The 57,671-nt window shown below is 68.7% G+C and carries 50 protein-coding genes (2 of these 50 running past the window's edge); 33 read left to right on the forward strand and 17 right to left on the reverse strand.

Annotated elements, in window-relative coordinates:
• Positions 1–647 carry the 5' end (the start) of a bifunctional [glutamate--ammonia ligase]-adenylyl-L-tyrosine phosphorylase/[glutamate--ammonia-ligase] adenylyltransferase gene (gene glnE, locus NQV17_RS02350; protein WP_257768444.1) on the reverse strand. Its footprint begins 2,155 nt before the window's first position, so only the first 647 of its 2,802 coding nucleotides appear in the window; the start codon lies at positions 645–647; its stop codon lies beyond the left edge, outside the window.
• 227 nt (positions 648–874) lie between these two features.
• Here glnE and NQV17_RS02355 point away from each other — a divergent pair, with 227 nt between their 5' ends.
• The 3 genes from NQV17_RS02355 to tldD all read left to right on the forward strand — a co-directional run bounded on the left by NQV17_RS02355 (position 875) and on the right by tldD (position 7,512).
• Entirely contained in the window at positions 875–5,074 is a 4,200-nt protein-coding gene (locus NQV17_RS02355; protein WP_257768446.1) for a YhdP family protein, read from the forward strand.
• Positions 5,075–5,125: 51 nt separating this feature from the next.
• Positions 5,126–5,953 (forward strand): carbon-nitrogen hydrolase family protein, encoded by an 828-nt coding sequence (locus NQV17_RS02360; protein ID WP_044844040.1) that lies wholly within the window; start codon positions 5,126–5,128, stop codon positions 5,951–5,953.
• Positions 5,954–6,045: 92 nt separating this feature from the next.
• Positions 6,046–7,512 (forward strand): metalloprotease TldD, encoded by a 1,467-nt coding sequence (gene tldD, locus NQV17_RS02365; protein WP_257768448.1) that lies wholly within the window; start codon positions 6,046–6,048, stop codon positions 7,510–7,512.
• 110 nt (positions 7,513–7,622) lie between these two features.
• Here tldD and NQV17_RS02370 read toward each other — a convergent pair whose 3' ends face one another.
• Positions 7,623–7,868: a hypothetical protein gene (locus NQV17_RS02370; protein WP_185725004.1), complete on the reverse strand. Its 246-nt coding sequence runs from the start codon at positions 7,866–7,868 to the stop codon at positions 7,623–7,625.
• 42 nt (positions 7,869–7,910) lie between these two features.
• Here NQV17_RS02370 and aroG point away from each other — a divergent pair, with 42 nt between their 5' ends.
• The 3 genes from aroG (at position 7,911) to NQV17_RS02385 (ending at position 9,759) form a co-directional block, all read left to right on the forward strand.
• Positions 7,911–8,984, forward strand: a complete 1,074-nt coding sequence (gene aroG, locus NQV17_RS02375) for a 3-deoxy-7-phosphoheptulonate synthase AroG (protein WP_044844038.1) — start codon at positions 7,911–7,913, stop codon at positions 8,982–8,984.
• Between the two features lie 119 nt (positions 8,985–9,103).
• Entirely contained in the window at positions 9,104–9,373 is a 270-nt protein-coding gene (locus NQV17_RS02380; RefSeq protein ID WP_257768452.1) for a type II toxin-antitoxin system Phd/YefM family antitoxin, read from the forward strand.
• Between the two features lie 53 nt (positions 9,374–9,426).
• Positions 9,427–9,759 carry a type II toxin-antitoxin system VapC family toxin gene (locus tag NQV17_RS02385; RefSeq protein WP_257768821.1) on the forward strand — a complete coding sequence of 111 codons (333 nt, stop codon included), beginning with the start codon at positions 9,427–9,429 and terminating at the stop codon, positions 9,757–9,759.
• 85 nt (positions 9,760–9,844) lie between these two features.
• Here NQV17_RS02385 and hmpA read toward each other — a convergent pair whose 3' ends face one another.
• Together hmpA and NQV17_RS02395 are read right to left on the reverse strand one after the other, a co-directional pair.
• On the reverse strand, positions 9,845–11,053 hold the full coding sequence (hmpA, locus tag NQV17_RS02390; protein WP_257768454.1) for an NO-inducible flavohemoprotein: 1,209 nt from the start codon (positions 11,051–11,053) through the stop codon (positions 9,845–9,847).
• A 94-nt stretch (positions 11,054–11,147) separates the two neighbouring features.
• On the reverse strand, positions 11,148–11,699 hold the full coding sequence (locus tag NQV17_RS02395) for a cob(I)yrinic acid a,c-diamide adenosyltransferase (protein WP_257768456.1): 552 nt from the start codon (positions 11,697–11,699) through the stop codon (positions 11,148–11,150).
• 140 nt (positions 11,700–11,839) lie between these two features.
• Here NQV17_RS02395 and NQV17_RS02400 point away from each other — a divergent pair, with 140 nt between their 5' ends.
• The 6 genes from NQV17_RS02400 (at position 11,840) to proC (ending at position 18,986) form a co-directional block, all read left to right on the forward strand.
• A complete protein-coding gene (locus NQV17_RS02400) occupies positions 11,840–13,249 on the forward strand; it encodes an FAD-binding oxidoreductase (RefSeq protein WP_257768459.1) in 1,410 nt (469 codons plus the stop codon).
• 37 nt (positions 13,250–13,286) lie between these two features.
• On the forward strand, positions 13,287–14,780 hold the full coding sequence (locus NQV17_RS02405; protein ID WP_044844032.1) for an FAD-linked oxidase C-terminal domain-containing protein: 1,494 nt from the start codon (positions 13,287–13,289) through the stop codon (positions 14,778–14,780).
• Between the two features lie 182 nt (positions 14,781–14,962).
• A complete protein-coding gene (glcE, locus tag NQV17_RS02410; protein WP_257768462.1) occupies positions 14,963–16,051 on the forward strand; it encodes a glycolate oxidase subunit GlcE in 1,089 nt (362 codons plus the stop codon).
• A gap of 1 nt (position 16,052) precedes the next feature.
• A complete protein-coding gene (gene glcF, locus NQV17_RS02415; protein WP_257768464.1) occupies positions 16,053–17,279 on the forward strand; it encodes a glycolate oxidase subunit GlcF in 1,227 nt (408 codons plus the stop codon).
• Positions 17,280–17,424: 145 nt separating this feature from the next.
• Positions 17,425–18,123 (forward strand): YggS family pyridoxal phosphate-dependent enzyme, encoded by a 699-nt coding sequence (locus NQV17_RS02420; protein ID WP_124519959.1) that lies wholly within the window; start codon positions 17,425–17,427, stop codon positions 18,121–18,123.
• Positions 18,124–18,173: 50 nt separating this feature from the next.
• Positions 18,174–18,986 carry a pyrroline-5-carboxylate reductase gene (gene proC / locus NQV17_RS02425; protein ID WP_257768469.1) on the forward strand — a complete coding sequence of 271 codons (813 nt, stop codon included), beginning with the start codon at positions 18,174–18,176 and terminating at the stop codon, positions 18,984–18,986.
• A 101-nt stretch (positions 18,987–19,087) separates the two neighbouring features.
• On the opposite strand, the gene ubiA is transcribed toward proC, so the two are convergent.
• The 7 genes from ubiA to recG form a co-directional block, all read right to left on the reverse strand.
• A complete protein-coding gene (gene ubiA / locus NQV17_RS02430) occupies positions 19,088–19,960 on the reverse strand; it encodes a 4-hydroxybenzoate octaprenyltransferase (protein WP_257768471.1) in 873 nt (290 codons plus the stop codon).
• 297 nt (positions 19,961–20,257) lie between these two features.
• The gene (gene dpsA / locus NQV17_RS02435) at positions 20,258–20,746 is read right to left on the reverse strand and encodes a non-specific DNA-binding protein DpsA (protein ID WP_044844027.1); all 489 of its coding nucleotides are present in this window, start codon (positions 20,744–20,746) and stop codon (positions 20,258–20,260) included.
• Between the two features lie 120 nt (positions 20,747–20,866).
• On the reverse strand, positions 20,867–21,022 hold the full coding sequence (locus NQV17_RS02440) for a hypothetical protein (RefSeq protein WP_185500316.1): 156 nt from the start codon (positions 21,020–21,022) through the stop codon (positions 20,867–20,869).
• Positions 21,023–21,127: 105 nt separating this feature from the next.
• Complete coding sequence (gene katG, locus NQV17_RS02445; protein ID WP_257768475.1) at positions 21,128–23,314, reverse strand: catalase/peroxidase HPI; 2,187 nt, start codon at positions 23,312–23,314, stop codon at positions 21,128–21,130.
• Between the two features lie 215 nt (positions 23,315–23,529).
• Positions 23,530–23,667, reverse strand: coding sequence for a hypothetical protein (locus NQV17_RS02450; protein WP_257768477.1), 138 nt, complete (start codon positions 23,665–23,667; stop codon positions 23,530–23,532).
• Between the two features lie 197 nt (positions 23,668–23,864).
• A complete protein-coding gene (locus tag NQV17_RS02455) occupies positions 23,865–24,824 on the reverse strand; it encodes a hydrogen peroxide-inducible genes activator (RefSeq protein WP_044844025.1) in 960 nt (319 codons plus the stop codon).
• A gap of 137 nt (positions 24,825–24,961) precedes the next feature.
• Positions 24,962–27,301, reverse strand: a complete 2,340-nt coding sequence (gene recG / locus NQV17_RS02460; RefSeq protein ID WP_257768479.1) for an ATP-dependent DNA helicase RecG — start codon at positions 27,299–27,301, stop codon at positions 24,962–24,964.
• Positions 27,302–27,468: 167 nt separating this feature from the next.
• Here recG and queA point away from each other — a divergent pair, with 167 nt between their 5' ends.
• The 6 genes from queA (at position 27,469) to NQV17_RS02490 (ending at position 35,352) form a co-directional block, all read left to right on the forward strand.
• Complete coding sequence (gene queA / locus NQV17_RS02465) at positions 27,469–28,536, forward strand: tRNA preQ1(34) S-adenosylmethionine ribosyltransferase-isomerase QueA (protein WP_257768482.1); 1,068 nt, start codon at positions 27,469–27,471, stop codon at positions 28,534–28,536.
• Between the two features lie 217 nt (positions 28,537–28,753).
• On the forward strand, positions 28,754–29,953 hold the full coding sequence (tgt, locus tag NQV17_RS02470; protein WP_044844022.1) for a tRNA guanosine(34) transglycosylase Tgt: 1,200 nt from the start codon (positions 28,754–28,756) through the stop codon (positions 29,951–29,953).
• A 231-nt stretch (positions 29,954–30,184) separates the two neighbouring features.
• Positions 30,185–30,508 (forward strand): preprotein translocase subunit YajC, encoded by a 324-nt coding sequence (gene yajC, locus NQV17_RS02475; protein ID WP_006401647.1) that lies wholly within the window; start codon positions 30,185–30,187, stop codon positions 30,506–30,508.
• Positions 30,509–30,614: 106 nt separating this feature from the next.
• Positions 30,615–32,645: a protein translocase subunit SecD gene (gene secD / locus NQV17_RS02480; RefSeq protein ID WP_257768489.1), complete on the forward strand. Its 2,031-nt coding sequence runs from the start codon at positions 30,615–30,617 to the stop codon at positions 32,643–32,645.
• Between the two features lie 18 nt (positions 32,646–32,663).
• Positions 32,664–33,614 (forward strand): protein translocase subunit SecF, encoded by a 951-nt coding sequence (gene secF / locus NQV17_RS02485; protein ID WP_044844020.1) that lies wholly within the window; start codon positions 32,664–32,666, stop codon positions 33,612–33,614.
• A gap of 160 nt (positions 33,615–33,774) precedes the next feature.
• Positions 33,775–35,352 (forward strand): S41 family peptidase, encoded by a 1,578-nt coding sequence (locus NQV17_RS02490; RefSeq protein ID WP_257768492.1) that lies wholly within the window; start codon positions 33,775–33,777, stop codon positions 35,350–35,352.
• 109 nt (positions 35,353–35,461) lie between these two features.
• On the opposite strand, the gene NQV17_RS02495 is transcribed toward NQV17_RS02490, so the two are convergent.
• The 4 genes from NQV17_RS02495 to NQV17_RS02510 form a co-directional block, all read right to left on the reverse strand.
• Positions 35,462–36,739: an MFS transporter gene (locus NQV17_RS02495; RefSeq protein WP_124487978.1), complete on the reverse strand. Its 1,278-nt coding sequence runs from the start codon at positions 36,737–36,739 to the stop codon at positions 35,462–35,464.
• A gap of 175 nt (positions 36,740–36,914) precedes the next feature.
• Positions 36,915–37,496 (reverse strand): YceI family protein, encoded by a 582-nt coding sequence (locus tag NQV17_RS02500; RefSeq protein ID WP_044844018.1) that lies wholly within the window; start codon positions 37,494–37,496, stop codon positions 36,915–36,917.
• A gap of 65 nt (positions 37,497–37,561) precedes the next feature.
• Entirely contained in the window at positions 37,562–38,122 is a 561-nt protein-coding gene (locus NQV17_RS02505; protein ID WP_257768496.1) for a YceI family protein, read from the reverse strand.
• Positions 38,123–38,130: 8 nt separating this feature from the next.
• Positions 38,131–38,691 (reverse strand): cytochrome b, encoded by a 561-nt coding sequence (locus tag NQV17_RS02510; RefSeq protein WP_257768498.1) that lies wholly within the window; start codon positions 38,689–38,691, stop codon positions 38,131–38,133.
• Between the two features lie 258 nt (positions 38,692–38,949).
• Between NQV17_RS02510 and NQV17_RS02515 the strand changes: the two genes are divergently transcribed.
• The 8 genes from NQV17_RS02515 to NQV17_RS02550 all read left to right on the forward strand — a co-directional run bounded on the left by NQV17_RS02515 (position 38,950) and on the right by NQV17_RS02550 (position 48,131).
• Complete coding sequence (locus tag NQV17_RS02515) at positions 38,950–39,615, forward strand: paraquat-inducible protein A (protein ID WP_124551333.1); 666 nt, start codon at positions 38,950–38,952, stop codon at positions 39,613–39,615.
• On the forward strand, positions 39,612–40,241 hold the full coding sequence (locus tag NQV17_RS02520; protein ID WP_063548135.1) for a paraquat-inducible protein A: 630 nt from the start codon (positions 39,612–39,614) through the stop codon (positions 40,239–40,241). Before NQV17_RS02515 ends, NQV17_RS02520 begins: the two co-directional genes overlap by 4 nt.
• Entirely contained in the window at positions 40,234–41,850 is a 1,617-nt protein-coding gene (locus NQV17_RS02525; protein WP_257768504.1) for an intermembrane transport protein PqiB, read from the forward strand. Before NQV17_RS02520 ends, NQV17_RS02525 begins: the two co-directional genes overlap by 8 nt.
• The gene (locus tag NQV17_RS02530) at positions 41,850–42,587 is read left to right on the forward strand and encodes a membrane integrity-associated transporter subunit PqiC (protein WP_257768823.1); all 738 of its coding nucleotides are present in this window, start codon (positions 41,850–41,852) and stop codon (positions 42,585–42,587) included. The genes NQV17_RS02525 and NQV17_RS02530 overlap by 1 nt, the downstream gene beginning before the upstream one ends.
• 506 nt (positions 42,588–43,093) lie before the next feature.
• Complete coding sequence (locus NQV17_RS02535; protein WP_257768506.1) at positions 43,094–45,217, forward strand: site-specific recombinase; 2,124 nt, start codon at positions 43,094–43,096, stop codon at positions 45,215–45,217.
• A 165-nt stretch (positions 45,218–45,382) separates the two neighbouring features.
• The gene (locus NQV17_RS02540) at positions 45,383–46,681 is read left to right on the forward strand and encodes a class I SAM-dependent RNA methyltransferase (RefSeq protein ID WP_257768507.1); all 1,299 of its coding nucleotides are present in this window, start codon (positions 45,383–45,385) and stop codon (positions 46,679–46,681) included.
• Positions 46,682–46,960: 279 nt separating this feature from the next.
• Positions 46,961–47,371: a VOC family protein gene (locus tag NQV17_RS02545; protein ID WP_257768508.1), complete on the forward strand. Its 411-nt coding sequence runs from the start codon at positions 46,961–46,963 to the stop codon at positions 47,369–47,371.
• A gap of 73 nt (positions 47,372–47,444) precedes the next feature.
• Entirely contained in the window at positions 47,445–48,131 is a 687-nt protein-coding gene (locus NQV17_RS02550; protein ID WP_257768509.1) for a YafY family protein, read from the forward strand.
• Positions 48,132–48,371: 240 nt separating this feature from the next.
• Here the strand turns inward: NQV17_RS02550 and NQV17_RS02555 are convergent, their stop codons facing one another.
• A complete protein-coding gene (locus NQV17_RS02555; protein WP_257768510.1) occupies positions 48,372–49,295 on the reverse strand; it encodes a carbon-nitrogen hydrolase family protein in 924 nt (307 codons plus the stop codon).
• An 80-nt stretch (positions 49,296–49,375) separates the two neighbouring features.
• Between NQV17_RS02555 and NQV17_RS02560 the strand changes: the two genes are divergently transcribed.
• The 4 genes from NQV17_RS02560 to NQV17_RS02575 all read left to right on the forward strand — a co-directional run bounded on the left by NQV17_RS02560 (position 49,376) and on the right by NQV17_RS02575 (position 53,821).
• Positions 49,376–50,296, forward strand: coding sequence for a LysR family transcriptional regulator (locus NQV17_RS02560; protein WP_257768511.1), 921 nt, complete (start codon positions 49,376–49,378; stop codon positions 50,294–50,296).
• 111 nt (positions 50,297–50,407) lie between these two features.
• On the forward strand, positions 50,408–50,917 hold the full coding sequence (locus tag NQV17_RS02565) for an NUDIX hydrolase (protein WP_124487985.1): 510 nt from the start codon (positions 50,408–50,410) through the stop codon (positions 50,915–50,917).
• Complete coding sequence (gene mnmA, locus NQV17_RS02570) at positions 50,914–52,083, forward strand: tRNA 2-thiouridine(34) synthase MnmA (RefSeq protein WP_257768512.1); 1,170 nt, start codon at positions 50,914–50,916, stop codon at positions 52,081–52,083. The genes NQV17_RS02565 and mnmA overlap by 4 nt, the downstream gene beginning before the upstream one ends.
• 118 nt (positions 52,084–52,201) lie before the next feature.
• The gene (locus NQV17_RS02575; protein ID WP_257768513.1) at positions 52,202–53,821 is read left to right on the forward strand and encodes an FMN-binding glutamate synthase family protein; all 1,620 of its coding nucleotides are present in this window, start codon (positions 52,202–52,204) and stop codon (positions 53,819–53,821) included.
• Positions 53,822–53,914: 93 nt separating this feature from the next.
• On the opposite strand, the gene NQV17_RS02580 is transcribed toward NQV17_RS02575, so the two are convergent.
• Positions 53,915–54,526: a glutathione S-transferase family protein gene (locus tag NQV17_RS02580; RefSeq protein WP_257768825.1), complete on the reverse strand. Its 612-nt coding sequence runs from the start codon at positions 54,524–54,526 to the stop codon at positions 53,915–53,917.
• Positions 54,527–54,713: 187 nt separating this feature from the next.
• Here NQV17_RS02580 and NQV17_RS02585 point away from each other — a divergent pair, with 187 nt between their 5' ends.
• The 3 genes from NQV17_RS02585 to dusB form a co-directional block, all read left to right on the forward strand.
• The gene (locus NQV17_RS02585; protein WP_257768514.1) at positions 54,714–56,111 is read left to right on the forward strand and encodes an aminopeptidase P N-terminal domain-containing protein; all 1,398 of its coding nucleotides are present in this window, start codon (positions 54,714–54,716) and stop codon (positions 56,109–56,111) included.
• Between the two features lie 212 nt (positions 56,112–56,323).
• Positions 56,324–57,502 (forward strand): UbiH/UbiF/VisC/COQ6 family ubiquinone biosynthesis hydroxylase, encoded by a 1,179-nt coding sequence (locus tag NQV17_RS02590; protein WP_257768516.1) that lies wholly within the window; start codon positions 56,324–56,326, stop codon positions 57,500–57,502.
• A 143-nt stretch (positions 57,503–57,645) separates the two neighbouring features.
• Positions 57,646–57,671, forward strand: partial view of a tRNA dihydrouridine synthase DusB gene (gene dusB / locus NQV17_RS02595; RefSeq protein WP_257768518.1) — the beginning only. It continues 1,042 nt past the right edge of the window; the window shows 26 of its 1,068 coding nt (coding positions 1–26); it begins with the start codon at positions 57,646–57,648; the stop codon falls past the right edge of the window.

A 57,671-nucleotide genomic window follows, 5' to 3' on the forward strand; every position in this document is an offset into this window, starting at 1 on the left:
ACGAGCGGCCCCGAATCGCCGTTCGGGCGCAGCCGCATGTCGACGCGAAACACGTAGCCGTCGGCCGTGACCTCGGACAGCACGCCGATCAGGCGCCGGCCGAGCCGCGTGAAATACTCCTGGGTGGACAGCGGCGAGCGCGTGCCGCCGGCCGTTTCGCCGTCGTCCTCGTAGACGAAGATCAGGTCGATGTCCGACGACACGTTCAGCTCGCGGCCGCCGAGCTTGCCCATCCCGACCACGCCGAGCACGACGCGCTGGCCGTCGGCGCCGCGCGGCTCGCCGTACATCGCCTCGAGTTCGGCCGACAGCAGCGCGAGCGAGCGCTGCACGGCCACTTCGGCGAGATCGGTCATCGCGCCCGTCACCTCGGCGACGTTCGCGATGCCGCGCAGGTCGCGCTCCGCGACCGCGCCGAACACCTCGACACGCAACTGCCGCAGCGCGCGCTTCAGTTGCTCGTCGCCCGGCGCGGCCGTGCCGGCCGGCGTGGCGAGCAGTTCGGTCAGGCGCGCGTCGAGCTGCGCGCGCGTGAGCGGCGCGGCGGCCCACGCGGCGATCTGGTCGGACAGCGCGGGACGCGCGGCGGCCGCGCGGGCGAGATAGCGGGAATAGGATGTGCTGATCAGGGCGGAAGCGTCGGTCATCGAAAAGCGGGCCTGGCGGTAAGGCCTCGCTGCGGGAACAACGCGTGCGCGCCCCGCTGCCGACAGGCCCCTTGGACTCGGCGCGGTGTCGCGACGCGGGTGCGCCGCCGCGAAAACCGCGCGCCGGAAAGCCCGTGCCGTGCGGCCGCAACGGCCGCCGGCACGAACCCGTGTGATACATTTCAACGTCAGTCTGCAAAACTACCATATCGCCGCCCTTCCGCCGCATGTCCGACCGTCAGGAATCCGCCGTAGCTGAGCCCGAAGCGGGACCTCCGAAGCACGATCATCCGGTCCTGCGTCGCGTGTTCAGGGTGACGCTGGCAGTCGGGATCGGCACGTACTTCGTCGCGTCCGGCGTGTTCCTCGGGATGCGCTACGTGCTGCTGCCGCGCATCGACGAATACCGCCCGCGCATCGAGCGCGCGGTGTCCGACAAGCTCCACGCGCAGCTTTCGATCGGCAAGCTGTCTCCCCACTGGTCCGGCATGCAGCCGGGCGTCGAAGTCGCCAACCTCACCATTCGCGGCCGTGACGGCCAGATCGCGCTGTCGGTCCCGCACGCGACGGCCGCGCTGTCGTGGATGTCGCTGCTGCGGCTGTCGCCCGCGCTGTCGAGCCTGATCGTCGACCATCCCGACCTCGTCGTCGCGCGCGCCGCCGACGGCTCGCTGAGCGTCGCGGGCGTCGGCGTCGCGACCACCCATGGCGGCAACGACACGTTCAGCACGTGGCTGCTGAAGCAGGAAGCGATCGTGCTGCGCAACGGCACGCTGCGCTGGCGCGACGCGCAGCACGACGCACCGGAGCTCGCGCTGTCCGGCATCCGCCTCGCGGTGCTCAACCACGGCCGCGAGCACAAGGCCGCGCTGCAGGCGCCCGCGAACGGCACGCTGCTGCTCGGCCCGCTCGATTTCCGCGCGCGTTTCCGCCACAAGCCGCTCGCGCCGATGGGCAAGCCGACGAACTGGACCGGCGACGCGTACCTGTCGACCGGCCCGGTCGACCTGCAGACGCTCGGCCGCTATCTCGACATCCCGCTCACGATCCACGCGGGCCGCATCGACAACGCGATCTGGGCGACCTTCCAGGACGGCCACCTGCGCTCCGCGGGCGGCGACCTGCAGGGCGCCGACGTCGTGCTGCGCGTGCGGCCGACCCAGCCGCGCCTCGACGTGCCGACGGTCGGGTTCGGCTGGGACATGGCGCTGGACGCCGGCCGCGACTACACGCTGCACCTGACGCGCTTCAACGCGGAGCTCGGCCAGCCGCCGCTGCCGGACGGCACGCCGCTCGCCCGTTCGCTCGCGCTGTCGACGCTGACCGCCCGCTACCGCGTGCCGACCGCCGACCAGGGGCAGCTGCTGAGCGTCGTCGGCGACCGCGTCGATCTCGGCATCCTCAGCGAGTTCATCCGCGGGCTGCCGCTGCCCGCGCGGCTGCGCAACGAGCTGATCAAGCTCGACCCGCGCGGGATGGTGTCGAACTATCACATCGAGGTCGAACGCGCGAAGCCGGCGCGGGCCGAGCTCGCCGACGAAGAACGGCGCACTGGCGCCGCGCCGATCGTCCGCTACCGCTTCCTCGGCGATCTGCAGGGCATCAGCGTCGCCGCGCAGGAGCCGCCGCCGGGGCTGTCCCCGCGCGGTCACCCGCGCGCCGGCTGGCCAGGCGTCGAGAATTTGTGGGGCCGCATCGACGCGAACGAAACCGGCGGCAGCGCACACTTCGACACGGTCAATGCGGCGGTCACGGTGCCCGGCGAATTCGACGAGCCGCGCCTGACCTTCGACCGGCTGCGCGGCAACGCGAAATGGGTGATCACGCCGGCGCCGGGCGAGAAGCACGCGCGCGTCGACGTGACGTTGCCCGACCTGTTCGTCGCGAACCCCGATGCGGAAATCGCGGTGTCGGGCACGTACACGAACCCCGGCCACGGCCGCGGCTCGCTCGACCTGCGCGCAGATTTCGCGCGCGCGTCGGTGGCGCGCATTCCGCGCTACCTGCCGACCGGGATGTCCGAGCACCTGCGCGACTATCTCGGCCATGCGCTGCAGGACGGCCAGGTGACCAAGGGGGCGTCGATCGTCGCCCGCGGCCCGCTCGAGAAATTCCCGTTCGAACACGAGCCGGATGCCGGCGTGTTCCACATCGTCGCGCCGTTCACCGGCGGGCGCTTCGAGCCGACGCCGTACCCGCCGCGCAAGCTCGCGAACGGCACGCCGAGCGTCTGGCCCGCGCTCGACGGGATCGACGGCGTGTTCGAGCTCGCGCAGAACAAGCTGCACTTCGACATCGCGCGCGCGCACTACAAGCGCGTCGCACTGACGAAGGTCGCGGGCCGGATCGACGATCTCGGCAATCCGTCGAAGTCGCCGCTCATCATCGACGGCCACGCGCAAGGCCCGCTCGCGGACCTGATCGACTACGCGGACAACAGCTCGCTCGGCGCGATGAGCGGGCACATCGGCCAGCGGATCGATGCGCAGGGGCCCGCGGCGCTCGCGCTCAAGATCACGATTCCGCAACACGTTCCGCATCCGCATACGCACGTCGAGGGCGCACTCGCGTTCGGCGGCAACACGCTGTCGACCGACGGCGTGCCGCCGCTGTCCGCGCTGCGCGGCAGCGTGCGCTTCAGCGAGGCTGGCGCGTCGCTGCACGAGCTGTCGGGGCGCTTCCTCGGCGGCCCGGTGCGCGCGAACGGCAACTTCCAGTCGCACGGCCCGTACGCGGTGGACGTCGACGGCAAGCTCGCGCTCGACGCCGCGCGCGGCCTGAACCTGCGCGGCACGGCCGCGGCGCTGCTCGAGCACGTAGTCGGCGACGCGCCGTACCAGCTCGCCGTGCGCGGCGCGCCGGGCCGCCTGCCGGAGGTCACCGCGCATTCCGACCTGACGGGCGTCGCGCTGAATTTCCCGGCGCCGTTCGCGAAACCGGCCGGCACGCCGATGCCGTTCCGCTTCACGCTGCAGCCGGCCACCCAGGACGGTGGCAAGCGCCTCGAGCATGCCGACCTGACGCTCGGGCCCGTGTCCGCGACCTACCTGCTCGACGCGACGCCCGGCCAGCCGCTGCGCGCGGTGCGCGGCGCGATGGGCATCCACCGGATGCCCGACCTGCCGCAGGACGGCGTGAGCGCCGCCGTCGACGTCGACGAACTGGACGCCGACGCCTGGCTCGCACTGGCCCGCACGCTGCAGCACGACACGCCGCGCGCGCCGGAGCCGCCGGCCGCGCCGCGCATCGACGTCGCGAGCTTCACGCCGAAGCGCTTCGCGCTCCACTTCGGCACGCTGAAGCTGCTCAAGCGCAACTGGGAAAACGTGATCATCGGCGCGTCGCACGTCGACGAGCTGTGGCAGGCGAACATCGCGTCGAACCAGGTATCGGGCTACCTGTCGTGGGCGCCGGGCGGCGGCCACAACGGCGCGGGCGTGCTGAACGCGCGGCTCGCGAAGCTCGTGATCCCGCAGAGCGCGCAGCACGACCTCGTCGGCCGCGCGATGAACCTGCCGACGCCGACCGACCGGCCGATGCCGTCGGTCGACCTGATCGTCGATCAGGTCGTCGCGCGCGATCACGACATCGGCAGGCTCGTCGTCAACGCGCACAACCTCGAGGAAGACGGCGTGCCGGTGTGGCAGCTCGACAAGTTCGAACTGGCGAACCCGGCCGCGAAGCTGACGGCGACCGGCAACTGGCGCACGTCGCGCCGCGCGCTGGCCCGCGGCGTCGACGAAAACGATGCGCCGCGCCGCAGCGTGTTCGACTTCAAGCTCGACGTCGGCAACGCGGGCGCGCTGCTCGACCTCGTCGGCCTGCCGCGCACGCTTGCAAACGGCCACGGCACCGTGACCGGCAAGGTCGGCTGGCGCGGCGGCCCGACCGCGGTCGATCTGCCGTCGCTCGGCGGCCAGGTCGCGCTCGACCTGGAACACGGCCAGATCCTGAAGGTCGATCCGGGTGCCGCGAAACTGCTCGGCGTGCTGAGCCTGCAGAGCCTCGCGCGCTTCCTGACGCTGAATTTCCGCGACGTGATCGGCAAGGGGCTACCGTTCGACAAGATCACGGGCACCAGCCGGATCTCGAACGGGATCGCGCGCACCGACGACTTCTCGATGACGACGGCGCCGGCGAACGTGACGGTGCGTGGCGCGGTCGACCTCGGCACCGAGACGCAGGACCTGCACGCGCACGTCACGCCGAAGATCGGCGCCGGCACGGCGGCAATCGCGGCCGCGATCATCAATCCGCTGCTGGGCGTCGGCGTGCTGGCCGCGAACTACGCACTGTCGGAGACGCTGTCGCACGCGTTCGCGCTCGACTACACGATCACGGGCTCGTGGGCGCATCCGCACATCGAGCGGGTGCGAGGCGATCAGGGTAAGATGAATCACGGTCCGGCCGATGCGGCGAGCCACTGACGCGCGCAGGGTGCCGGGCCGCACCCCATTTATGACGCAACCGATCCAGCGATGACCGATCACACCCGTTCCGCCACGCCCTTTCGGGTCGCCGCGCTGCAGATGGTGAGCACGCCGGACGTCGCACGCAATCTCGCCGAAGCCGGCCGCCTGATCGCGGAAGCGGCCGGTGACGGCGCGCAGCTCGTACTGCTGCCCGAGTATTTCTGCTTCATGGGCCATCGCGACACCGACAAGCTCGCGCTCGCCGAACCCTACCGCGACGGCCCGATCCAGCGCTTCCTGTCGGAGGCCGCGCACCGTCACGGCATCTGGGTGATCGGCGGCACGCTGCCGCTGAAGGCGCCGGAGCCCGATCGCGTGCTGAACACGACGCTCGTGTTCGACCCGAACGGCCAGGAAGCCGCCCGCTACGACAAGATCCACCTGTTCAACTTCGAGAAAGGCGACGAATCGTTCGACGAGGCGCGCACGATCCGCGCGGGCGACACGGTCGTCGCGTTCGACGCGCCGTTTGGGCGGGTCGGCCTGTCGGTCTGTTACGATCTGCGCTTTCCGGAGCTGTATCGCAGGATGGGCGACTGCGCGCTGATCGTCGTGCCGTCGGCGTTTACGTATACGACGGGCCGCGCGCACTGGGAAATGCTGCTGCGCGCGCGGGCCGTGGAGAACCAGTGCTACGTGCTCGCGGCCGCGCAAGGCGGCAAGCACGAGAACGGCCGGCGCACCTGGGGCCACAGCATGCTGATCGACCCGTGGGGCGAGATCGTCGCGGTCCGCGACGAAGGCGCGAGCGTCGTGACCGGCGCGCTCGATCCGCAGCGCATCGCCGACGTGCGCCAGAGCCTGCCCGCGTGGCGGCATCGCGTGCTGGCCTGAACCGCTGAACCGCCCGGCGCTTGAAACGCCGCCCGGCCAACCCATCTGCCCAGAACGCACCCGACAACTTTTTGAGAACCCTCGATACCCGCATGAACATCATCGAACCCGGCATCCGCAATCTTGCGCTGGCGAAGGACATCCTCCTCACGCCGTACGGCCTCGACGAGAGCCTGCTCACGCGCACGATCGCCGACATCTTCACGCATCGCGTCGACTACGCCGACCTGTACTTCCAGGCGACCCGCAGCGAAGCGTGGAGCCTCGAGGAAGGCATCGTGAAGTCGGGCAGCTTCAGCATCGACCAGGGCGTCGGCGTGCGCGCGGTCGCGGGCGACCGCACTGCGTTCGCGTACTCGGACGACCTGTCGCCGGAAGCCATCGCCCAGGCGGCCGCGGCCACCAAGGCGATCGCAGCGGCCGGCGGCGGCCGCCAGAAGATCAAGGCGGCCACTTCCCTGAAGGGCATCTCGGGCCGCGACCTGTACCTGCCGTCCGATCCGCTCGCGTCGCTCGACGCGACCGCCAAGGTCAAGCTGCTCGAGCGCATCGAGCAGATGGCGCGCGGGCGCGACCCGCGCGTCACGCAGGTGATGGCGGGCCTCGCCGGTGAATACGACGTCGTGCTGGTCGCGCGCAGCGACGGCGCGCTCGCGGCCGACATCCGCCCGCTCGTGCGCGTGTCGGTCACGGTGATCGCCGAACAGAACGGCCGCCGCGAGATCGGCTCCGGCGGCGGCGGCGGCCGCTTCGACTACGGCTACTTCACCGACGAAGTGCTGTCGCGCTACGTCGACGACGCCGTGCACGCGGCGCTCGTCAACCTCGACGCGCGCCCCGCGCCGGCCGGTGCGATGACGGTCGTGCTCGGGCCGGGCTGGCCGGGCGTGCTGCTGCACGAGGCGATCGGCCACGGCCTCGAGGGCGACTTCAACCGCAAGGGTTCGTCGGCATTCGCCGGCCGGATCGGCGAGCAGGTCGCCGCGAAGGGCGTGACGGTGGTCGACGACGGCACGCTGCCGAACCGCCGCGGTTCGCTGAACATCGACGACGAAGGCAACCCGACGCAGTGCACGACGCTGATCGAGGACGGCATCCTGAAGGGTTACATCCAGGACACGCTGAACGCGCGCCTGATGAAGATGCCCGTCACCGGCAACGCGCGGCGCGAGTCGTACGCGGCGCTGCCGATGCCGCGCATGACCAACACGTACATGCTGAACGGCGACAAGGATCCGCAGGAAATCCTCGCGTCGGTGAAGAACGGCCTGTACGCGGTGAACTTCGGCGGCGGCCAGGTCGACATCACGAACGGCAAGTTCGTGTTCTCGGCGTCCGAGGCGTACATGATCGAGAACGGCAAGATCACCTACCCGGTGAAGGGCGCGACGCTGATCGGCAGCGGCCCGGAATCGCTGAAGTACGTGAGCATGATCGGCAACGACATGTCGCTCGACTCGGGCGTCGGCGTGTGCGGCAAGGAAGGCCAGAGCGTGCCGGTCGGCGTCGGCCAGCCGACCCTGCGGATCGACAAGATGACGGTCGGCGGTACGGCATAACCGCATCGCGGCGCAGACAATCCGCGCATTTTGGCAAAAGCGCGCGGATTGTCCGCATTTTTGAGCACCCCCGGTTGCCAGCGACGCGGCGACCGGGTATAAATTCCGAATCAACTTTTTTGACGAACCGAATCTCCGTCATGTCCGCCAAGTTTTATTTTTACTTTTTTTGGCATCTCAGACCGCTGGCGGATCGAGAGGGTTGATGGCGCGTGAAGCGCAACCGAAATTCCCGAAAAAACCGCCGGCGAACCCGGCGGTTTTTTTTCGCCCTTCGCCACCCGGTCGCCGCCGCAGCGGATTCCGCGGCCCCGACCGAAATCACTGAATCGCTTGAATCGATGAATCTGCCGCACACGCACTGATCGAACGGCGCCCGCAAAACCAGGAGAAACAGCATGCCCCCGCACAACACCGACGACGTCCGCATTCGCGAACTCAAGGAACTGACGCCGCCCGCCCACCTGATCCGCGAATTCGCGTGCTCCGAGGCCGCGTCCGAGCTGATCTACAACTCGCGCCAGTCGATGCACCGCATCCTGCACGGGATGGACGACCGGCTGATCGTCGTGATCGGGCCGTGCTCGATCCACGATACGAAGGCGGCGATCGAGTACGCAGGGCGGCTCGTGAAGGAGCGCGAGCGCTTCAACGGCGAGCTGGAAATCGTGATGCGCGTGTACTTCGAGAAGCCGCGCACGACGGTCGGCTGGAAGGGGCTCATCAACGATCCGCACCTGGACAACAGCTTCAAGATCAACGAAGGGCTGCGCACCGCGCGCGAACTGCTGCTGCAGATCAACGAGATGGGGCTGCCGGCCGCGACCGAATACCTCGACATGATCAGCCCGCAGTACATCGCCGACCTGATCTCGTGGGGCGCGATCGGCGCGCGCACGACCGAGTCGCAGGTGCACCGCGAGCTGGCATCGGGGCTGTCGTGCCCGGTCGGCTTCAAGAACGGCACCGACGGCAATGTGAAGATCGCGGTCGACGCGATCAAGGCCGCATCGCAGCCGCACCATTTCCTGTCGGTGACCAAGGGCGGCCACTCGGCGATCGTGTCGACGGCCGGCAACGAGGACTGCCACGTGATCCTGCGCGGCGGCAAGACGCCGAACTACGACGCGGACAGCGTGAACGCCGCGTGCGCGGACATCGGCAAGGCCGGCCTCGCCGCGCGCCTGATGATCGACGCGAGCCACGCGAACAGCTCGAAGAAGCACGAGAACCAGATTCCCGTGTGCGCGGACATCGGCCGCCAGGTCGCGGCCGGCGACGAGCGCATCGTCGGCGTGATGATCGAGTCGCACCTCGTCGAGGGGCGCCAGGACCTGAAGGAAGGCTGCCCGCTGACCTACGGCCAGAGCATCACCGACGCGTGCATCGCGTGGGACGACAGCGTGAAGGTGCTCGAAGGCCTCGCGGAATCGGTGAAGGCACGCCGCGTCGCGCGCGGCAGCGGCAACTGACAGGCGACACCGGTCCGGACCGTGGCTTCCCGCTTGCCGGCGGGTTGCCATGGTTCGACTGCGGCCGGCATCCGGTTCTGCTAGGCTAGCTAACACGCCCTAGCTAACCGGAGGTACTCATGTCGACCGTCAACATGCATGATGCCAAGTCGCGGCTTTCAAGTCTCGTCGAGGCACTGGAACTGGGGCGCGAATCCGAAGTCGTGATCGCCCGCAATGGCCATCCGGTCGCGCGCATCGTTCCCTACACGGCGCCACGCCGCATCGGCGCCGCTCGTCAGCTGCTTGCCGGCCTGAACATCCCGACGACCGTCGAAGCGTTCAACGCTGGCGACGAATCGATTGCCGCCGATTTCGATGCCAGCGCCGAGCAAGGGCTCGCACCGTGAAGCTGTTGCTCGACACGCATATCGCGCTGTAGGCGGCTGAAGGCGCGCCGCAACTGTCGCCGGCCGCCGCCGCATTGATCGAGGATCCGCAGAACACGCTGTACGTCAGCGCCGCGTCTATCTGGGAAATTTCGACCAAGTATCGTAAAGGCAGCCTCCCCGTTCATCCACGCGATGCCCGTTCGGCATTCCGGCTCGCTGGCTTCGCGGAATTGTCGATCAATAGCGATCACGCCGAGGCGGTGATCGCATTGCCGGATTTCCCTGACCATGCCGATCCGTTCGATCGCATGATGGTCGCGCAGGCGCTACATGAAGGCATGCCGCTCGTCAGTGCCGATCCGAAGGTATGGCGCTACCACGCAACACTGATGCTACGCGCCTGACGTCGCACGCCCGGCGTCGCGCAATGAAAAACCCGGCTCGCGCCGGGTTTTTTCATTGCGTCGACCGGAACCGGCCGTCAGATCCTCACTCGAGCGCACCCGAGCCGAAGATCTCGGTGTTGATGCGTTCCGGCGCGACGCCGAGCGCGACCAGCGCGTCGCGTTGCGCCTTCATGAACGCGATCGGGCCACAGATGTAGTAGTCGGCATCCGGCACAAGCGCATCGTGCTTCACGCGTTCCGGCGTCAGGCGTCCCTCGAGGTCGTGATCGACGCCGACCCGGTCGGTCGGTCCCACCAATTCATACAGCACCGTGCGCTTGAAGTTTGCGTGTTCGCGCACCGTATCGTTCAGCCAGTCGCGGAACGCATGCACCGCGCCCGACCGGCATGCGTGGACGAACCGCACTTCGCGCGTGCTGCCTTCGCCGACCAGCGTCGAGGCCATCGACACCATCGGCGTCAGCCCGACGCCGCCGGAGATCAGCACGACCGGCGTATCGACGCCGCGCTTCAGCGAGAATTCGCCCATCGGCGCAGTCACCTCGACGATCGCGCCCTCCTCCACGCCGTCATGCATCAGCGTCGACACCTTGCCGGCCGGGATCGCTTCCGGCTGGCCGGCCTCGCGCTTCACCGAAATGCGCAGCCACTTGCCGTGCGGCGCGTCGGACAGGCTGTACTGGCGCGGCTGATCGACGCCGAGATCGCCGACGAAGCGCTTCACCGTGACGTACTGGCCCGGCGCGAAGGTCGGCGCGTCGCCGCCGTCGGCGGGCGTCAGGTAGAACGACGTGATCTCGTCGCTTTCACGCACCTTGCGGGCAACCTTGAACGGACGGAAGCCGCTCCACGCGGCGCCCGCGTACAGGTCGGCCTCGGCACCGATCAGGATCTGCGCGAGTTGACCGTACGCGACACGCCATGCCTCGAGCGTCTGAGCATCGACCGCATCGCCGAGCACTTCGACGATCGACGCGAGCAGGTTCTCGCCGACGATCGGGTAATGCTCGGGGCGGATGTTCAGGCTCGCGTGCTTGTGCGCGATGTGCGACACCGCCCCGCCGAGCGCGCCGAGGTTGTCGATGTTCGCCGCATACGCATAGACCGCCTTCGCGAGCGTTTCCGGCTGGCTGCCGGTCTTCTGGTGCGTCTGGTTGAACAGGTTCTTCAGTTCCGGATGCCGCGCGAACATGCGCTGGTAGAAATGCTTCGTGATCGTCGCGCCGTGCACGGCGAGGACAGGGGCAGTGGCCTTCACGCGAGCCATCTGGTCAGCGGTGATGTGGGTCATGTTCGTTCTCCGTTAAACATGCGAATACGATACATCTTTAAAAACAGACGTCCCTCGGGCAAATTGTCGCAGTGCGGAAACTCGACGCCCGGCGTCAGCGGACGCGCCCGCGCTCCCACAGCACGTCCGAGCCGCCATCCGCGCGGTTCAGCACACGCGCCAGCACGAACAGCAGGTCCGACAGCCGGTTCACGTAACGCCGCGGCGCGTCATTGAGCGTGTCGGTGCGCCCGAGCGCGACGATCGAGCGCTCCGCGCGGCGACACACCGTCCGGCATACGTGCGCGAGCGACGCCGCACGCGAGCCGGCCGGCAGGATGAATTCCTTCAGCGGCGGCAGCGTCGCGTTGTAGTCGGCCAGCCACGTGTCGAGGCGCGCGAGGTGCGTGTCGTCGAGCACCGCATGGCCGGGAATGCACAGCTCGCCGCCGAGATCGAACAGGTCGTGCTGGATCGTGACGAGCGCCGTGCGCACGTCGTCCGGCAGCGGTTCGGCCAGCAGCACGCCGAGGGTCGAGTTCAGTTCGTCGACGTCGCCGATCGCGGCGATCCGCGCGTCGTCCTTGCCGATGCGCCGCCCGTCGCCGAGGCCGGTGGTGCCGTCGTCGCCCGTGCGCGTCGCGATCTTGCTCAAGCGGTTGCCCATGCGAATCTCCTCTCGTGCGCGGCCGCGATGCGGCCCGGTTGGGTTGGTACGCGATTATCGCAGCCCGCGGCGGCGGGCGCAGCGGGCGTTCCAGCGTAGAATGGACCGAAAGTTTGACAAGCAGTCGTCAGGAGACATTCGTGAATCACCCTGCCCCGCCGGCCACCACACGCCGCCCGCTGCCCTCCGCCATGCTCGATGCGCTGCGCGCCGCCTTCGACGAGCGCGTGTCGACCGCCGACGCCGTCCGCGCCCATCACGGCCGCGACGAATCGCCGTTCGATCCGCAACTGCCCGACGCCGTCGTGTTCGCCCGCAACGCCGATGAAGTCCGCGAAGTCGTGTCGCTGTGCGCGCTCTACAGCGTGCCGCTGATCCCGTACGGCGCCGGCTCGTCGCTCGAAGGCCATCTGCTCGCCGTGCGCGGCGGCGTCTCGCTCGACCTGTCGGAAATGAACCGCGTGCTGTCGATCAACGCGGAAGACCTGACGGTCACGGTCGAACCGGGCATCACGCGCAAGGCGCTCAACGAAGCGCTGCGCGACACCGGCCTGTTCTTCCCGATCGATCCGGGCGCCGACGCCAGCATCGGCGGGATGACCGCGACCCGCGCATCGGGCACCAACGCCGTGCGCTACGGAACCATGCGCGAGAACGTGCTCGGCCTGACCGCCGTGCTCGCCGACGGCCGCGTCGTGAAGACGGGCTCGCGCGCGCGCAAGTCGTCGGCCGGCTACGACCTCACACGCCTGTTCGTCGGCTCCGAAGGCACGCTCGGCGTGATCACCGAGATCACGCTGCGCCTGCATCCGCTGCCCGAAGCCGTGTCGGCCGCGATCTGCACGTTCCCGTCGATGGGCGACGCGGTGCGCACCGTGATCGAGACGATCCAGATCGGCGTGCCGATCGCGCGCGTCGAATTCGTCGACTCGCTCGCGGTGCGCTCGATCAACCGCCATTCGAACCTGACGCTCGCGGAAGCGCCGACGCTGTTCTTCGAATTCCATGGCACCGAGGCCGGCGTGAAGGAACAGGCCGAGCTCGTGCAGGCGCTCGCGGGCCAGAACAACGGCCAGGGCTTCGAATGGGCGACCCGCCCCGAGGACCGCACGCGGCTCTGGGCCGCGCGCCACAACGCGTACTTCGCGATGCTGCAGCTGAAGCCCGGCTGCCGCGCGGTGACGACCGACGTGTGCGTGCCGATCTCGCAGCTCGCCGCGTGCGTCGAGGAAACCGAGATCGACCTGCGCGCATCGTCGCTGCCCTGCCCGATCGTCGGCCACGTCGGCGACGGCAATTTCCACGTCGCGATCCTGATCGATCCCGACAAGCCCGAGGAAATCGACGAAGCCGAACGCATCAACGACCGGATCGTCGAGCGCGCGCTGCGCCTCGGCGGCACCTGCACCGGCGAACACGGCGTCGGGCTGCACAAGATGCGCTTCCTGCCGAAGGAGCACGGCGACAACGCGATCGACGCGATGCGCGCGATCAAGCTGGCGCTCGATCCGCGCAACCTGATGAATCCCGGCAAGATCTTCACGTGCTGACACGGCGGCGCGCCGCCGCGCCCCGGCTGGAGACCCAATGAACGCTTCCGTCGAACTGTCGAGCGCGACCCGCGCGCAGCGCCAGCGCGAAGTCGTGCAGGCGCTGATGGCCGTGCTGCCGACGCATTGCCTGCTGTTCCGCGACGAAGACACCGCGCCGTACGAATGCGACGGCCTGTCGGCGTACCGCCGGCTGCCGCTCGCGGTCGCGCTGCCCGAAACCGAATCGCAGGTGCAGCGGATCGTGCAGATCTGCCGCCGCATGGAAGTGCCGATCGTGCCGCGCGGCGCCGGCACGAGCCTGTCCGGCGGCGCGCTGCCGATCGCGAACGGCGTCGTGCTGTCGCTCGCGCGCTTCACGCGCATCGTCGAGGTCGATCCGTACGCGCGCACGGCCACCGTGCAGCCCGGCGTGCGCAACCTCGCGATTTCGGAAGCCGCCGCGCCTTACGGGCTGTATTACGCCCCCGATCCTTCGTCGCAGATCGCCTGCACGATCGGCGGCAACGTCGCCGAAAATTCCGGCGGCGTCCATTGCCTGAAATACGGGCTGACGGTGCACAACGTGATGCGCGTGCGCGCGGTCACGATCGACGGCGAGGTCGTCGAATTCGGCTCGCTCGGTCTCGACGCGCCCGGCCTCGACCTGCTCGCCGTGATGATCGGCAGCGAAGGGATGTTCGCGATCGTCACCGAAATCACGGTGAAGCTGATCCCGAAACCGCAGACCGCGCAGCTCGTGATGGCGAGCTTCGACGATGTCGTGAAGGGCGGCGAGGCGGTCGCCGCGATCATCGCGTCGGGCATCATCCCGGCGGGGCTGGAGATGATGGACAAGCCGGCCACCCAGGCCGTCGAGGCGTTCACGCACGCGGGCTACGACCTCGACGCGAAGGCAATCCTGCTGTGCGAATCGGACGGCACGCCCGAAGAAGTCGCGGAGGAAATCGTCCGCATGACGGCCGTGCTGCGCGAGCATGGCGCGACGCGCATCCAGGTGTCGCGTAACGAAAGCGAGCGGCTGCGCTTCTGGTCCGGCCGCAAGAACGCGTTCCCGGCCGCCGGGCGCATTTCCGCCGACTATTACTGCATGGACGGCACCGTGCCGCGCCGTGCGATCGGCCCGCTGCTCGCCCGCATCGAGCAGCTCGAGACGCGCTACGGGCTGCGCTGCATCAACGTGTTCCATGCCGGCGACGGCAACATGCATCCGCTGATCCTCTACAACGCGAACGATCCGGACGAGCTGCACCGCGCCGAGCAGTTCGGCGCGGAAATCCTCGAATGCTGCGTGGAATTCGGCGGCAGCGTGACGGGCGAGCACGGCGTCGGGATCGAAAAGCTGAATTCGATGTGCGTGCAGTTCTCGCCGCAGGAACGCGATGCGTTCTTCGCGGTCAAGCGCGCGTTCGATCCGGCCGGGCTGCTGAACCCCGACAAGGGCATCCCGACCCGCGCGCGCTGCGCCGAATACGGCCGCCAGCACGTGCGCGGAGGGCTGCTGCCGCACCCCGACCTGCCGCGCTTCTGAGCGCCGCGCGGTGCGCGGCCCGTGCCGATGCGCGGGCCGCGATGTGCCGCCCTGCCCGCGCGCCGGCCGTGCGCGCGGCGACGCCCGCATGCATTCGTCATGCGCGGCTTAGGGATAGTCGCGATGTGGATTCGCGCCACCCCGGTACAATCGACCGGACAACAACGAGGCAGCAATACAACATGGAAGAGGACGACATCGTCGCCGGATGGGCCGAACGCGTCCGCGCCGCCAGCGCCGACGGCCGGCCGCTGCGGATTCGCGGCGGCGGCACCAAGGACTGGTACGGCCAGGCGCTGGACGGCGAAATACTCGACACGCGCGCGTTTCAGGGCGTCGTGTCGTACGACCCGGCCGAACTCGTCGTCACGGTCCGCGCGGGCACGCCGCTCGCGCAGCTTGAAGCCGTCCTCGCCGAGTGCGGCCAGATGCTGCCGTTCGAGCCGCCTCACTTCGGCCGCGCGGCCACCGTCGGCGGCTGCGTCGCGGCGGGCCTCGCGGGGCCGCGCCGCGCGACCTGCGGCGCGCCGCGCGATTTCGTGCTCGGCGTCACGCTGATGAACGGCCGCGGCGAAGCGCTGCGCTTCGGCGGGCAGGTCGTGAAGAACGTCGCCGGCTACGACGTGTCGCGGCTGATGGCCGGCTCGCTCGGCACGCTCGGGCTGATGCTCGAGCTGTCGATCAAGGTGCTGCCGGTGCCCGTCGCCGAAGTCACGCTGAAGTTCGAGATGAGCGCGACCGACGCGGTGCGCAAGCTCAACGAATGGGGCGGCCATCCGCTGCCCGTCAGCGCGAGCGCGTGGCGCAACGGCACGCTCGTGCTGCGGCTGTCGGGCGCCGAGGCGGCCGTGAAATCGGCGAAGACGCTGCTCGGCGGCGAAGTCGTCGACGCGGTCGAGGCCGAGCGCTTCTGGGCAGCCGTGCGCGAGCACACCGACCCGTTCTTCAACGGCATCCCGCCCGGCTATGCGCTGTGGCGGCTCGCGCTGCCGTCGATCACCGAACCGATGCACCTGCCCGGCACCCAGCTGATGGAATGGGGCGGCGCGCAGCGCTGGTGGATCACCGACGCCGACGCGCAGACGGTGCGCATGAGCGCGAAGCAGGCCGGCGGCCATGCGACGCTGTTCCGCGCGGGCGAGTCGTACGACCGCAGCGCGGGCGTGTTCACGCCGCTGCCCGCGCCGCTGATGAAGATTCACCGCGGGCTGAAGGCTGCGTTCGATCCCGCACGCATCTTCAACCGCGGCCGGCTCTACCCCGATCTCTAAGATGCAAACGAACCTCGCCGATTTCATCCGCAATACGCCCGACGGCGACGAGGCCGACGCGATCCTGCGCAAGTGCGTGCATTGCGGCTTCTGCACCGCGACGTGCCCGACCTATCAACTCCTCGGCGACGAACTCGACGGCCCGCGCGGCCGCATCTACCTGATCAAGCAGATGGTCGAAGGCGCGCCCGTCACGCGCAGCACGCAGCAGCACCTCGACCGCTGCCTCACCTGCCGCAGTTGCGAGACGACCTGCCCGTCGGGTGTCCAGTACGGCCGGCTCGTCGAAATCGGCCGCAAGCACGTCGAGGCGCAAGTGCAGCGCCCCGTGCAGCAACGGCTCGTGCGCCGCGTGCTCGCCAGCCTCGTGCCGAACGCGGCGCTGTTCTCGCCGCTCATGCGGCTCGGCCAGCACATGCGGCCGCTCTTGCCGAAACGGCTGCGCGACAAGGTGCCGCCGCGCACGCGGCTGCTCGAATGGCCGCAGCGCCCCCATTCGCGCAAGATGCTGATGCTCGCCGGCTGCGTGCAGCCGTCGATGCTGCCGAACATCAACATCGCGACCGCGCGCGTGCTCGACGCGCTCGGGGTCGAGACGATCGTCGCGCCCGACGCGGGCTGCTGCGGCGCGATCCGCCTGCACCTGAACTATCACGACGAGGCGCTCGACGACGCGCGCCGCAACATCGACGCGTGGTGGCCGTACGTCGAGCAAGGCGCCGAAGCGATCGTGATGAACGCAACGGGCTGCGGCGTGACGGTGCTCGAATACGCGCACCTGCTGCGCGACGATCCGGCCTATGCGGAGAAGGCGCAGCGCATCGTCGCGCTGACGCGCGACATCTCCGACGTGCTGCTCGCGTTCGAGGCCGAGATCGCGACGCTCGCGCGGCGCCGCGCGATCCATACCGTCGCGTATCACCCGCCGTGCACGCTGCAGCACGGCCAGCAGTCGCGCGGCAAGGTCGAGCGCCTGCTCGAGACGCTCGGCATCGACGTGCGGCTGCCGGCCGACAGCCATCTGTGCTGCGGCTCGGCCGGCACCTATTCGCTGACGCAGCCGTCGCTGTCGTACCGGCTGCGCAAGCAGAAGCTGCTGAAGCTGCAGGCACTCGAGCCACAGATGATCGTGTCCGGCAACGTCGGCTGCATCGCGCACCTGCAAAGCGGCACGCAGATTCCGGTCGCGCACTGGATCCAGCTCGTCGAACATCTGCTGTACGGCTGACGCGGATGGCCGGCCCCGCCGGCGCCCCGTCCGTATAATGGGCGAACCGATGCGGCGCGTGCCGTGCCGCATCCGCTGCCGCATTCGCCAGCGCATTCGTCACCATTCGCCGTACTCGCTTCCCGTGCCTGCTTCCGTGCCCGTCATGTCCGATTTCGCCGTCCGTCTCGACTCCGTTCACCGCCGCATCGCCGACGCCGCCCGCGCGGCCGGCCGCGATCCCGCCACCGTCTCGCTGCTCGCCGTGTCGAAGACGTTTCCCGCCGACGACGTGCGCGCCGCGCATGCGGCCGGCCAACGCGCGTTCGGCGAGAACTACGTGCAGGAATCGATCGACAAGATCGACGCGCTCGCGGATCTGCGCGCCGCGCTCGAATGGCATTTCATCGGGCCGCTGCAATCGAACAAGACGCGCCCGGTCGCCGAACGGTTCGACTGGGTCCATTCGGTCGACCGGCTGAAGATCGCGCAGCGCCTCGCCGAACAGCGCCCCGCGCACCTGCCGCCGCTCAACGTATGCGTGCAGGTGAACATCAGCGGCGAGGCGTCGAAGAGCGGCGTCGCGCCGGCCGACGTGGCCGACGTCGCGCGCGCGGTCGCCGCGCTGCCGGCGCTGCGCCTGCGCGGCCTGATGGCGATTCCCGAGCCGGCCGGCGATATCGATGCGCAACGCGTGCCGCATCGCGCGCTGCGCGCGCTGTACGACGCCTTGCGTGCCGACGGCCTGCCGCTCGACACGTTGTCGATGGGCATGTCCGCCGATCTCGAGGCCGCGGTGCTCGAAGGCGCGACCATCGTGCGCGTCGGCACCGCGATCTTCGGCGCGCGCGATTATTCGCACTGAGCGCCGCCCTTTTCCGCCTTCCCGTTCACTCACTTGTTCAATTCGACACCATGAAAATCGCATTCATCGGCGGCGGCAACATGGCCGCGGCCCTGATCGGCGGCCTGATCAAGCGCGGCGTCGCCGCTGACGGCCTGTATGCCATCGACGTCAACGAAGACGCCCGCGCGCGCGCCGCGCAGCAGTTCGGCATCCGCACCGGCGCGGCCGTCGACGCGACGCTCGCGGACTACGACGCGATCGTGCTCGCGGTGAAACCGCAGGTGCTGAAGGACGTCGCGCAGGCGCTCGCGCCGCACCTGAAGTCGCAGTTCGTGATCAGCATCGCGGCCGGCATCCGCGGCACCGACCTCGCCCGCTGGCTCGGCGACTACGCACGCGTCGTGCGCACGATGCCGAACACGCCCGCGCTGGTCGGCATGGGCGTGACGGGCCTCGCCGCGCTGCCGGGCGTCGACGCGGCCGGTCGCGAGCTCGCGTCGAACGTGCTCGGCGCGGTCGGCGAGATCGTCTGGTTCGACGATGAAGCGCAGCTCGACGCGGTCACGGCGATCTCGGGCAGCGGCCCGGCGTACGTGTTCTATTTCATCGAAGCGCTGCAGGAAGCCGCGCGCCGCCTCGGCATGAACGACGAACAGGGCCGCGCGCTGGCGGTCGCGACGTTCGCGGGCGCCGCGCAGCTCGCCGCGCAATCGGGCGAACCGGCGAGCGTGCTGCGCGAGCGCGTGACGTCGAAGGGCGGCACGACGGCCGCCGCGCTCGCGTCGTTCGACGCGCAGGGCGTGAAGGAAGCGATCGTGCGCGGCGCGCTCGCAGCTGAGGCACGCGCGAAGGAAATGGGCGACGAGCTCGGTCGCGCGTAAGCGCCGCGTCGTCGGCCGGACGTGCCCGGCCGCGCCAACAAAAAAGCGGCCGCGGCCGCTTTTTTGTTGACATCGCGCACCGGCGAGGCGCCCGTACCGCTTCAATTGGCAGCCGGCCCCGCCAGCAGGTAATGCATGGCGATCCCCGCGAACAGCACGCCGCCGAGCCAGTTGTTGTGCCGGAACGCCGCGAAGCACGGCATCCGCTCGCGATCCTTGATCAGCGTGTAGTGATACAGCGCGCAGCCGAGCGCCGCCGCCCAGCCGGCCCAGTACGCGAGACCGAAGCCGAGCGTCACGCCGATCCACACGTAGATGCCGAGCGTCACCGCATAGCACGCCATCACGGCCGCGACGTCGAAGCGGCCGAACGTCAGCGCGGACGTGCGAATGCCGATCTTGATGTCGTCGTCGCGGTCGACCATCGCGTATTCGGTGTCGTACGCGACCGACCAGAAGATGTTCGCCACCAGCATCACCCACGCGAGCATCGGCACCGTGTCCTGCACGGCCGCGAACGCCATCGGGATGCCGAAGCCGAACGCGATGCCGAGATACGCCTGAGGAATCGCGAAGAAACGCTTCATGAACGGGTACGAGCCGGCGACGAACAGCGCGACGACCGACAGCTCCTTCGTCAGCGTGTTGAGCGGCTGGATCAGCAGGAACGCGATGAACGACAGCACCACCGCGATCGCGACGGCTTCCCATGCGCGGATCTTGCCCGACGTCAGCGGCCGGTCGGCCGTGCGCTTCACGTGACGGTCGAAATCGCGGTCGGCATAGTCGTTCATCGCGCAGCCGGCCGAGCGCATCAGCAGCGTGCCGAGCGCGAAGATCACGAGCAGCGGCCAGCGCGGATGGCCGTCCGACGCGATCCACAGTGCGTTGAGCGTCGGCCAGAGCAGCAGCAGGCTGCCGATCGGCTTGTCCATCCGGACGAGCCGCAGATACAGGGGAAAGCGGGCGAGCATGGCGAACCACCGGGAAGAGAATCCCGGCATTTTAGAGCCGAGCGGCGGTTCGCGTCATGTCGGGACGGCCCGCAGCCGGGTGCGGCGGCACGCGCGCAGGCTGCCCGGGCCCGCTGCACGCGGCCGAGCAGCCGCGTACGTCAATCAGGGGACAGATGCATGGGCGGTGCGCAGCCCGCCCTGCCCGACTTCGATGCCGATGCGGGCAATCCGGCCCCGCTTCGACTTCGGGACACCGCTCAGTTGCCGATCACCCGCCGACACCGGCCGCACGACGCACGGCCAGTCACGCCGGATTCAGGCAAGCAGCGACCGCAGCATCCATGCGGTTTTTTCATGCGTCTGCAGGCGCTGCGTCAGCAGGTCGGCGGTCGGCTCGTCGCTCGCCGCATCGGCGATCGGGAAGATTTCGCGCGCGGTGCGCACGACCGTCTCGTGCCCTTCGACGAGCTGGCGGATCATCTCTTCGGCCGCCGGCACGCCGTTCGCTTCCGGCACCGACGACAGCTTCGCGAAATCCGCGAACGTGCCCGGCGCGACGACGCCGAGCGTGCGAATGCGCTCGGCGACCAGGTCGACCGCGAGCCACAGTTCGTTGTACTGCTCTTCGAACATCAGGTGCAGCGTGTTGAACATCGGACCCGTGACGTTCCAGTGGAAGTTGTGGGTCTTCAGGTACAGCGAAAACGTATCGGCGAGCAAGCGCGACAGGCCGTCCGCGATCTTCTTGCGGTCCTTGTCGCTGATGCCGATGTTGATCTGCGTGGCGTTGCCTTTCCTGGCCATCTTCGGGACTCCTCATTCGAAATGTTGAACCGGCGAAAACGCGTCTAGCAATCCGCATGCCGCGCCGTGCGACATCCGTTCGCGACGTGCCAGTCTAGCGCGGCGCGCGATTCGCTGCGCTCAGCCGCCGGCGCTCGACACGAGCGGTGCGAGCGCGTGCAGCGCCTGCGCGACCAGCTCGGCCGCACCGCCGATGACGATCGCGAAACCGACGATACGGCGCGCCAGCTCGGCCGGCGTGAACGCGGCGCGCATGTTCAGCATCATTTGCGTCATGGTCGTCACTCCTTCGACAAGACCTTGAATCGGAAGAAAAAACGGCCGGTCGCGCGACCGGCCGTTTCACGTTTACAGCGTGACTGCGTCAGCGCATCGCGACTTTCACGCGAGGTCGAAGCGGTCGAGGTTCATCACCTTGTTCCAGGCCGCGACGAAATCGCGCACGAACTTCTCGTGTGCGTCGGCGCTGCCGTACACCTCGGCCAGCGCCCGCAGCTGCGAGTGCGAACCGAAGATCAGGTCGACGCGCGTGCCGGTCCACTTGACCTGGCCCGTCGCCCGATCGCGCCCTTCGAACACGTCGTTCGCGGCCGACACCGGCTTCCACTCCGTGCCCATGTCGAGCAGGTTCACGAAGAAGTCGTTGGTCAGCGCGCCCGGACGATCGGTGAACACGCCGTGCTTTGCGTCACCGACGTTCGCGCCGAGCACCCGCAGGCCGCCGACGAGCACCGTCAGCTCCGGCCCGCTCAGCGTCAGCAGCTGGGCCTTGTCGACCAGCAGCGCCTCGGCCGGCGTCTTGTACGCGTGCTTCAGGTAGTTGCGGAAACCGTCCGCAACCGGCTCGAGCACGGCCATCGCCTCGATGTCGGTCTGCTCTTGCGACGCGTCCATCCGGCCCGGTGCGAACGGCACCGTCACCGCGACACCCGCGTTCTTCGCGGCCTGCTCGACGCCGGCTGCACCGGCGAGCACGATCAGGTCGGCGAGCGACACCTTCTTGCCGCCCGTCTGCGCATCGTTGAACGCCTTCTGCACGCCTTCGAGCGTTTCGAGCACCGCGGCAAGCGCCGCCGGCTGGTTCACTTCCCAGTCCTTCTGCGGGGCGAGGCGGATGCGCGCGCCGTTCGCGCCGCCGCGCTTGTCCGAACCGCGGAACGTGGAAGCCGACGCCCACGCGGTCGACACGAGCTGCGCGACCGACAGCCCCGACGCGAGCACCTTCGCCTTCAGCGCCGCGACGTCGGCGGCGTCGATCAGCGGGTGGTCGACGGCCGGGATCGGGTCCTGCCACAGCAGTTGCTCGGCCGGCACTTCCGGGCCCAGATAGCGCGCACGCGGACCCATGTCGCGGTGCGTGAGCTTGAACCAGGCGCGCGCGAACGCGTCGGCGAACTCGGCCGGGTTCTCGTAGAAGCGGCGCGAGATCTTCTCGTAGGCCGGGTCGAAACGCAGCGACAGGTCGGTCGTCAGCATCGTCGGGCGATGCTTCTTCGCCGGATCGAACGCATCGGGAATCACCTCGTCGGCGCCCTTCGCAACCCACTGGTGCGCGCCGGCCGGGCTCTTGGTCAGTTCCCATTCATAGCCGAACAGGTGCTTGAAGAAATCGTTGCTCCACTTCGTCGGGGTCGACGTCCACGTGACTTCGAGGCCGCTCGTGATCGCGTCGCGGCCCTTGCCCGATGCGTACGTGCTCTTCCAGCCGAGGCCCTGCTGCTCGATGCCCGCCGCTTCCGGCTCGGGGCCGACGTTGGTGGCGGGGCCCGCGCCGTGCGTCTTGCCGAACGTGTGGCCGCCGGCGATCAGTGCGACCGTCTCTTCGTCGTTCATCGCCATCCGCGCGAACGTCTCGCGGATGTCGCGGGCCGCCGCGACCGGGTCGGGGTTGCCGTCCGGGCCTTCCGGGTTCACGTAGATGAGGCCCATCTGCACGGCCGCGAGCGGGTTCTCGAGGTCACGGTCGCCCGAGTAGCGGCTGTTCGGGCCGCCGCTCAGTTCCAGCCAGATCTTTTCCGAACCCCAGTAGACGTCGTCCGGTTCCCACGTGTCGACGCGGCCGCCCGCGAAGCCGAAGGTCTTGAAGCCCATCGATTCGAGCGCGACGTTGCCGGTCAGGATCATCAGGTCGGCCCACGAGATGTTGCGGCCGTACTTCTGCTTGATCGGCCACAGCAGCCGGCGCGCCTTGTCGAGGTTGCCGTTGTCCGGCCAGCTGTTCAGCGGGGCGAAGCGCTGTTGCCCGCCGCCCGCGCCGCCGCGGCCGTCGGCGGTCCGGTACGTGCCAGCGCTGTGCCAGGCCATCCGGATGAACAGGCCGCCGTAGTGGCCGAAGTCGGCCGGCCACCAGTCCTGCGACGTGGTCATCAGCGCCTGCAGATCGCGCTTCACCGCCGCGAGGTCGAGCTTCTTGAACGCTTCCGCGTAGTCGAAATCCTTGTCCATCGGATCGGACAGCGCCGAGTGCCGGTGCAGGATGTTGAGATTGAGCTGGTTCGGCCACCAGTCCCTGTTCGACGTGCCGCCGGCCGCCGTATGGTTGAACGGACACTTCGATTCGGTCGACATGCTTTTTTCTCCTTTGCTTGGCTCGTAAGCCCCCACTTGCCGGGCGCGGTTCGTGGAGCGTTGCGGGGGGATGAAACGGAACAGGTTGATCCTGTCGTGCTACGGGGTGTCAGGCCGCGTGGCCTGCGATGCGGGTTCGGACTTCGGACATGCAGCGCTCCCTCATGGCTGAACGGCGGTGAATCGGGGCACACGGAACCGGCATGCATCGGCACTCATCCGCCATATGTACGGTCCGCCAGGTACGCGAACGCAATCGGGCGCAGGCTCCGGGCCGCGGCCTTCGCGCGATTGACGACCTCGTCGCGCCACGGGATGTTCCGCTGCGCGTGCTGCAGTACCGACCGCATCATGACATCCTCCTTTGACGCTTGCATTCAACGTGCGAATCGAACCGCCGATCCGACGCGATCCATGGAAATGATTCTAATTACGCCTATCGATAATTTGAATTTAATAAATTTCATCTATTCGATAGGCAAAAATAAACGGGGTCGCCAGACCCCGTTCATCCGCCTGCCTCGGGAGCACTGCTCCCTGATCAGTTCACTCAGTTCATCGTCGCCGGCATGTCGAGCTTCGCGACGCCCGGCAGCTCGCACGCGGCGATCGCCTCGCTGATCGCGTCGATCGCGGGCATCCGCGTGAAGCTCTTGCGCCACACCAGCACGACGCGGCGATCCGGCACCGGTTCGTTGAACGGCACGTACGACAGCAACTCGGCGTCGGGGCCGTTCGCGCGCGGGCCGACCTCGGCGACCGACATCCGCGGCAGCACCGTGATACCGACGCCGCTCGCGACCATGTGGCGAATGGTTTCGAGCGACGAGCCCTCGAAGGTCTTCTGGATGCCGTCGGCCGTCTGCGAGAAGCGCATCAGCTCCGGGCACACGCCGAGCACGTGATCGCGGAAGCAATGGCCGTTGCCGAGCAGCAGCATGGTTTCCTGCTTCAGGTCCTCGGCGTCGATTTCCTCGCGCTTCTCCCACGGATGGCCGGCCGGCAGCGCGACGACGAACGGCTCGTCGTAGAGCGGCCGCACCATCAGGCCGGTTTCGGGGAATGGCAGCGCCATGATCGCGGCGTCGATCTCGCCCTGCTTCAGCAGTTCGAGCAGCTTCAGCGTGTAGTTTTCCTGCAGCATCAGCGGCATCTGCGGCACGCGCTGGATCATCTGCTTGACGAGCGTCGGCAGCAGGTACGGCCCGATCGTGTAGATCACGCCGAGCCGGAACGGGCCGACGAGCGGGTCCTTGCCCTGCTTCGCGATCTCCTTGATCGCGAAGGTCTGCTCGAGCACGCGCTGCGCCTGCGTGACGATCTGGTCGCCGATCGGGGTCACGCTCACTTCGCTCGCGCCGCGCTCGAAAATCTGCACGTTGAGCTCGTCTTCGAGCTTCTTGATCGCCACCGACAGCGTCGGCTGGCTCACGAAGCACGCTTCGGCCGCGCGACCGAAGTGCCGTTCGCGCGCGACCGCGACGATGTATTTCAATTCAGTCAGGGTCATTGTGGGTCAATCAGGGATATACAGGCGATAGGTTTAATTTATACACCCGTTGGCACCGGTTCGCCAAGTTTCTCTGTATCGCAACGCGCCGAATCAGCGCTGAATGGCGGTTTTAAATCCGACCCTGAATGCGCGAATCAGGCCTTCAGATATTGCTCGCGCGCGCCGAGCCAGCGGGCGAGATGCTGCGTGACCACGTCGGGATACGCGGCGATCAGCCGCGCCGCCGCGTCGCGGGCCGGGTCGATCAGCCAGCCGTCGGTCTCGAGGTTCGCGAAGCGCAGCATCGCCGCGCCGGACTGGCGCGCGCCGAGGAATTCGCCGGGGCCGCGGATCTCGAGGTCGCGCCGCGCGATCTCGAAGCCGTCGGTCGTCTCGCGCATCGTCTTCAGCCGCTCGCGGCCGGTGAGCGACAGCGGGCCCGTGTACAGCAGCACGCACACCGACGCCGCGGTGCCGCGCCCGACGCGGCCGCGCAGCTGGTGCAGCTGCGCGAGGCCGAAGCGCTCCGCGTGCTCGATCACCATCAGCGAGGCATTCGGCACGTCGACGCCGACTTCGATCACGGTGGTCGCGACGAGCAGCTGCACGTCGTTGCGCGTGAAGGCCTCCATCACGGCCGCCTTGTCGGCCGGCGACAAGCGCCCGTGCACGAGCCCGACCTTCAGCTCGGGCAGCGCCGCGGCCAGCGTTTCATAGGTTTCGACGGCCGTCTGCAGCTGCAGCGTCTCGCTCTCCTCGATCAGCGGACACACCCAGTACACCTGGCGGCCGGTCAGCGCGGCCTCGCGCACGCGGGCGATCACCTCCTCGCGCCGCGCGTCGCCGACGAGGCGCGTCAGCACCGGCGTGCGGCCCGGCGGCAGCTCGTCGATCGTCGACACCTCGAGGTCCGCGTAATACGTCATCGCGAGCGTGCGCGGGATCGGCGTGGCCGACATCATCAGCTGGTGCGGCTGGAAATCGCGCGCGCCGTTGGCCGCGTTCGCGGCCTTCGCGCGCAGCGCGAGACGCTGCTCGACGCCGAAGCGGTGCTGCTCGTCGACGATCACGAGGCCGAGCCGCGCGAATTCGACGGTGTCCTGGATGATCGCGTGCGTGCCGATCACGAGCTGCGCGGTGCCGAGCGCCGCGGCCTCGATCGCCGCGCGCTTGTCCTTCGCCTTCAGGCTGCCCGCGAGCCATGCGACCGTGACGCCGAGCGGTTCGAGCCACGCGCGCAGCTTGCGCGCATGCTGCTCCGCGAGGATTTCGGTCGGCGCCATCAGCGCGGCCTGGTAGCTGGCGTCGATCGCCTGCGCGGCCGCCAGCGCCGCGACGACCGTCTTGCCGCTGCCGACGTCGCCCTGCAGCAGCCGCTGCATCGGGTGCGCGAGCGTGAGGTCGTGCGCGATCTCGTCGACGACGCGCGACTGCGCGCCCGTCAGCGTGAACGGCAGCGCCGCGTAGAGACGCGTGGTCAGCGCATCGGCATCGGTCGCGGCGCGGCGCGGCATCGCGGGCGCCGCGCGCGTGCGGCGCTCCTCGTGCGCACGCTTGAGCGACAGTTGCTGCGCGAGCAGCTCCTCGAACTTGATGCGGGTCCACGCCGGATGCGAGCCGTCCATCAGCGCGGCTTCGTCGGAATCGATGGCCGGGTGGTGCAGGATGCGCACGGCCTGCGCGAGCGTCGGCACGCCGAGCGGCTTCAGGTAGTCGCGCTCGATCTCGGGCGGCAGCAGCTCGGGCAGCGGCGTGCGCTCGACCGCGTTCTCGATCGCCTTGCGCAGATACGCCTGCGACACGCCGGCCGTGCTCGGATAGACGGGCGTGAGCACCTGCGGCAGCGGCGCATCGGCCTCGACGACGCGCACGGCCGGATGCACCATCTCCATCCCGAAGAAGCCGCCGCGCACGTCGCCGCGCACGCGCAGCCGCTGGCCGACGGCCATCTGCTTGACCTGCGAGCCGTAGAAATTGAGGAAGCGCAGCACGAGCTGCTCGCCGTCGTCGTCCTGGATCTTCACGACGAGCTGCCGACGCGGCCGGTACGCGACCTCGTTGTCGAACACGACGCCTTCGGTCTGCGCGATGCCGCCCGGCAGCAGTTCGCCGATCGGCGTGAGCGTGGTTTCGTCCTCGTAGCGCATCGGCAGATGCAGCACGAGATCGATCGAGCGCGTGAGGCCGAGCTTCGCGAGCTTGTCGACGGTCTTCACGGGTTTGTCGGCGGCCGGCTTCTTCTTGCGTTTCGCACCGGTGGGTCCCGCTACGCCCGCCTCGTCGCTGCCCGCGCCCGGTTCGGCGTCGGGCGCGGCCGCGGCCGGCTGCGCGAGCCGGCCGTCGGCACCGCGCTTCGGGCCCGTGCGGCGCGGCGCGATACTGCGCGGCGGCTCGTGCTCCCCCGCGCTGCGCGCGGGCAACGCGGCATCGTCCGCGTCGAACGGATCGGCGGAATCGGCAACGGCGGCGGTGGAACGGCGTGGTGACACAGGCATCGGATCGTCTGGGTGCTTCGCAAGGCAAGTACAATAGCGGCTTTCACGTCGTCCGAACGAACGACGCCGGCCAGGCCGCGCATCCCGCCATCATAGCGGCTCGCGCGCCCCATTCATGCGTTTCCGCCCTGTCGGCGGCGCCCGCCGGCCGTTTCGAACCAGCCCGCATGTTCACGCTTTCCGATTTCGATTTCAATCTGCCTCCCGAGCTGATTGCGCAAACCGCGCTGCCCGACCGTACCGCGAGCCGCCTGCTCGAGGTCGACGGCACCGTCGAGCCCGCGCGCCTCGTCGACCGCCGCTTCGCCGAGCTGCCGTCGTGCATCGCGCCCGGCGACCTGCTCGTGTTCAACGATACCAAGGTCCTGAAGGCACGCTTCTTCGGCCAGAAGGCCAGCGGCGGCAAGATCGAGGTACTGATCGAGCGCGTGACCGGCACGCACACCGCGCTCGCGCAGATCCGCGCGAGCAAGTCGCCGGGCGCCGGCACGACGCTGCGCCTCGCCGACGCGTTCGACGTGACCGTCGGCGAGCGCGTCGAGCCGTTCTTCACGCTGATCTTCCCCGAGCCGTGCCTCAACCTGATCGAGCAGTTCGGCCGCCTCCCGCTGCCGCCCTATATCGAGCACGATCCGGACGCGACCGACGAAACGCGCTACCAGACCGTCTACGCGAGCAATCCGGGCGCGGTCGCCGCGCCCACGGCCGGGCTCCATTTCGACCAGCCGCTGCTCGAGAAGCTCGACGCGATGGGTGTCGAGCGCGCGACGCTGACGCTGCACGTGGGCGCCGGCACGTTCCAGCCGGTGCGCGTCGAGAACCTCGCCGAGCACAAGATGCACAGCGAGTGGTACGACCTGCCGCAGTCGCTCGTCGACAAGATCGCCGCGACCCGCGCGCGCGGCGGCAACGTGATCGCGGTCGGCACGACCTCGATGCGCGCGCTCGAAGCCGCGGCGCGCAGCGCCGACGAAGCCGGCCGCCCGCTCGCGGCGACGCAGGCCGAGACCGACATCTTCATCACGCCCGGCTACGCTTTCCGGATCGTCGACCGGCTCGTCACGAACTTCCACCTGCCGAAGTCGACACTGCTGATGCTGGTGTCGGCGTTCGCGGGCGTCGAGACGATCCGCGCCGCGTACCGGCACGCGATCGACGCACGCTACCGCTTCTTCAGCTACGGCGACGCGATGCTGCTCACGCGGCGCGACACGCCGGAGGCGCCGCGCGCGTAAGCGCGGCAGGTGCGAAGACACGCCGGCCCGCGCCGGCGCGCGACCGCGCTGCGGCCGCTGCGCTTCGCGCCGTCGCGCCGTTGTCCCCGCGCTGTCGCCCCCGTTTTGCTGCGGTACGCGCTACGATGGCGCGCACCCGCTTTTCCCCGCCGCCGGTTGCCCGGCGGCGTTTCCAACGTGCGCCGGACTGTTTTCCGGTGGCAAGGAGAATGACGCGATGACCGAAGGTTCATCCCACGATACGCACGCTCATCCGCACGCCCCCGTGCAGGACCGCCCCGCGAACGGGCTCGAATTCGAACTGCTGACGACCGACGGCCATGCGCGCCGCGGCCGCGTGAAGCTCAACCATGGCGTGGTCGAGACGCCGATCTTCATGCCGGTCGGCACGTACGGCACCGTGAAGGCGATCCAGCCGCGCGAGCTGCACGAGATCAAGGCCCAGATCATCCTCGGCAACACGTTCCACCTGTGGCTGCGCCCCGGCCTAGACACGATCGACGCGCACGGCGGCCTGCACGGCTTCATGGGCTGGAACAAGCCGATCCTGACCGACTCGGGCGGCTTCCAGGTGTTCTCGCTCGGCGACCTGCGCAAGATCACCGAGGACGGCGTGACGTTCGCGTCGCCGATCAACGGCGACAAGCTGTTCCTGTCGCCGGAAGTGTCGATGCAGATCCAGAAGGTGCTGAACTCGGACATCGTGATGCAGTTCGACGAGTGCACGCCGTACGCGACCAACGGCGTGCCGACCACGCACAAGGAAGCGGCCGAGTCGATGCGCATGTCGCTGCGCTGGGCGAAGCGCTCGCTCGACGAGTTCGACCGGCTCGGCAACCCGAACGCCCTCTTCGGGATCGTCCAGGGCGGGATGTTCGAGGACCTGCGCGACGAATCGCTCGCGGGCCTGTCGGAGCTCGGCTTCCACGGCCTCGCGATCGGCGGGCTGTCGGTCGGCGAGCCGAAGGAAGACATGATGCGGGTGCTGCGGCACGTCGGCCCGAAGCTGCCGGCGCACAAGCCGCACTACCTGATGGGGGTCGGCACGCCGGAGGACCTGGTCGAAGGCGTCGCGAACGGCATCGACATGTTCGACTGCGTAATGCCGACCCGCAACGCGCGCAACGGCTGGCTCTTCACGCGCTTCGGCGACGTGAAGATCCGCAACGCGACGCACAAGAACTCGCTGAAGCCGCTCGACGCGAGCTGCACGTGCTACACGTGCCAGAACTTCTCGCGCGGCTACCTGCATCACCTGCACCGCGTCGGCGAAATCCTCGGCGCGCAGCTCAACACGATCCACAACCTGCACTACTACCTGCAGCTGATGAGCGAGATCCGCGACGCGATCGAGACCCATACGTTCGACGCATTCCGCCAGCGCTTCGCGGAGGATCGCGCGAGAGGGGTCGACTGACGGGCCGGCGGCCCGCAGCGCGCCCGTCACATAGAACGTGTACTAAATAACGCGTTCTGGGCGCCGGTCGCGACCGCCAAACATTACAATTGCCTTTCCAAACGAGTCGCAACGGTGTCGTTTCACGCTTAACAGCTTGATCCGAAAGCGCATTTGCCGAGCCGTTCGCGCATGGGGCCGGTGGTAGAATAACCGGCTTATTTTTCGATCTTCCCCTACGGAGAGACCAACGTGCCGTTCATTTCCAATGCCTTCGCGCAAGGCGCCGGTGGCGCCGAATCGAGCCTGATGAGCTTCCTGCCGCTCATCCTGATGTTCGCGGTGCTGTACTTCATCATGATCCGTCCGCAGATGAAGCGCCAGAAGGAACACCGCAACATGCTCGCGGCCATGGCGAAGGGCGACGAAGTCGTCACGAGCGGCGGCCTCGTCGGCAAGGTGACGAAAGTCTCCGAAGGCTACATCGGCGTCGAAATCGCCGAAGGCACCGAAATCACCGTGCAGAAGGCTGCGGTCACGACCATTCTGCCGAAGGGCACGATCAAGTCGCTGTAAGGTTTTCACCGAGCGTCCGGCTCCCCGCGCCGTGCCCGCCTGACAGCGCGGGCCGCCGCGGCGCCGGACGCGACGCTTTCACGCCAACCACCCGTTCGGCCCCCTCATGAATCGTTATCCACTCTGGAAATATGTCGTGATGGTCGTGGCGCTCGCCATCGGCCTTCTGTACACATTGCCCAACTTCTTCGGTGAAGCGCCGGCGGTGCAGGTGTCGAGCGGCAAGGCCACGGTCAAGCTCGACTCGACCACGCTGACCCAGGTCGAATCCGCGCTCGCGTCCGCGCAGATCACGCCGGACGACGTCACCTTCGAGAACACGGCGTCCAACGCGAACATCCGCGTGCGCCTGAAGGACACCGATACGCAGCTGCGCGTCAAGGACCTGCTGCAGAAATCGCTGAACACCGACCCGAACGATCCGCAGTACGTCGTCGCACTGAACCTGCAGAGCGCGTCGCCGCGCTGGCTGACCGCGCTGCATGCCCTGCCGATGTATCTCGGCCTCGACCTGCGCGGCGGCGTGCATTTCCTGCTCCAGGTCGACATGACGGGCGCGCTCACGAAGAAGCTCGACTCCGACGCGTCCGACGCCCGTGCGCTGCTGCGTGACAAGAACATCCGCGACGGCGGCGTGAGCCGCGTCGACCAGTCCGTCGTCGTCAACTTCAGCGACGCGCAAACGGCCGAAGACGCCCGCAAGGTGCTCGCCGCGTCGGTCACCGAACTGCAATGGGCGACCCAGCCCGGCGGCGGCGGCACGCAAGTCGTCGGCACGTTCACGCCGGCCGTGCAGAAGGCCGTCGAGGACGCCGCGCTCAAGCAGAACCTGACCACGCTCCACAACCGCGTGAACGAGCTCGGCGTGTCCGAGCCGATCCTGCAGCAGCAGGGCAGCGACCGTATCGTCGTCGAACTGCCGGGCGTGCAGGACACCGCGAAGGCGAAGGACATCATCGGCCGCACTGCGACGCTCGAGGCGCGCCTCGCCGATCCGCTCAACACGCACCCGAACCCGAACGACCCCGTGCCGCCGGGCGAGGAGCTGTTCACGCAGGGCAACCAGGCGCCCGTGCTGCTGAAGAAGGACGTGATCTTCACGGGCGACCGCATCATCGACGCGTCGGCCGGCTTCGACGAACACCAGCGTCCGTCGGTCAACATCCGCCTCGACTCGGCGGGCGGCCGCTCGGTGCGCGCGGTGTCGCGCGAGAACATCGGCAAGCCGATGGCGATGGTGCTGTTCGAGAAGGGCAAGGGCGAGGTGCTGACGGTCGCGACGATCCAGTCCGAACTCGGCGACCGCTTCCAGATCACGGGCCAGCCGACGCCGCAGGCGGCGGCCGACCTCGCGCTGCTGCTGCGCGCCGGTTCGCTCGCCGCACCGATGGACATCATCGAGGAACGCACGATCGGCCCGAGCCTCGGCGCGGACAACATCAAGATGGGCGTCCACTCGGTGATCTGGGGCTTCTGCGCGATCGCCGTGTTCATGATCGCGTACTACATGCTGTTCGGCGTGATCTCGGTGATCGGCCTGTCGGTGAACCTGCTGCTGCTCGTCGCGGTGCTGTCGCTGATGCAGGCGACGCTGACGCTGCCCGGTATCGCCGCCATCGCACTCGCGCTCGGCATGGCGATCGACTCGAACGTGCTGATCAACGAGCGCGTGCGTGAAGAACTGCGCGCCGGCCAGCCGCCGCAGCTCGCGATCCAGGCCGGTTACGCGCATGCGTGGGCGACGATTCTCGACTCGAACGTCACGACGCTGATCGCCGGCCTCGCGCTGCTCGCGTTCGGCTCGGGCCCGGTTCGCGCATTCGCGATCGTGCACTGCCTCGGCATCCTGACGTCGATGTTCTCCGCGGTGTTCTTCTCGCGCGGGATCGTCAACCTCTGGTACGGCGGCCGCAAGAAGCTGAAGTCGCTCGCGATCGGCCAGGTGTGGAAGCCGGAAGGCGCCACGGCCGGTGCCGCAGGCGCAGCGTTCGGCGCGGCCGACGAATCGACCGACACCGCGCGCGCCGCGAAGCTCGCCGCTCCCGCGAAGGGCGACGCACCGCGCGCCGGCAAGCCGCAGCTGCGCAACCGCGCGCAGCCAGGCGTGTCGCCGAAGAAACCGGGCTCGACCCAATAAGGCCCCGGAGACGAAGCCATGGAATTTTTCCGCATCCGTAAAGACATTCCGTTCATGCGGCACGCGCTGGTGTTCAACGTGATCTCGCTGGTCACGTTCCTCGCCGCCGTGTTCTTCCTGTTCCACCGCGGGCTGCACCTGTCCGTCGAATTCACCGGCGGCACGGTGATCGAGGTCCAGTACCAGCAGGCCGCGCAGCTCGAACCCGTGCGCGACACGCTCGGCAAGCTCGGCTATGCCGATGCGCAGGTGCAGAACTTCGGCACCTCGCGCAACGTGCTGATCCGCCTGCAGCTGAAGGAAGGCCTGACGTCCGCGCAGCAGAGCGACCAGGTGATGACCGCGTTGAAGGCGCAAAGCCCCGACGTGACGCTGCAGCGCGTCGAGTTCGTCGGCCCGCAGGTCGGCCGCGAGCTTGCGACCGACGGTCTCCTCGCGCTCGCGTGCGTGGTGATCGGCATCGTGATCTACCTGTCGATCCGTTTCGAATGGAAGTACGCGGTCGCCGGTATCATCGCGAACCTGCACGACGTCGTGATCATTCTCGGCTTCTTCGCGTTCTTCCAGTGGGAGTTCTCGCTGGCGGTGCTCGCGGCGATCCTCGCGGTGCTCGGCTACTCGGTCAACGAGTCGGTCGTCATCTTCGACCGAATCCGCGAAACGTTCCGCCGCGAACGCAAGATGAGCGTGCAGGAAGTGATCAACCACGCGATCACGACCACGATGTCGCGGACGATCATCACGCACACGTCGACGGAAATGATGGTGCTGTCGATGTTCTTCTTCGGCGGCCCGACGCTGCACTACTTCGCGCTCGCGCTGACGGTCGGCATCATGTTCGGCATCTACTCGTCGGTGTTCGTCGCGGGCTCGCTCGCGATGTGGCTCGGCATCAAGCGCGAAGACCTGATCAAGGAAAAGAAGACCGCGCACGATCCGGACGATCCGAACGCGGGCGCGCAGGTTTAAGCGCCGTATCGCTTCGGCTGATACCGGAAGGCCGGTCCCTCGTGGACCGGCCTTTTTTCATGGGCGAGCCGCCGCCCTCCTCCGCCGCCGCGACTGCACGGACCGTCGGCTACAATCGCGTCACCGTCCCGCCCTGCCACTCGCCGAAGCCGCGGTCCTCATGATGCCAGCCACGCGTGTCGTTCATCGCATCGTCGCCTGGAGTACCGGTGCAGCCGCCGCGGCTGCGTTCGTTGCATGCGCATCGGCCGCCCGCGCGCAATCCGCGTCCGCGCCGCCTGCCGTCCCGCCTGCGGCCCCATCCGCGGCCGCATCGGCCGCAACGGCCGCTGCTGCCGCCGCGTCGCAACCGTCACCCTGCCCGCCCGACTGGGAACCGCAGCTCTGCGAACTGAAGGCCGCGGTCGACGTGCTGAAGAAGCAGCACCTGACCGACGTCGACATCGGCGCGCTGCTCGACGCCACCGTGCACGAGGGGATCAAGACGCTGCCGCACGCGCGCTTCTTCAACGCGAAGGAGGAGCAGGAACGGCGCGACGACGAGCGCCGCGCGCGCGACGGCACGCCGGGCATCGGCATCGTGTTCGAGACACGGCTCGACGGGCTGCACATCCTCGACGTCATCCCCGACGCGCCCGCCGAACAGGCCGGCGTGCGGCCCGACGATCTCGTCGTCGCGATGAACGACCGGAGCGTCGTCGGCATCGACAGCAGCGAGGTCGTGAAACTCGCGAAGGGCGACGCGGGCGTGCCGCTCAAGCTCACGGTCCGGCGCGGTCCGAACCATGCGACGCTGACCTTCGCGCCGGTCCGCGCGATCGTCCGGCCACACCCGGCGACGACGAAGCGGCTCGCCGGCGACATCCTGTACACGCGGCTGTCGAGCTTTCCGGAGCCCGCGGTCGGCAGCTATATCGACGCGGTGCAGGCCGCGCGCCGCGCGGGGCCGCCGGTGAAAGGCGTGATCCTCGACCTGCGCATCAACGGCGGCGGCGCGCTGAATGCGGCGATCGGCATCACCGCGCTGTTCGCCGGGCGCGACCGTACCGCGATGATCACGCTCGAGCGCGACGGCACGAAGCGCCGCCGCTTCACGACCAACTGGCCCGACTACGAACTGCCGGTCATGCGCGGCCAGGATCCGCTCGCGCCGCTGCAGGCCGACGACTGGTGGCGCACCGTGCCGCTCGTGGTGCTCGTCGACGGACAGAGCGCGTCGGCCGCCGAAGCGACGGCAGCGGCACTGAAGGATCTCGGCCGCGCGCGGCTGCTCGGGATGCCGACCTACGGAAAGGGACTCGCGCAGACCGGCGTCGACCTGACCGACGGCACGCGCCTCGCTTTCACGTTCGCGCGCAACCTGCGGCCGAACGGCTGCCCGATGGACGGCTACGGTGTCGTGCCGGACTGGCTCGTGCCGCCGCGCCGCGACTCGGACGTCGACGGCGTGCTGCTGTGGTACCGCGAAGTCGATCTCGCCCGCGCGCCGTATGCGGACCGGGTCGCACCCGATCCGTTCGCGCAGGTCCGCAAGGCGCGGCAGGCGCTGCGCGAAGCCCGCGTGCGCGCGAAGATCGATACGGCGAAGAGCGCGGCGCTGCCGCAGCGCGAGTTCGGCACGGCAAGTGACTGGCAGCTTCAGCAAGCGCTGAATGCGCTCGCGCAGCGTGCGATCGCGACGGTCGAGGCGAAACCATCGTTGATGCCGGCGAAGCCGACGTGCGAGCCGGAAGGCTAACCTGCCGATACGATTGCAGGCCCCGGCTCAATCCGGTCCGGTCATCAGGCACGACAAAACCACCGCACCCTCGGAAAGCGGCTGACGCACCGCCCGCGTCGCCGCGACCTCACCGGAACCCGAACCGCCGCCGCAACACCACCAGCGCCGCGAGGCTCAGCACGGCCGCGAACATCAGGTAGAAGCTCGGCGCGGTCTTCATCCCGGTCGCGCGGATCAGCCACGCGATGATGAACGGCCCGAAGCCGCCGAAGATCGTCACCGCGACGTTATACGCGAGCGACATCCCGGTCGTGCGCGTCTGCACCGGAAACACTTCGGACAGCAGCCCCGGCAGCGCCGCGAAATAGCCGGTCATCAAAAACGCAAGCAGCACCTGCAGCGCGATCAGCGTGCCGAAGCCCGGATGCGCGACGAGATACGCGAACGCCGGATAGATCAGCACGAGAATGCCGACGGCCGGCGCGAGCATCACGCGCACGCGGCCGTAACGATCCGACCAGTGGCCGACGAGCGGCGCGAACGCCATCTGGATCACGCCGACGACGAGGATCGCCGCGAACGCGGCCGACGGCGCGAGGCCGAGCTGCTTCACGCCGTAGGTCGGCATGAACAGCACGAGATAGGTCGCGACGGTGCCGAGCACCACCACGCCCATCGCGGCGACGAGCCGCGCCTTGTGCGACGCGAACGTGTCGCGCAGCGGGCTCGCGGTGCTTTCCGCCGCGAGGAACTCGGGCGTCTCGTCGACCTTCGAGCGGATGTAGTACGCGACGGGCCCGAGCAGCAGTCCGAAAAAGAACGGGATGCGCCAGCCCCACGCGGCCATCTGCTCGGCCGTGAGCTGCGCGTTCAGCACGGTGCCGAAACCCGCCGCGAGCAGCGTCGTGAGCCCCTGGCTCGCGACCTGCCAGCTCGCGAAGAAACCGCGCCGCCCGGGCACATGCTCGGCCAGGAACGCGGTCGCGCTGCCGAATTCGCCGCCGGCCGAAAAGCCCTGCATCAATCGCGCGGCGACGAGGATCAGCGGCGCCGCGACGCCGATCGTCCGGTAGGTCGGCAGTACCGCGATGACCAGCGTGCCGGCCATCATCAGCAGGATCGACAGCGTGAGCGCGGCCTTGCGGCCCGCGCGGTCGGCGTACGCACCGAGCACGATCGCGCCGAGCGGGCGCATGAAGAACGACACGCCGAACGTGCCGAGCGTGAGCAGCAGCGACACGGTGTCGTTGCCGGCCGGAAAGAACAGCTTCGAGATCGTCACCGCGAAGAAGCCGTAGACGACGAGGTCGAACCACTCGAGCGCGTTGCCGATCGACGCGGCGACCACCGCGCGCCATACGCGCGACGACGAAGCAATGGAGCTGGACTGCGTGACGGCGTGCATCGGCGATCTCCTTGTCGTTGTACGTTCTGTCCGACGCGTCCGTTCTCGCGCCGCGAGCTGTGCGCACGATTATAGGCGCGCAAAAAAACCGCCGCGCCCCCGAACAACGGGAGCGCGGCGGCGGGCACGCGACGGGCCGGCAAGCGTGACGCGGCGGCTGGCCCGGCCGGGCGCGTTACTGCTGCTTGACGGCTTCGGCCGTGATCAGCAGCTTCGTCTTCATCTTGAAGCCGTACTGCTTGCCGTAGTCGAGGCCGAAATCGTCGCGGCTGAATTCGCCGACCGCGTCGACGCCGCACACTTCACGCTTGAGCATCGGATGCGGCATGCACTTGAACGAATCGATCTTCAGCGTGAGCGGCTTCGTGACGCCGTGCAGCGTCAGGTTGCCGACCACCGACACCGGCTTGTCGCCGTCGAACTTGATGGTGCCCTTGTAGTTCGCCTGCGGGAACTTGGAGACGTCGAAGAACTCGGCCGTCTGCAGGTGCTCGTCGAGCTTCGCGCTGCCCGTCTGGATCGACGCGACGTCGGTCGTCACGTCGACCGTGCCGGTCTTCGCCGCGCGGTCGAGCGTCACGCTGCCGCTCGACTTGTCGAACTTGCCGCGCCAGACCGACAGGCCGCCGAAGTGGTCGGCCTCGAAGCTCGGGTACGTGTGGCTCGGGTCGAACTGGTACGTCGCGCTGTCGGCGAATGCCGAGAACGACAGCGAGGCGGCCAGCGCGCCCGCGGCGATGATCAGATGCTTTTTCAAATGTTTTCTCCTTGGAACAGCGCCGCGCCCTCGCGCGGCATTCGGGTGATGCGACAGCCCGCCGCTTACTTCGTGGCGACGAGATGGAACTTGATCTGCACTTCGTCGGCGACGATCGACGTGTCCTTCCACTCGCCGGTGCCGACGTTGAATGCCGAGCGCTTGATCGGCAGCACGCCGTCGAAGGTCTGCGTCGCGCCGCTCTGCGTAACCGTGACGGGCACGGTGACGGTCTCGGACTTGCCCTTGATCGTCAGCTTGCCGGTCACGTTGTACTTGTTGCCGCCGGCCGGCGCGATCGCCGACGACGCGAAGGTCGCCTGCGGATACGCCTTCGCGTCGAACCAGTCCTTGCCCGTGACCTGCTCGTTGTACATCTTGTCGCCGAGGTCGAAGCTCGCGATGTCGATCGACATTTGCGCGCTGCCCTGCGCCGCCTTCGCGGGGTCGAACTTCACCTGCGCGGCGAACTTCTTGAATGCGCCTTCGGTCGGCACGTTCATCTGCTTCGACACGGCGGACACCTTGCTCTTCGAGAGATCGACGTCGGCATGCGCCGCGGCCGACGCGACAAGTGACACCGCGGCGAACGCGGTCAGCATGGAGCGGGAGAAAGACACTTTCATGGGATCCTTCATTTGGCAGAGGGAAGCATCCGCGACAGCAGGCCGTCGCGGTCCAACAACTGGTGCTTGAGCGCCGCGAGCACGTGCATCGCGACGAGCGAAAGCAGAATGTAATTCAAGGACACGTGCAGCGTCTTGAAGGTTTCCTTCAGCACCGGATCGGGATCGATCAGGCGCGGCAGCGGCACGATGCCGAGGTAGACGACCGGGATGTTCGACGCCGAGCTGTACAGGTAGCCCGTGACCGGGATCACGATCATCAGCACGTACAGCAGCATGTGCACGCCGTGCGACACCGCGCGCTGCCACGCCGGCGTGTCGCCCGGCAGCGGCGGCGGCACATGGGTCGCGCGCCACAGCACGCGCACGACGGCCAGTGCGAACACCGTCACGCCGATCCACTTGTGCCACGAGAAGTACTTCAGCTTCGTCGGCGTGAAGCCGGGGATGTCGGTCATGACCCAGCCGAGTGCGAAAGCGCAGACGATCAGCAGCGCGATCAGCCAGTGCAGCGCGATCGCGGTGTGCGCGTAGCGTACCGGCCCGGCCGGCGGCGATTTCGATGCCATCTTGGATTCCTCAGTTGAGCGAACGGCTGCGCCGGCCCATTCGTCCGACGCTTGTCAAGGGCGCCATGCTACCGCAACCTTTTGTCACGCGCGGACTCCGAGGACAGGCGCGCCAGCCGGCTGCCATGTTCACGCCATGTTACCGACCGGTCACGCGGCAACCCGGCGTTGACACGCCGAAAAAGCCGTTTTGGTAAGATTGGCGCGGGTTCCGGCCCCGTCGACGCGTCCCCCGCCCGTCGCACAACCGCTTTTCCCATGCAACGACACGACCTGATTGCCTGCCACGAATGCGATGCACTGTTGCATAAACCGCACCTCGCGCGCCGCGAAATCGCACGCTGCCCGCGGTGCGACGCGCTGCTCTATCGCGACAGCACCACGCAGATCGAGCGAATCAGCGCGCTGGCGGTCGCGGCGCTCGTCACGTTCATCATCGCGCAGGGGTTCCCGATCCTCGAAATGGACCTGAACGGCACGCGCGTGCAGACGACGCTGATCGGCGCGATCGACGCGCTGTGGCACCAGGACATGGAGATCGTCGGCGTGATGGTGTTCTGTTCGACCGTGCTGTTCCCGCTCGTCGAGATGGCCGCGCTGCTTTACGTGCTGCTGCCGATCCGGCGTGGCGTCGTGCCGCCCGGCCTGAACTTCGTGCTGCGCATGATCCAGTTCGTGCGGCCGTGGGGGATGATCGAGGTGTTCATGCTCGGGATCCTCGTGACGATCGTGAAGATGGTGAGCCTCGCGCGCGTCGTGCCCGACGCGGCGCTGTTCGCGTTCGCCGCACTCACGCTGATGACCGCCGTCGTGCTGATGTTCGATCCGCGCACGCTGTGGGACATGGCCGACGACCTGCGCGCCGGGCGCTCGCCCGTTCGGCCCGACAACACCCCGCCGCGACCGGAAGCCCCCCGCCGATGACGACGCCGACCGCCGCCCGCGAGGGCTATGCCAGCTGCCACGCATGCGGGCTCGTGCAGACGATCGACCATCCGCACGCGCATTGCGCGCGCTGCGGCAGCACGCTGCACATCCGCAAGCCGAACAGCATCATGCGTACCTGGGCGCTGCTGATCGCGGCCGCGATCCTCTATATTCCGGCGAACCTGCTGCCGATCCTGCACACGTCGTCGATCGTCGGCTCGCAGGAAGACACGATCATGAGCGGCGTCATCTATTTCTGGACGTCCGGCGACTGGCCGCTCGCGGTCGTCGTGTTCGTCGCCAGCATCCTCGTGCCGATGCTCAAGCTCGGCGTGCTGACGATCCTCGTCACCAGCGCGCAGCGGCGCGCCACGTGGCGGCCGCTGCAGCGCACGCGCCTGTTCCGGATCGTCGAGCGGATCGGCCGCTGGTCGATGCTCGACATCTTCGTCGTGACGCTCACCGTCGCGCTCGTCCATTTCCGTTCGCTCGCCGTCATCACGGCCGGCCCCGGCGCGCTCGCGTTCGGCTCGGTCGTGATCCTGACGATGCTCGCGTCGATGCAGTTCGATCCCCGCCTGATCTGGGATCCAGTCGAAACCTCAGGGAAACACCATGAATAGTCCGCAAGGCCCGCAGCACGATGCGTCCCGGCCGCCCGATCCCGCGATCTCGACGAAAAGCGGCTGGCTGCCGTCGCTCGTCTGGCTCGTGCCGCTGATCGCCGCGCTGATCGGCATCGGCCTCGTGATCAAGTCCGTGCGCGAGCGCGGCCCGGAAATCTCGATCAGCTTCCACAGCGCGGAAGGCCTCGAGCCGGGCAAGACGCAGGTCAGGTACAAGGACGTCGAGATCGGCATGGTCAAGACGATCAAGCTGTCGAAAGACCTGTCGCGCGTGCTGGTGCAGGTGCAGCTGAAGAAGGAAGCCGAGGACTTCGCGATCAAGGGCTCGCGCTTCTGGATCGTGCGTCCGCGCATCGGCGCGACCGGCGTGTCGGGGCTCGGCACGCTGCTGTCGGGCGCGTACATCGGCGTCGATGCCGGCCACGGGCAGGACACGCAGACCGACTTCACTGGCCTCGAGACGCCGCCGCCCGTGACCGGCGACCAGAAGGGCACGCAGTACGTGCTGCGCGGCGATTCGCTCGGCTCGATCGACATCGGCTCGCCCGTCTACTACCGCCGCGTGCAGGTCGGCCAGGTGGTCGGCTTCTCGCTCGACAAGGACGGCACCGGCGTCACGTTCAACGTGTTCGTCAATGCGCCGTACAACCAGTACGTCGGCGTGAACTCGCGCTGGTGGCAGGCGAGCGGCGTCGACCTGCGGCTCGATTCGAGCGGCCTGAAGCTGAACACGCAGTCGCTCGCGACGGTGATCCTCGGCGGCATCGCGTTCCAGACGCCGCCGAACCAGGACAGCGGCGCGACGGCGCCGAACAACACGACCTTCCGCCTCGGCTCCGACGAGGCCGACGCGATGCGCGATCCGGACGGCCAGCCGCTGCAGGTCGTGATGAACTTCAACCAGTCGCTGCGCGGGCTCGCGGTCGGCGCGCCGGTCGACTTCCGCGGCATCGTGCTCGGCGAAGTCACGAACATCGGCATCGACTTCGATCCGAAGACCAAGAACTTCCTGATGCCGGTGACGATGAACGTGTATCCGGAGCGGCTCGGACCGCGCTTCCGCGAAACGATCGAAAGCAAGGGCGAACCGGCCCGCCGCGAGATCGTCGAGCGCCTGGTCCAGCACGGGCTGCGCGGCCAGCTGCGCACCGGCAACCTGCTGACGAGCCAGCTGTACGTCGCGCTCGACTTCTTCCCGAAGGCGCCGGCCGTGAAGATCGACACAGCGCGCCAGCCGCTCGAGCTGCCGACCGTGCCGAACACGCTCGACGAACTGCAGCTGCAGGTCGCCGACATCGCGAAGAAGCTCGACAAGGTGCCGTTCGACCAGATCGGCGCGAACCTGAACAGCGCGCTGTCGAATGCCGACAAGCTGTTCAAGCAGCTCGACACGCAGGTCGCGCCGGAAGCGCGCGACACGCTGTCGGCCGCGCGGCAGACCTTCTCGACCGCCGAGGTGACGCTGCAGCAGGATTCGCCACTGCAGTCCGACGTACGCGGCGCGCTGAAGGAGCTCACGCGCACGCTGCAATCGCTGAACGCGCTCGCCGACTATCTGGAGCGCCATCCCGAATCGCTGCTCAAGGGCAAATCAGGAGATCGATGATGACGACGACACGCGTGAACGTCCTCGCGAGCGGCGCGGCGGCAGTGTTCGCCGCACTCGCGCTCGCCGCGTGCAGCTCGCCGCCCGCGCGGTTCTATACGCTGAGCCCCGCTGACGCCGCGGCACCCGTGCGCACCGCGCCCGCCAACCCGCCGTTCCTGATCGAGGTGCCGTCCGTCGGCGTGCCCGAACAGGTCGCGAAGAACCAGCTCGTCGTGCAGAAGAACGCCGCGCAGGTCGACGTACTCGAGCAGGAACGCTGGGCCGCGCCGCCCGCTGACGAAATCCGCCGCGCGCTGTCCGACGACCTCGCCGCACAGCTCGGCACGATCGACGTCGCGAATTCCGCGTATCCGGCCGGCGTGCCCGTCTATCGGATCAGCGTGAACGTGCAGCGCTTCGAGTCGTGGCCCGGCAAGCGTGCGGCGATCGATGCGGTGTGGAGCGTGCGCGCGGTCGGCACGCAGGCGCTGATGACCTGCCGCACGAGCGTCGCGGAACCGGTCGCCGACGGCTACGACGCGCTCGTCGCCGGTCACCGGCGCGCGCTCGACGTGATTGCATCGCAGGCCGCGTCCGGCGTGCGCGCGCTCGCCGCGCGGCGCGGCTCGACGGCTGCCTCGACCCCGTCGACGACCGCGTCCGGCAAGGCAGCGGTCGCCGCGCCCGTCATGCCCTGCCCGGCCAATCCGACGCCCGGCGACGACGCGGGCGCGAGCGGCAAGTCCGGCGCGTAAGCGCGGCGCGCGGGCCGGCGTCCGATGCCTGCGCGCCTGCGACCGCATTCGGCACGCGCCGCCCGATAGTCCTCGTCGGCATCGATCCGCGTGCGCGCGCCGCCGCGCACGCGAACCCGCCGCCCTCGTCGCCACGGCCGACGCAGCACGGCATCCATCGGCCGGACGGCCGCTTTGCAGTGTTTGTCAAAATCCGCCGGAACCGGCGCCATGCAATGCGGTCGGCTTGCGTTTTCGCGCCCGATTGACGATCCTACGCACTTTCCGGCGCGTGCCGCCTGTCGCGCGCGCCAGCCGGCGGCGATCCGCCCGTTGTGTCCGGTCCGGCCGCCGCGTCTGCCGGGGCTCGCACGCGTGTCCGCGTGCACCGCATCGGGGCAGCCGCATCGCGGGTCGCCGCGCATCGTCCGGCATCCCGACCAGCTTCACCGTTCTCGCCGGCGCCGCGCCGTGTGTTCCCGCCGGCATCCCGAACCCGCCCGTCCAGGGCTATCGCTATTCCGTTTATGTTTCGTTCCCTGACGACCCTGATCAAGAAGTGGCGCGCGTCGCGCAATGCGGGCCACCAGCTCGATGCGCTGCTCGCGCATGCCGACGCGGACGCGCCGTACGCCGAGCGCAGCGAATGGCTGATCGAACTCGCGCACTGGCTGCGCCGCAACGGCGCGATGCAGGCCGCGCACGACACGCCGGCCGCACGCGATGCCGACGCACGCGCGTATCCGGCGCACGCGCGGCTGCGCTACCTGTTCCACGTGCTCGACCGCAATCCGGCGTGGAAATCGCACGCGGCGCGCATCCTGCGCGGGATCCTGCGCGAATGCGACGGCATCTCGCTGCTGTGCGACGCGGGGATGCCCGTGCATTCCGGTTTCTTCGGCGCGCTGTTCGAGCGCATCGACTCGTCGCTGATCCCGCCGGCGCCGAACCGCCGCGAGCTGACGGCGCTGTTCACGCTGATGTTCCCGACGCCGGAAGACGCGCAATGGATCGACGCGCTGCCCGACGACCTGCTCGCCCGCCTCGCCGAGCTGATCTCGTTCGACGTCACCGACGAAGAACGCCACGAGCCCGGCTCGTTCTCGCGCGACCTGCTGGCCGCGCTGCACAACCTGACCTGCCAGATCAGCTCGACCGGCCTGTCGCAGACGGTGCGCAGCCGCCTGTCCGACGACGACGCGCGCAAGCCGCTCGAAACGCAGCCGTTCTACCGCCTCACGCGTGCGATGCTCGCGGTCGAGACCGCCCACGCGGCCGTCGAGGACGGCGGCGACCCGAGCAAGCTGCTGCACGAGGTGAATTACCTGCGCGTGCTGCTCGACGAATGCCGGATCGCGGTCGACGACGTGTTCGCGCACCTGTACCGCAACGGCGTGTCGGTCGACATCGTGTTCCAGGTCGAACGGATGCGCATGCGCATCCTGCGCGCGGAACTGCTGCTCAACGCGTGGATGGCACGCGACGACCTGCGCGGAATGGCGCGCCTGACGGCCGAGCTCGTCGACGCGAACCAGAACAGCCAGAGCGTGTCGCACCTCGTGCGCAGCAACTTCTCGCTGTTCGCGCGCAAGCTCGTCGAGACCAACGCGGACACCGGCGAGCACTACATCTCGCGCGGCCGCGCCGAGTATCTGAAGATGCTGCGGATGGCCGCGGGCGGCGGGCTCGTCACCGTCGTGACCGTGTGCGTGAAGTTCGCGATCACGGGCGCGCACCTGCAGTCGATGCTCGAAGGGCTGCTCGCGGGCGTCAACTACGCGGCGAGCTTCATGCTGATGCACTTCCTGCACTTCACGCTCGCGACCAAGCAGCCCGCGATGACCGCGCCGACGCTCGCGCGCGAACTCGACGACACCGGTCACGAGGAAGGCGTGAAGGCGTTCGTCGCGTCGGTGATCGCGCTGATCCGCACGCAGGCCGCGGCGATCTCCGGCAACGTGCTCGTCGTGCTGCCCGTGTGTCTGCTCGTTCAACTGTTCGCGGGCAACCTGCTGCACGCGAACCTCATCTCGCCGGAAAAGGCGCACGCGACGCTGCATTCGTTCTCGCTGCTGGGCCCGACGCCGTTCTACGCGGCGCTCACCGGCGTGCTGCTGTGGGCGTCGAGCCTGCTCGCGGGCTGGGCCGACAACTGGTTCGTGCTGCACCGGGTCGGCGACGCGCTCACGTACAACCGCCGGCTGCGGCTCACGCTCGGCGCGGCGGGCGCCGCGAAACTCGCGCACTTCTGCCGGTCGAACGTCGCGGGCGTGGTCGCCAACGTCGGCCTCGGCCTGATGCTCGGCCTGATCCCCGCGATCGTCACCGTGTTCCTGTTCCCGTTCGAGGTGCGGCACGTGACGCTGTCGGCCGGCTCGATCGGGATCGCGCTCGGCGTGCTCGGCAAGGGCGCGCTGAGCACGCCCGAACTCTGGTGGGCCTGCGCCGGCGTGCTGAGCATGGCGATCCTCAACGTGCTCGTGAGCTTCGCGCTCGCGTTCACGATGGCCGTGCGCTCGCGCAGCCTGCGCCGCACCAAGGTGCGCGCGCTGGTCGGCGCGATCGTCCGCACGGTGCTCGCGAAGCCGTCCGCGCTGTTCTGGCCGGCCGGCGGAACGGCCGCGCGCGCCGGCCAGACGGGCTCGCACTGAGCGTTCGACGCCGGCGCGCCCGCCCGGGCGGCCGCCGCCGCGCGGCCCGGCGGGCCGCCGTCACGGCCGGCCGACCCGCGCCGGCGTCCCGAATCCGACGCAACGCCGGCCCCGGGCGCCCGCGCCGCGTACAATAGTGGACTTTTGCACGTCCTCACCCGCCTTATGTCCTCGCCCACCCTGTACGAATTCTTCGCTCCCTGCCCGCGCGGCCTCGAAGCGGCGCTTGCCGCCGAGCTGGCCGAAATCGCCGGCCGCCATCTGGACGGCGCGCCGTTCACCGCGGGCGCGCAGGTGCCGGGCGGCGTCCATTTCCGCGGCGGCTGGGCCGCCGGCATGGCCGCGAACCTCCATTCGCGAATCGCGAGCCGGATCCTGCTGAAGATCGCGCACCGCCCGTACCGCAACGAACAGGACGTCTACGCGCTCGCGCTCGAGCAGCCGTGGGAACGCTGGTTCGCGTCGACGCAGACGCTGCGCGTCGACATCACCGCGATCAAGTCGCCGCTGAAGAGCCTCGAGTTCGCGACGCTGCGCGTGAAGGACGCGATCTGCGACCGGATGCGCGACAAGACCGGTTCGCGCCCGAGCATCGACACCGGCGCGCCGGACGTGCGCGTGTTCGCGTTCCTGACGGCCACCGAGTGCACGCTGTACCTCGATACGTCGGGCGAGCCGCTGTTCAAGCGCGGCTGGCGCCTCGACAAGGGCGCGGCGCCGCTGCGCGAGAACCTCGCGGCCGGCATCCTGCGCCTGACGGGCTGGACGCCCGGCACGCCACTGTACGACCCGATGTGCGGCAGCGGCACGTTCCTCGCGGAAGCCGCGCAGATCGCGCTCGGCGTCGCGCCGGGCGTCGAGCGCCGGTTCGGCTTCGAGAAGCTCAAGCAGTACGACATCACCGCGTGGCAGGGCCTGAAGGTCGCGGCGCTCGACGCGAAGCGCGCGGCGCGCGGCAAGCGCGATTCGCTCGGCGTGTACGGCAGCGACATCTCGGGCGACATGCTCGAGAAGGCGCGCGCGAACCTCGAACGCGCCGGCGTGCCGTCGGTGTGGCTCAAGCAGGTCGATGCACGCGGCATGACGCCGCCGTGCGACGGCCCGGGCATCATCCTCGCGAACCCGCCGTACGGCGAGCGGATCGAGGTGCGCGGCCGCAGCGCGCGCGGCGAGGTACGCGAGACGGGCCGCAACCGCGGCAACGACGATGCATTCCGCCGCACGCACACCGACGCGCCGGACAGCGAGTTCTTCAACGCGCTCGGCGATGCGCTCAAGCAGCGCTTCACCGGCTGGCAGGCGTTCCTGCTGACGTCGGACCGCTCGCTGCCGGGCCAGCTGCGCCTGCGCGAATCGGCGAAGACGCCGCTGTTCAACGGCGCGCTCGAATGCCGGCTGTTCCGCTTCGACCTGATCGCCGGCAGCGTGAAGGCACGCCCGGCCACGCCGGAAGGCGACGCCTGATACGCGAGGCGGCGGCTGCGGCCGCCTGCTGACACCCTGACGATGCCCGGCCAATCGGCCGGGCATTTTTCTTTCCGCCGCACCCAGGCGAGCGGTGCCACGCGTGCCGCCGAGGTTCCGCGCGGCCGTTGCGCGACCGAAGCCGCCATTTGTCGGCGTCATTTGTCAGCGTCGCCACGACTACTGACAGCACGCTGTCAGCAGCCCCCGGTCACACTGCAATCCCGGCGCAATGCAAGGCTGGTTTCCATCAAGAACCCGAACAACACGGAGCTCGTCATGACGTCCGCAACTGCAACCGACACCGCAACCCTGGAACGCGCGATCGCGTGGTTCGACATCCCGTCCCTCGATTTCGACCGGGCGATCCGTTTCTACGAAACCGTGCTGCAGACGACGCTGCAGCGCGAAGTCATCGGCGGCGTGCCGATGGCCATGTTCGATCATGAAGCGTCGAGCACGGGCGGCAGCATCGTGTTCGATCCGCAGCAGATGAAGCCGAGCGCGAACGGCGTGCTCGTCTACCTGAACGCCGGCGAGTCGGTCGTCGCGGCACTCGAACGCGCGAAGCGCGCGGGCGGCGTCGTGCAGGGCTCGGTCGTCGAGTTGCCGAATAACTACGGCTACATCGGCTACATGATCGACACCGAAGGCAACCGCGTCGGCCTGCACGCGCCGAAATGCCACTGAGCGCGTCCACGCTCCGGCCGGCGGGGCGCTATCATCGCGAGATTCCCGTCGCCGTTGGAGTCGAGGTGCAGCCATGACGCGCCGTGCCGACCGCCTGTTCCAGATCGCCGAGCTGCTGCGCGGGCGACGTCTCACGACCGCGCAACAGCTCGCCGATTGGCTGTCGGTGTCGCCGCGCACGGTCTATCGCGACGTGCGCGACCTGCAGCTGTCGGGCGTGCCGATCGAAGGCGAAGCCGGCATCGGCTACCGGCTGAACCGCAACGCCAGCCTGCCGCCGCTCACGTTCACGGCCGAGGAGCTCGCGGCGCTCGCGGCCGGCGCGCGCATGCTCGAGACCTGGGGCGGCGCGCGCTTCGCGGGCGGCGCGCGTTCGGCGCTCGCGAAGATCGCGTCGGCGATGCCGGCCGACAAGCGCACCGCGCTCGATCGCCTGCCGGTGTTCGCGCCGTCGTTCCACATCGACGAGACGTTCTGCGCGAAGGTCGACGCGATCCACCAGGCGGTCGACACGCATCACATCGTCAGCTTCGACTACCGCGACCGGCTCGGCGCGCACACGAAGCGCCGCGTGTGGCCGCTCGGGCTCGTCTACTGGGGCGGACGCTGGACGATCGGCGCATGGTGCGAGCTGCGCGACGACTTCCGCACCTTCGACATCGCGCGGATGGGCGACATCTCCGTGCACGAGCAGTTTCCGGACATGGAAGGCCGGCGGATCGCCGACTACATGCGGATCGCGGAAGCGCCGATGCGCTGAGGCGGGTAGGCTCGGGCCGCTGCCCGCTGAATGACGCGCCGCGGTTCGGCTGTTCGGCTGTTCGGCTGTTCGGCTATCTGGTTGCCCGGCCGGGCGGGCGTTCGGGCGTTCAGCTGTTTGGTTGCGTGGCTGTCCGGCTATTCGGCTACCTGGTTGTCCGGCTGTCTGTCCGGCCGCCCGACTGTCAGGCCACCCCGCCGCCATTCGCACACCGGGGCGTCCGCGCCCCGGTCGCACCCGTCACTCGCCGAACACCACCGACCGCTTCGGCCGCTCGTCGACGTGCAGCGAAAACACGTCCGGGCGCGCATAGTGCCCGACCACATCGAAGTCGTAACGCGCGCGCACGAGTTCGTCGGTATCGATGCGCGCGGTCACGAGCCCGGCCTCGCCGATCAGCGGCTCGGTCAGCAGGTCGCCGAGCGGCCCGACGATCACGCTGCCGCCGCGGATCAGCGGCCGCTCCGGATCCCAGCCCGGCACGTCGATGCCGAGCGCGCGCGGCGACGGCTGCACCTGGCAGGCGCTCACGACGAAGCAGCGTCCCTCGTGCGCGATGTGCCGCATCGAGCTTTGCCACAGGTCGCGCTCGTCGACGGTCGGCGCGCACCAGATCTGCACGCCTTTCGCATACATCGCGCAGCGCAGCAGCGGCATGTGGTTCTCCCAGCAGATCGCGGCGCCCGCGCGGCCCGCGGCCGTGTCGACCACCGGCAACGTCGAGCCGTCGCCCTGCCCCCAGATCAGCCGTTCGGTGCCGGTCGGCATCAGCTTGCGGTGCTTCGCGACGAGCCCGTCGCGCGGATCGAAGAACAGTGCCGTGCAGTACAGCGTGCTGCCGCCGCGCTCGATCACGCCGACCACGAGGCTCGCGCCCGTGCGCTGCGACAGCGCGGCCAGTTCGTCGGTTTCGGGGCCCGGCACGTCGATCGCCTGCGCGGCGTAGCGCGCATACGCGTCGCGGCCCTCGGGCAGCCGGTAGCCGAGCCGCGTGCCGAAGATCTCGCCTTTCGGATAGCCGCCGAGCACGGCCTCGGGCAGCACGACGAGCGACGCGCCGCTGTCGCGGATCGCGGTTTCGTAGCCGAGGATCGTGTCGAGCGTGGCGCGCGTGCCGGCTGGCGATGCGCCGATCTGCAGCGCGGCGATGACTGAGGTGGACATGAAGACGTCTCCGGTGAATGGGGTGACGCCATCTTTATCGATATCATTTCATCGATCAAATCGATACAACGATAACTGACATGAATGCGGATGATATCGCCGGGCTCGACCTGAACCTGCTGAAGGTGTTCGAGGCGCTGTACGAGGAAGGCGGCGCGAGCCGCGCGGCGCTGCGGCTCGGCCTCACTCAGTCGGCCGTCAGCGCGGCGCTCGCGCGGCTGCGCGTGATCTACGCCGACCCGCTGTTCGTGCGCACCGGCCGCGGGCTCGCGCCGACGCCGCGCGCGGACGAGCTGAAGCCGATCCTGTCCGACGCGCTCGACCGCTGCCGCGCGAGCCTCGCGATCGCGGCCGACGGCGGCGAGCGGGTCGGCCGCACGATTTCAATAGGGCTGTCGGACGACTTCGAGATTGCGCTCGGCCGCGCGCTGATCGACGCGGTCGCGCGGGAAGCCGCGGGCATCCGGCTGATCTTCCGGCAGACGCACAGCGGCATCGCGGGCGACGCGCTGCTGCGGCACGGCGTCGATCTCGCGATCGCGTCGGGCGGGTTCTCGGCGAACGGGCTCAGCCGGCGCGCGGTCGCGACGGGCGGCTACGCCTGCCTGATCGATCCGGCCGGCCGGGCGCGCGCGCCACGCACGCTCGCGCTCGCCGATTTCCTGCAGCGCGATCACCTGCTCGTGTCGTCGGGCGGCGTGATCGGGATCGTCGACGAGGCGCTGGCCGCGCTCGGCCACAAGCGGCGCGTCGCGGCCTCCACCACGCATTTCGCGGCGCTGCCGTACCTGCTCGCCGGCTCCGACGCGGTGGCGACGATCCCGGCGCACGCGGCCCGCGCGATCGCGCAGTCGACGTCGCTGCGTGCGCTCGCGTGCCCGGTCGAGCTGCCGCGCTACCCGGTGGAAATCGGCTGGCGCACGAGCACGCAGCGCGACCCGGCGATCGTGCGCGTGCGGGACACGATCGCCGCCTGCGTCGCGACGATCGTCGCGCCATAAAAGGGCGCGATACGGCGTGCACTGGTGAGGCGAGGGCGAAAGCAACCGGGGTCGGATTCGTCTAACGTAATGGCCGGCAGCGTCCGGGCGCAACCGGTAAAATGCCGATCCATGAAACCCGAAATCTGGACCCCGCATGTGACCGTCGCGGCGCTCGTCGAGCGCGCCGGTCGCTTTCTCGTGATCGAGGAAGAAACCTCGACGGGCCTGCGCATCAACCAGCCGGCCGGCCATCTCGAGGCCGGCGAGACGCTCGCCGACGCCGTGATCCGCGAGACGCTCGAGGAAACCGCGCATCCGTTCGTCCCCGATGCACTCGTCGGCGTCTATCTCGCGCACTACGACCGCCCCGGCAGCGCCGGCGCGACCTACCTGCGCTTCACGTTCTGCGGCACGGCCGGCGAGCCGCTGCCGGGCCACGTGCTCGACGACGGCATCGTCCGCACGCTGTGGATGAGCGCCGACGAGCTGCGCGCGTGCAGCGAGCGTCACCGCTCGCCCGCGGTGATGCGCTGCGTCGACGACTATCTGGCCGGGCGGCGCATTCCGCTCGATTTCGTGCACACGCATTCGGTCGCGCCGCGCCCGGACGCATTCGACCGTCAGGCGGTAAACAAATGAGCAAGCGCCGTGTAGTAGTGGGCATGTCGGGCGGCGTCGATTCGTCGGTGACCGCGTGGCTGCTGAAGGAACAGGGATACGACGTGGTCGGCCTGTTCATGAAGAACTGGGAAGACGACGACGACGGCGAATACTGCTCGACGCGCCAGGACTGGATCGACGTGGTGTCGGTGGCCGACCTGATCGGCATCGACGTGGAAGCCGTGAACTTCGCGGCCGAATACAAGGACCGCGTGTTCGCCGAATTCCTGCGCGAATATTCGGCCGGCCGCACGCCGAACCCGGACGTGCTGTGCAACGCCGAGATCAAGTTCAAGGCGTTCCTCGACCACGCGATGTCGCTCGACGCGGAAATGATCGCGACCGGCCACTACGCGCGCGTGCGCGAGCGCGACGGCCGCTTCGAACTGCTGAAGGCATTCGATCATACGAAAGACCAGTCGTACTTCCTGCACCGGCTGAACCAGGCGCAACTGTCGAAGACGATGTTCCCGCTCGGCGAGATCCCGAAGACGAAGGTGCGCGAGATCGCCGCGCAGATCGGCCTGCCGAACGCGAAGAAGAAGGACTCGACCGGCATCTGCTTCATCGGCGAACGGCCGTTCCGCGACTTCCTGAACCGCTATCTTCCGACGAAACCCGGCCCGATGAAGACGCCGGACGGCAAGGTGGTCGGCGAGCACATCGGCCTCGCGTTCTACACGTTCGGCCAGCGCAAGGGCATCGGCCTCGGCGGCAGCAAGAGCGGCAGCGGCGAACCGTGGTTCGTCGCGGCGAAGGACATCGCGTCGAACACGCTGTACGTCGTGCAGGGCCACGACCATCCGTGGCTGCTGTCGCGCGAGCTCGTCGCCGGCAACGTGAGCTGGGTCGCGGGCGAACCGCCGGCCGACGGCTTCGCGTGCGGCGCGAAGACGCGCTACCGGCAGGCCGATGCGGCATGCGCGTTCGGCGCCGCCGCACCCGGCCCGGCCGGCGAAGCCCGCTTCTCGCTCGCCTTCGACGACGCGCAATGGGCGGTCACGCCCGGCCAGTCGGCCGTGCTGTACGACGGCGAGATCTGCCTCGGCGGCGGCATCATCGAGTTCGCGGCCACCGGCCAGCCCGGCCAGACGGCGCCGGCAGCGGCGGCCGCCCGCGCGGGTGCGCTCGCCGAAGCACGCTGACATCCATTCGGTTTAGACTTGCGGCACGCCGCGCCCGGCGGAACACGATTCCTCCGCGGCCGGTGCGCCGCCGCGCAGCGTACGCATGGCGGCATTTCAAGATTCTTACGGAGTCCCCATGCTTTCACGACGCTACCTCGCGATGTGGTGTGCCGTCCTGCTGCTCGTTGCAGCGGCCGCGCTCGCGTCGATCCACGTGCTTTCCTGGCTGTGGATCATCATCCCCGTCGCCCTCGTCGCCGTCGGCCTGTACGACCTGAACCAGGACCGCCACGCGATCCTGCGCAACTACCCGCTCTGGGGCCATTTCCGCTTCCTGTTCGAGTTCATCCGGCCTGAAATCCGCCAGTACTTCGTCGAGGACGACACCGACGAGAAGCCGTTCTCGCGCGCGCAGCGCAGCCTCGTCTACCAGCGCGCGAAGAACGTCGCCGACAATCGCCCGTACGGCACCGAACTGAACGTGAAGGCCGTCGCGCACGAATGGATCAGCCATTCGCTCGCGCCGACGAAGCTGCCGAACCACGACTTCCGCATCCGGGTCGGCGCGAATCGCGCGCAGCCGTACGACATCTCGATCTTCAACATCTCGGCGATGAGCTTCGGCTCGCTGTCCGCGAACGCGATCCGCTCGCTGAACCTCGGCGCGAAGAAAGGCGGGTTCGCGCACGACACCGGCGAAGGCTCGCTGTCGAAGTACCACCGCGAGAACGGCGGCGACATCATCTGGGAAATCGCGTCCGGCTACTTCGGCTGCCGCAACGAGGACGGCACGTTCAACCCGGACAAGTTCGCGAAGCAGGCCGCCGATCCGCAGGTCAAGATGATCGAGATCAAGCTGTCGCAAGGCGCGAAGCCGGGCCACGGCGGCGTGCTGCCGGCCGCGAAGATCACGCCCGAGATCGCCGAGACGCGCGGCGTGCCGATGGGCAAGGACTGCATCTCGCCGGCGACGCACTCGCAATTCTCGACGCCGCGCGGGCTGCTCGAATTCGTCGAACGGTTGCGCACGCTGGCGGGCGGCAAGCCGACCGGCTTCAAGCTGTGCATCGGCCATCCGTGGGAATTCTTCGGGATCGCGAAGGCGATGCTCGAGACGGGCATCGTGCCCGACTTCATCGTCGTCGACGGCGCGGAAGGCGGTACCGGCGCGGCGCCGCTCGAATTCACCGACCATGTCGGCGTGCCGCTGCAGGAAGGGCTGCTGCTGGTGCACAACACGCTCGTCGGGATCGGCGTGCGCGATCGCGTGAAGATCGGCGCGAGCGGCAAGATCATCACCGCGTTCGACATCGCGCGCACGCTCGCGATCGGCGCGGACTGGGTGAACTCGGCACGCGGCTTCATGTTCGCGGTCGGCTGCATCCAGGCGCAGCACTGCCACACCGACCGCTGCCCGACCGGCGTCGCCACGCAGGACCCGGCACGCCAGCGCGCCCTCGTCGTGCCCGACAAGGCCGAGCGCGTGTACAACTTCCACCGCAATACGCTGCACGCGCTGCAGGAACTCGTGCAGGCGGCCGGCCTCGGCCATCCGTCCGAGCTGCGCGCGCATCACATCGTGCAGCGCGTCGCGCCGCACGAGGTGCGGCTGATGTCGCAGCTGCTGAAGTACCTGAAGCCCGGCGCGCTGCTCGACGGCCAGACGTGCGGCTATACGCTGTACGACAAGTGGTGGCCGATCGCGCGCAGCGATTCTTTCGTGCTCGGCGAAACCGTTTACACGTCGATCGAGTAACGCGCGAGCGCCCGCCGCCGGCGGCTCGCCAAAAAGAAAAGCGCCCCGCGGGGCGCTTTTCTCTTGTCTGCCCGATCCGCCGGCGGCGGCCGGTCAGCCTTGCGGCAGCGTGTCGACGAACGTCTGCCGCTGCGACAGCTTCACGAAATGCTTGTCGAGATTCGGATGGCGGTCGCGCCAGTTGAGTTCGGGCACCCGGAAGTCGAGGTAGCCGAGCGCGCAGCCGAGTGCGATGTCGGCGAGCGTGTAATGATTACCGACGCACCACGTCTTGCCGCCGAGGCCCTGCGACATCGCGACGAGCGCGTCGTCGATCTTGCGCTGCTGGCGCGCGATCCAGCTCGCGCTGCGCTGCGCTTCGTCGCGCAGCGTGTGTTCGAGACGGATCGCCACGGCCGCGTCGAGCACGCCGTCGCCCAGCGCTTCCCAGCACCGCACTTCGAGCCGCTCGCGCCCCGACGGCGGAATCAGCTTGCCGACCGGCGACAGCGTGTCGACGTATTCGCAGATCACGCGGGAATCGAACACCGCGGCACCATCCTCCATCACGAGACACGGGACCTTGCCGAGCGGATTCGATGCATGAATGTCCGTGTCCGGCGCCCATACGTTCTCGAGCTCCAGCTTGTAGTCGATCTTCTTTTCAGCAAGCACGATCCGCGCCTTGCGGACGTACGGGCTGCTGAGCGAACCGATTAATTTCATCATCTGCCTTTTTAAGGGAACCGCCGAGAGTATACGTTGTCGCCGATCATAACCGGCCGGCGCGGCCCGATAGAAAATCGCCCGTCCAGCCTGTGGATGGTTTGCAACAGCCGCCGCCGAGCCCCGTCCGGCGCGGCTTGTGGCCGCGTCTCTCACGCGCCGCGTCCGGCGGCGCTACAATCGCACGATGAATGCGCCCCTCGATACCGCCATCGCCGTCGACGTCTATCGCCAGCGCCGTGAACGCGTGCTTGCCGCACTGCGCGCCGCGGGCGGCGGCGTCGCCATCGTTCCCACCGCGCCGGAAATGCTGCGCAACCGCGATACGGCCTTTCCGTACCGGCATGACAGCTACTTCCACTACCTGACGGGCTTCACCGAGCCGGATGCCGTGCTCGTGCTGAACGCTGCCGGGTCGCACGGCGCGCCGGAATCGATCCTGTTCTGCCGCGCGAAGAATGCCGACCGCGAGATCTGGGAAGGTTTCCATTACGGGCCCGAGGCCGCGCGCGATGCGTTCGGCTTCGACGCGGCCTACGCGGTCGACGTGATCGACACCGAGATGCCACGCCTGCTCGCCGATGCGGGCACCGTGCACTACCGGTTCGGTGCGTCGGCCGAGTTCGACCGCCAGCTCGCCGGCTGGATCGATGCGGTGCGCGCGCAGGCGCGCAGCGGCGTCGCCGCACCGGACGCGCTGCTCGACCTCACGCCCCTGCTCGACGACATGCGGCTCGTGAAGGACGAACACGAACTCGCGATCATGATGCGTGCCGCGCACATCTCCGCGCTCGCCCATCGCCGCGCGATGCAGGTGTGCCGCCCGGGGATCCGCGAGTACGAACTCGAGGCCGAGCTGCTGTACACGTTCCGCAAGCATGGCGCACAGGCGCCCGCGTACGGCTCGATCGTCGCGGCCGGCGCGAACGCGTGCGTGCTGCACTACCCGGCCGGCAACGCGGCCGCGCGGGACGGCGACCTGATCCTGATCGATGCCGCGTGCGAACTCGACGGCTACGCGTCGGACATCACGCGCACGTTCCCGGCCAACGGGCGCTTCTCGCCCGCGCAGCGCACGCTGTACGACATCGTGCTCGCCGCGCAGCAGGCCGCGATCGACGCGACGCGCGCGGGCGTGCCGTTCGAGGCGCCGCACGACGCGGCCGTGCGGGTGCTGGCGCAAGGGCTGCTCGATACGGGCATCATCCCGAAGACGCGCTTCTCGAGCGTCGACGACGTGATCGCCGAGCGCGCGTACGCACGCTTCTACATGCACCGCACCGGCCACTGGATCGGCATGGACGTGCACGATTGCGGCGACTACCGCGAGCGGCTCGCCGCGCGCGACGCCAACGGCGCGCTGCCGTGGCGCACGCTGAAACCCGGCATGACGCTCACCGTCGAGCCGGGCCTGTACGTGCGGGCTGCCGACGACGTGCCGTCCGAATACTGGAACATCGGCATCCGCATCGAGGACGACGCGATCGTGCGCGAGCACGGTTGCGAGCTGATCACGCGCGACGTGCCGGTGGCGGCCGACGAGATCGAGGCGCTGATGCGTGCGGGCGCGGCGCACGGCGCGTGAGCGTGCCGCAGGTTGACATCGCGCCGATGCCGGGCCGCCGTTGGCCCGGTGTTGATGTGCCGTTGATCTGCCGTTGATCTGCCGTTGATCTGCCGTTGATCTGCCGTTGATCTGCCGTTGATCTGCCGTTGATCTGCCGTTGATCTGCCGTTGATCTGCCGTCGATCCGCAGTTGACCCGCAGTTGACCGTTACCCCGTTTCACGAACACTGATGACGACCGCTTCCTCCCCGGCCACGCCGGACCATGACCTCGCCATCGTCGGCGCGGGCCCCGTCGGGCTCGCGCTCGCCGGCTGGCTCGCCCGACGCAGCGCGACGCAGCACGCGTCGATCGCGCTGATCGACGCGCGCGAGCCGGCCGCGAGCGCGAACGACCCGCGCGCGATCGCCGTGTCGCACGGCAGCCGCGTGCTGCTCGACACGCTCGGATGGCCGGCCGACGCAACGCCGATCGAACACATCCACGTGTCGCAGCGCGGCCATTTCGGCCGCACGCTGATCGACCGCGACGAGCACGACCTCGCCGCGCTCGGCTACGTCGTGCGTTACGGCTCGATCGTGCAGGCGCTCGCGCAGGCCGTGCGCGGCACGCGCGTCGACTGGCTCACGTCGACCACCGCACGCACGCCGCAACAGGACGCCGACGGCGTCACGCTGACGCTCGACGGCCCGCAAGGCGAGCGCACGCTGCGCGCGCGCATCGTCATCAACGCCGAAGGCGGGCTGTTCCACGAACAGCAGGCCGATACCGGCAAGCATCGCCGCGACTATGGCCAGACCGCGATCGTCGGCACGGTCACCGTCTCGGCGCCGCGCCCGAACGTCGCCTGGGAGCGCTTCACGCACGAAGGCCCGCTCGCGCTGTTGCCGCTTGGTGGTGCCGAGTATTCGCTCGTGTGGTGCTGCACGCCCGACGAGGCGGCCCGCCGCGCCGCCCTTCCCGACGACGCGTTCCTGCGCGAACTCGGCGCTGCATTCGGCGAGCGGATGGGCCGGTTCGTCGCGATCGCGGGGCGCGCATCGTTCCCGCTCGGGCTGAACGCGGCGCAAACGCTCGTCAACGGGCGCATCGCGATCGTCGGCAACGCCGCGCAAACGCTGCATCCGGTCGCCGGCCAGGGGCTCAACCTCGGGCTGCGCGATGCGCACACGCTCGTCGACGCACTGTCCACGCAGGGCTTCGAAGCGACCGCGCTCGCCACCTTCAACGCACGGCGCGCGCTCGACCGGCGCTTCACGATCGGCGCGACGGACACGCTCGCGCGCCTGTTTACCGTCGACGCCGGCCCTCTTCCGCTGCTGCGCGGCGCGGCGCTCACCGCGCTCGAATTCGTGCCGCCGCTCAAGAAGGCGATCGCACGCCAGATGATGTTCGGCCAGCGCAACTGACACGCGGCGCGCCGCGCGTTGCGCGCCATCAGGCCGCGCAAACCGGGTCAAATCGGCGGGGCATGGGAATACGGTAAAATACACGTTTTCCCTCTGCCCTTTTTTGCCCGCGACGCCCGGCGCTCGCGGGCGGTGCCATTGCGATGCCCGTTATCGGCTCTCACGTATT

The organism is Burkholderia sp. SCN-KJ, assembly GCF_024656005.1.
In the GTDB taxonomy this organism is placed as follows: Bacteria; Pseudomonadota; Gammaproteobacteria; order Burkholderiales; family Burkholderiaceae; genus Burkholderia.

Excerpts from the sequence above, each read along its gene's own strand:
- NQV17_RS02355 (WP_257768446.1), top strand. The coding sequence starts at position 875 with ATGTCCGACCGTCAGGAATCCGCCGTAGCTGAGCCCGAAGCGGGACCT.
- NQV17_RS02360 (WP_044844040.1), top strand. The coding sequence starts at position 5,126 with ATGACCGATCACACCCGTTCCGCCACGCCCTTTCGGGTCGCCGCGCTG.
- tldD (WP_257768448.1), top strand. The coding sequence starts at position 6,046 with ATGAACATCATCGAACCCGGCATCCGCAATCTTGCGCTGGCGAAGGAC.
- aroG (WP_044844038.1), top strand. The coding sequence starts at position 7,911 with ATGCCCCCGCACAACACCGACGACGTCCGCATTCGCGAACTCAAGGAA.
- NQV17_RS02380 (WP_257768452.1), top strand. The coding sequence starts at position 9,104 with ATGTCGACCGTCAACATGCATGATGCCAAGTCGCGGCTTTCAAGTCTC.
- hmpA (WP_257768454.1), bottom strand. The coding sequence starts at position 11,053 with ATGACCCACATCACCGCTGACCAGATGGCTCGCGTGAAGGCCACTGCC.
- NQV17_RS02395 (WP_257768456.1), bottom strand. The coding sequence starts at position 11,699 with ATGGGCAACCGCTTGAGCAAGATCGCGACGCGCACGGGCGACGACGGC.
- NQV17_RS02405 (WP_044844032.1), top strand. The coding sequence starts at position 13,287 with ATGAACGCTTCCGTCGAACTGTCGAGCGCGACCCGCGCGCAGCGCCAG.
- glcE (WP_257768462.1), top strand. The coding sequence starts at position 14,963 with ATGGAAGAGGACGACATCGTCGCCGGATGGGCCGAACGCGTCCGCGCC.
- glcF (WP_257768464.1), top strand. The coding sequence starts at position 16,053 with ATGCAAACGAACCTCGCCGATTTCATCCGCAATACGCCCGACGGCGAC.
- NQV17_RS02420 (WP_124519959.1), top strand. The coding sequence starts at position 17,425 with ATGTCCGATTTCGCCGTCCGTCTCGACTCCGTTCACCGCCGCATCGCC.
- proC (WP_257768469.1), top strand. The coding sequence starts at position 18,174 with ATGAAAATCGCATTCATCGGCGGCGGCAACATGGCCGCGGCCCTGATC.
- ubiA (WP_257768471.1), bottom strand. The coding sequence starts at position 19,960 with ATGCTCGCCCGCTTTCCCCTGTATCTGCGGCTCGTCCGGATGGACAAG.
- dpsA (WP_044844027.1), bottom strand. The coding sequence starts at position 20,746 with ATGGCCAGGAAAGGCAACGCCACGCAGATCAACATCGGCATCAGCGAC.
- NQV17_RS02440 (WP_185500316.1), bottom strand. The coding sequence starts at position 21,022 with ATGACGCAAATGATGCTGAACATGCGCGCCGCGTTCACGCCGGCCGAG.
- katG (WP_257768475.1), bottom strand. The coding sequence starts at position 23,314 with ATGTCGACCGAATCGAAGTGTCCGTTCAACCATACGGCGGCCGGCGGC.
- NQV17_RS02450 (WP_257768477.1), bottom strand. The coding sequence starts at position 23,667 with ATGATGCGGTCGGTACTGCAGCACGCGCAGCGGAACATCCCGTGGCGC.
- NQV17_RS02455 (WP_044844025.1), bottom strand. The coding sequence starts at position 24,824 with ATGACCCTGACTGAATTGAAATACATCGTCGCGGTCGCGCGCGAACGG.
- recG (WP_257768479.1), bottom strand. The coding sequence starts at position 27,301 with ATGCCTGTGTCACCACGCCGTTCCACCGCCGCCGTTGCCGATTCCGCC.
- queA (WP_257768482.1), top strand. The coding sequence starts at position 27,469 with ATGTTCACGCTTTCCGATTTCGATTTCAATCTGCCTCCCGAGCTGATT.
- tgt (WP_044844022.1), top strand. The coding sequence starts at position 28,754 with ATGACCGAAGGTTCATCCCACGATACGCACGCTCATCCGCACGCCCCC.
- secD (WP_257768489.1), top strand. The coding sequence starts at position 30,615 with ATGAATCGTTATCCACTCTGGAAATATGTCGTGATGGTCGTGGCGCTC.
- secF (WP_044844020.1), top strand. The coding sequence starts at position 32,664 with ATGGAATTTTTCCGCATCCGTAAAGACATTCCGTTCATGCGGCACGCG.
- NQV17_RS02490 (WP_257768492.1), top strand. The coding sequence starts at position 33,775 with ATGATGCCAGCCACGCGTGTCGTTCATCGCATCGTCGCCTGGAGTACC.
- NQV17_RS02495 (WP_124487978.1), bottom strand. The coding sequence starts at position 36,739 with ATGCACGCCGTCACGCAGTCCAGCTCCATTGCTTCGTCGTCGCGCGTA.
- NQV17_RS02505 (WP_257768496.1), bottom strand. The coding sequence starts at position 38,122 with ATGAAAGTGTCTTTCTCCCGCTCCATGCTGACCGCGTTCGCCGCGGTG.
- NQV17_RS02510 (WP_257768498.1), bottom strand. The coding sequence starts at position 38,691 with ATGGCATCGAAATCGCCGCCGGCCGGGCCGGTACGCTACGCGCACACC.
- NQV17_RS02515 (WP_124551333.1), top strand. The coding sequence starts at position 38,950 with ATGCAACGACACGACCTGATTGCCTGCCACGAATGCGATGCACTGTTG.
- NQV17_RS02520 (WP_063548135.1), top strand. The coding sequence starts at position 39,612 with ATGACGACGCCGACCGCCGCCCGCGAGGGCTATGCCAGCTGCCACGCA.
- NQV17_RS02525 (WP_257768504.1), top strand. The coding sequence starts at position 40,234 with ATGAATAGTCCGCAAGGCCCGCAGCACGATGCGTCCCGGCCGCCCGAT.
- NQV17_RS02530 (WP_257768823.1), top strand. The coding sequence starts at position 41,850 with ATGACGACGACACGCGTGAACGTCCTCGCGAGCGGCGCGGCGGCAGTG.
- NQV17_RS02535 (WP_257768506.1), top strand. The coding sequence starts at position 43,094 with ATGTTTCGTTCCCTGACGACCCTGATCAAGAAGTGGCGCGCGTCGCGC.
- NQV17_RS02540 (WP_257768507.1), top strand. The coding sequence starts at position 45,383 with ATGTCCTCGCCCACCCTGTACGAATTCTTCGCTCCCTGCCCGCGCGGC.
- NQV17_RS02545 (WP_257768508.1), top strand. The coding sequence starts at position 46,961 with ATGACGTCCGCAACTGCAACCGACACCGCAACCCTGGAACGCGCGATC.
- NQV17_RS02550 (WP_257768509.1), top strand. The coding sequence starts at position 47,445 with ATGACGCGCCGTGCCGACCGCCTGTTCCAGATCGCCGAGCTGCTGCGC.
- NQV17_RS02555 (WP_257768510.1), bottom strand. The coding sequence starts at position 49,295 with ATGTCCACCTCAGTCATCGCCGCGCTGCAGATCGGCGCATCGCCAGCC.
- NQV17_RS02560 (WP_257768511.1), top strand. The coding sequence starts at position 49,376 with ATGAATGCGGATGATATCGCCGGGCTCGACCTGAACCTGCTGAAGGTG.
- NQV17_RS02565 (WP_124487985.1), top strand. The coding sequence starts at position 50,408 with ATGAAACCCGAAATCTGGACCCCGCATGTGACCGTCGCGGCGCTCGTC.
- mnmA (WP_257768512.1), top strand. The coding sequence starts at position 50,914 with ATGAGCAAGCGCCGTGTAGTAGTGGGCATGTCGGGCGGCGTCGATTCG.
- NQV17_RS02575 (WP_257768513.1), top strand. The coding sequence starts at position 52,202 with ATGCTTTCACGACGCTACCTCGCGATGTGGTGTGCCGTCCTGCTGCTC.
- NQV17_RS02580 (WP_257768825.1), bottom strand. The coding sequence starts at position 54,526 with ATGAAATTAATCGGTTCGCTCAGCAGCCCGTACGTCCGCAAGGCGCGG.
- NQV17_RS02585 (WP_257768514.1), top strand. The coding sequence starts at position 54,714 with ATGAATGCGCCCCTCGATACCGCCATCGCCGTCGACGTCTATCGCCAG.
- NQV17_RS02590 (WP_257768516.1), top strand. The coding sequence starts at position 56,324 with ATGACGACCGCTTCCTCCCCGGCCACGCCGGACCATGACCTCGCCATC.